This is a genomic window from Budvicia diplopodorum (genome assembly GCF_009800925.1).
Classification (GTDB): domain Bacteria; phylum Pseudomonadota; class Gammaproteobacteria; order Enterobacterales; family Enterobacteriaceae; genus Budvicia; species Budvicia diplopodorum.
The window spans coordinates 1-57,671 of sequence record NZ_WOYF01000007.1 but is presented as its reverse complement, the minus strand read 5'-3'; the positions used below and the strand labels follow the sequence as shown (position 1 = coordinate 57,671).

The 57,671-nt window shown below is 48.0% G+C and carries 56 protein-coding genes, 1 tRNA gene, 1 pseudogene and 1 riboswitch (1 of these 59 running past the window's edge); of the genes and pseudogenes, 32 read left to right on the top strand and 26 right to left on the bottom strand.

What is annotated here, in order from left to right:
• From leuS to lipA, 14 genes are all read left to right on the top strand, one after another.
• Positions 1-2,340, top strand: the 3' portion of a protein-coding gene (gene leuS / locus GVI43_RS08850; protein ID WP_159566510.1) for a leucine--tRNA ligase. Its footprint begins 243 nt before the window's first position; only the last 2,340 of its 2,583 coding nucleotides appear in the window; its start codon lies off the left edge, out of view; its stop codon occupies positions 2,338-2,340.
• A gap of 14 nt (positions 2,341-2,354) precedes the next feature.
• Positions 2,355-2,921 (top strand): LPS assembly lipoprotein LptE, encoded by a 567-nt coding sequence (gene lptE, locus GVI43_RS08845; RefSeq protein WP_159566509.1) that lies wholly within the window; start codon positions 2,355-2,357, stop codon positions 2,919-2,921.
• Positions 2,918-3,949, top strand: coding sequence for a DNA polymerase III subunit delta (holA, locus tag GVI43_RS08840; RefSeq protein WP_159566508.1), 1,032 nt, complete (start codon positions 2,918-2,920; stop codon positions 3,947-3,949). The genes lptE and holA overlap by 4 nt, the downstream gene beginning before the upstream one ends.
• Positions 3,942-4,604: a nicotinate-nucleotide adenylyltransferase gene (gene nadD, locus GVI43_RS08835; RefSeq protein WP_159566507.1), complete on the top strand. Its 663-nt coding sequence runs from the start codon at positions 3,942-3,944 to the stop codon at positions 4,602-4,604. Before holA ends, nadD begins: the two co-directional genes overlap by 8 nt.
• A 318-nt stretch (positions 4,605-4,922) precedes the next feature.
• Positions 4,923-5,243: a ribosome silencing factor gene (gene rsfS, locus GVI43_RS08830; protein WP_159566506.1), complete on the top strand. Its 321-nt coding sequence runs from the start codon at positions 4,923-4,925 to the stop codon at positions 5,241-5,243.
• Positions 5,244-5,714 (top strand): 23S rRNA (pseudouridine(1915)-N(3))-methyltransferase RlmH, encoded by a 471-nt coding sequence (rlmH, locus tag GVI43_RS08825; RefSeq protein ID WP_159566505.1) that lies wholly within the window; start codon positions 5,244-5,246, stop codon positions 5,712-5,714.
• Between the two features lie 23 nt (positions 5,715-5,737).
• Positions 5,738-7,639, top strand: a complete 1,902-nt coding sequence (gene mrdA, locus GVI43_RS08820) for a peptidoglycan DD-transpeptidase MrdA (protein ID WP_159566504.1) — start codon at positions 5,738-5,740, stop codon at positions 7,637-7,639.
• Between the two features lie 20 nt (positions 7,640-7,659).
• Positions 7,660-8,772, top strand: coding sequence for a peptidoglycan glycosyltransferase MrdB (gene mrdB, locus GVI43_RS08815; protein WP_159566503.1), 1,113 nt, complete (start codon positions 7,660-7,662; stop codon positions 8,770-8,772).
• 10 nt (positions 8,773-8,782) lie between these two features.
• Positions 8,783-9,964, top strand: coding sequence for an endolytic peptidoglycan transglycosylase RlpA (gene rlpA / locus GVI43_RS08810; protein ID WP_159566502.1), 1,182 nt, complete (start codon positions 8,783-8,785; stop codon positions 9,962-9,964).
• Positions 9,965-10,092: 128 nt separating this feature from the next.
• Complete coding sequence (dacA, locus tag GVI43_RS08805) at positions 10,093-11,319, top strand: D-alanyl-D-alanine carboxypeptidase DacA (RefSeq protein WP_159566501.1); 1,227 nt, start codon at positions 10,093-10,095, stop codon at positions 11,317-11,319.
• Positions 11,320-11,439: 120 nt separating this feature from the next.
• Entirely contained in the window at positions 11,440-11,703 is a 264-nt protein-coding gene (ybeD, locus tag GVI43_RS08800) for a DUF493 family protein YbeD (protein WP_159566500.1), read from the top strand.
• A 456-nt stretch (positions 11,704-12,159) separates the two neighbouring features.
• Positions 12,160-12,579, top strand: coding sequence for a VOC family protein (locus GVI43_RS08795; RefSeq protein ID WP_159566499.1), 420 nt, complete (start codon positions 12,160-12,162; stop codon positions 12,577-12,579).
• A gap of 164 nt (positions 12,580-12,743) precedes the next feature.
• A complete protein-coding gene (gene lipB / locus GVI43_RS08790) occupies positions 12,744-13,412 on the top strand; it encodes a lipoyl(octanoyl) transferase LipB (RefSeq protein ID WP_211959081.1) in 669 nt (222 codons plus the stop codon).
• Positions 13,405-14,370 carry a lipoyl synthase gene (gene lipA / locus GVI43_RS08785; RefSeq protein WP_159566497.1) on the top strand — a complete coding sequence of 322 codons (966 nt, stop codon included), beginning with the start codon at positions 13,405-13,407 and terminating at the stop codon, positions 14,368-14,370. The genes lipB and lipA overlap by 8 nt, the downstream gene beginning before the upstream one ends.
• 110 nt (positions 14,371-14,480) lie before the next feature.
• Here the strand turns inward: lipA and tatA are convergent, their stop codons facing one another.
• The 7 genes from tatA to GVI43_RS08750 form a co-directional block, all read right to left on the bottom strand.
• On the bottom strand, positions 14,481-14,678 hold the full coding sequence (gene tatA / locus GVI43_RS08780) for a Sec-independent protein translocase subunit TatA (protein ID WP_159566496.1): 198 nt from the start codon (positions 14,676-14,678) through the stop codon (positions 14,481-14,483).
• Between the two features lie 117 nt (positions 14,679-14,795).
• Positions 14,796-15,215 carry a hypothetical protein gene (locus GVI43_RS08775; RefSeq protein ID WP_159566495.1) on the bottom strand — a complete coding sequence of 140 codons (420 nt, stop codon included), beginning with the start codon at positions 15,213-15,215 and terminating at the stop codon, positions 14,796-14,798.
• Positions 15,205-16,542 carry a phosphatase PAP2/dual specificity phosphatase family protein gene (locus GVI43_RS08770; protein ID WP_159566494.1) on the bottom strand — a complete coding sequence of 446 codons (1,338 nt, stop codon included), beginning with the start codon at positions 16,540-16,542 and terminating at the stop codon, positions 15,205-15,207. Before GVI43_RS08770 ends, GVI43_RS08775 begins: the two co-directional genes overlap by 11 nt.
• Before the next feature lie 23 nt (positions 16,543-16,565).
• Entirely contained in the window at positions 16,566-18,326 is a 1,761-nt protein-coding gene (locus GVI43_RS08765) for a bifunctional alpha/beta hydrolase/class I SAM-dependent methyltransferase (protein ID WP_159566493.1), read from the bottom strand.
• Positions 18,323-18,964, bottom strand: a complete 642-nt coding sequence (locus GVI43_RS08760; RefSeq protein WP_159566492.1) for a lysophospholipid acyltransferase family protein — start codon at positions 18,962-18,964, stop codon at positions 18,323-18,325. The genes GVI43_RS08765 and GVI43_RS08760 overlap by 4 nt, the downstream gene beginning before the upstream one ends.
• A 20-nt stretch (positions 18,965-18,984) precedes the next feature.
• Positions 18,985-19,905: a phosphatidate cytidylyltransferase gene (locus tag GVI43_RS08755; protein ID WP_159566491.1), complete on the bottom strand. Its 921-nt coding sequence runs from the start codon at positions 19,903-19,905 to the stop codon at positions 18,985-18,987.
• A gap of 15 nt (positions 19,906-19,920) precedes the next feature.
• Positions 19,921-20,523: a CDP-alcohol phosphatidyltransferase family protein gene (locus GVI43_RS08750; RefSeq protein ID WP_159566490.1), complete on the bottom strand. Its 603-nt coding sequence runs from the start codon at positions 20,521-20,523 to the stop codon at positions 19,921-19,923.
• Positions 20,524-20,766: 243 nt separating this feature from the next.
• On the opposite strand from GVI43_RS08750, the gene GVI43_RS08745 reads away from it, so the two are divergent.
• A complete protein-coding gene (locus GVI43_RS08745) occupies positions 20,767-21,369 on the top strand; it encodes a YiiX family permuted papain-like enzyme (protein WP_425482138.1) in 603 nt (200 codons plus the stop codon).
• A gap of 195 nt (positions 21,370-21,564) precedes the next feature.
• On the opposite strand, the gene GVI43_RS08740 is transcribed toward GVI43_RS08745, so the two are convergent.
• Both GVI43_RS08740 and endA read right to left on the bottom strand, forming a co-directional pair.
• Positions 21,565-21,876, bottom strand: a complete 312-nt coding sequence (locus tag GVI43_RS08740) for a DUF5339 family protein (RefSeq protein ID WP_159566488.1) — start codon at positions 21,874-21,876, stop codon at positions 21,565-21,567.
• A gap of 242 nt (positions 21,877-22,118) precedes the next feature.
• The gene (gene endA, locus GVI43_RS08735; protein ID WP_159566605.1) at positions 22,119-22,823 is read right to left on the bottom strand and encodes a deoxyribonuclease I; all 705 of its coding nucleotides are present in this window, start codon (positions 22,821-22,823) and stop codon (positions 22,119-22,121) included.
• Positions 22,824-23,210: 387 nt separating this feature from the next.
• Between endA and GVI43_RS16065 the strand changes: the two genes are divergently transcribed.
• Entirely contained in the window at positions 23,211-23,420 is a 210-nt protein-coding gene (locus GVI43_RS16065) for an ECs_2282 family putative zinc-binding protein (RefSeq protein ID WP_425482136.1), read from the top strand.
• A gap of 161 nt (positions 23,421-23,581) precedes the next feature.
• On the opposite strand, the gene GVI43_RS08730 is transcribed toward GVI43_RS16065, so the two are convergent.
• Together GVI43_RS08730 and GVI43_RS08725 are read right to left on the bottom strand one after the other, a co-directional pair.
• Positions 23,582-23,821 carry a YceK/YidQ family lipoprotein gene (locus GVI43_RS08730; RefSeq protein ID WP_159566487.1) on the bottom strand — a complete coding sequence of 80 codons (240 nt, stop codon included), beginning with the start codon at positions 23,819-23,821 and terminating at the stop codon, positions 23,582-23,584.
• A 55-nt stretch (positions 23,822-23,876) separates the two neighbouring features.
• On the bottom strand, positions 23,877-24,227 hold the full coding sequence (locus GVI43_RS08725; protein ID WP_159566486.1) for a hypothetical protein: 351 nt from the start codon (positions 24,225-24,227) through the stop codon (positions 23,877-23,879).
• A gap of 332 nt (positions 24,228-24,559) precedes the next feature.
• Between GVI43_RS08725 and copC the strand changes: the two genes are divergently transcribed.
• Both copC and copD read left to right on the top strand, forming a co-directional pair.
• Positions 24,560-24,949 carry a copper homeostasis periplasmic binding protein CopC gene (copC, locus tag GVI43_RS08720; RefSeq protein WP_159566485.1) on the top strand — a complete coding sequence of 130 codons (390 nt, stop codon included), beginning with the start codon at positions 24,560-24,562 and terminating at the stop codon, positions 24,947-24,949.
• Between the two features lie 3 nt (positions 24,950-24,952).
• Complete coding sequence (gene copD, locus GVI43_RS08715) at positions 24,953-25,834, top strand: copper homeostasis membrane protein CopD (protein ID WP_159566484.1); 882 nt, start codon at positions 24,953-24,955, stop codon at positions 25,832-25,834.
• Positions 25,835-25,966: 132 nt separating this feature from the next.
• On the opposite strand, the gene GVI43_RS08710 is transcribed toward copD, so the two are convergent.
• Entirely contained in the window at positions 25,967-26,149 is a 183-nt protein-coding gene (locus tag GVI43_RS08710) for a hypothetical protein (protein ID WP_159566483.1), read from the bottom strand.
• A gap of 290 nt (positions 26,150-26,439) precedes the next feature.
• Between GVI43_RS08710 and GVI43_RS15950 the strand changes: the two genes are divergently transcribed.
• A complete protein-coding gene (locus GVI43_RS15950; protein WP_281351003.1) occupies positions 26,440-26,568 on the top strand; it encodes a hypothetical protein in 129 nt (42 codons plus the stop codon).
• 488 nt (positions 26,569-27,056) lie between these two features.
• Here GVI43_RS15950 and GVI43_RS08705 read toward each other — a convergent pair whose 3' ends face one another.
• Both GVI43_RS08705 and GVI43_RS08700 read right to left on the bottom strand, forming a co-directional pair.
• Complete coding sequence (locus tag GVI43_RS08705) at positions 27,057-28,610, bottom strand: alanine/glycine:cation symporter family protein (RefSeq protein WP_159566482.1); 1,554 nt, start codon at positions 28,608-28,610, stop codon at positions 27,057-27,059.
• 80 nt (positions 28,611-28,690) lie between these two features.
• A riboswitch (Lysine riboswitch) is annotated at positions 28,691-28,895 on the bottom strand.
• 66 nt (positions 28,896-28,961) lie between these two features.
• Entirely contained in the window at positions 28,962-29,204 is a 243-nt protein-coding gene (locus GVI43_RS08700) for a putative hemolysin (protein ID WP_159566481.1), read from the bottom strand.
• A gap of 403 nt (positions 29,205-29,607) precedes the next feature.
• Here GVI43_RS08700 and GVI43_RS08695 point away from each other — a divergent pair.
• A tRNA-Arg gene (locus GVI43_RS08695) sits at positions 29,608-29,684 on the top strand.
• A 193-nt stretch (positions 29,685-29,877) separates the two neighbouring features.
• Entirely contained in the window at positions 29,878-30,738 is an 861-nt protein-coding gene (gene folD, locus GVI43_RS08690; RefSeq protein WP_159566480.1) for a bifunctional methylenetetrahydrofolate dehydrogenase/methenyltetrahydrofolate cyclohydrolase FolD, read from the top strand.
• A gap of 106 nt (positions 30,739-30,844) precedes the next feature.
• On the opposite strand, the gene GVI43_RS08685 is transcribed toward folD, so the two are convergent.
• From GVI43_RS08685 to GVI43_RS08665, 5 genes are all read right to left on the bottom strand, one after another.
• Entirely contained in the window at positions 30,845-36,034 is a 5,190-nt protein-coding gene (locus tag GVI43_RS08685; protein WP_159566479.1) for an autotransporter outer membrane beta-barrel domain-containing protein, read from the bottom strand.
• 320 nt (positions 36,035-36,354) lie between these two features.
• Positions 36,355-37,746 (bottom strand): cysteine--tRNA ligase, encoded by a 1,392-nt coding sequence (gene cysS / locus GVI43_RS08680; protein ID WP_159566478.1) that lies wholly within the window; start codon positions 37,744-37,746, stop codon positions 36,355-36,357.
• A 278-nt stretch (positions 37,747-38,024) separates the two neighbouring features.
• Positions 38,025-38,891: a dimethyl sulfoxide reductase anchor subunit family protein gene (locus tag GVI43_RS08675; RefSeq protein ID WP_159566477.1), complete on the bottom strand. Its 867-nt coding sequence runs from the start codon at positions 38,889-38,891 to the stop codon at positions 38,025-38,027.
• A gap of 12 nt (positions 38,892-38,903) precedes the next feature.
• Positions 38,904-39,458: a 4Fe-4S dicluster domain-containing protein gene (locus GVI43_RS08670; protein WP_159566476.1), complete on the bottom strand. Its 555-nt coding sequence runs from the start codon at positions 39,456-39,458 to the stop codon at positions 38,904-38,906.
• 2 nt (positions 39,459-39,460) lie between these two features.
• Positions 39,461-41,794: a molybdopterin-containing oxidoreductase family protein gene (locus tag GVI43_RS08665; protein ID WP_159566475.1), complete on the bottom strand. Its 2,334-nt coding sequence runs from the start codon at positions 41,792-41,794 to the stop codon at positions 39,461-39,463.
• A 283-nt stretch (positions 41,795-42,077) separates the two neighbouring features.
• Between GVI43_RS08665 and GVI43_RS08660 the strand changes: the two genes are divergently transcribed.
• The 5 genes from GVI43_RS08660 (at position 42,078) to purK (ending at position 46,109) form a co-directional block, all read left to right on the top strand.
• Positions 42,078-42,779 carry an IclR family transcriptional regulator gene (locus GVI43_RS08660; RefSeq protein ID WP_159566474.1) on the top strand — a complete coding sequence of 234 codons (702 nt, stop codon included), beginning with the start codon at positions 42,078-42,080 and terminating at the stop codon, positions 42,777-42,779.
• 327 nt (positions 42,780-43,106) lie between these two features.
• Positions 43,107-43,601 carry a peptidylprolyl isomerase B gene (gene ppiB, locus GVI43_RS08655; protein WP_159566473.1) on the top strand — a complete coding sequence of 165 codons (495 nt, stop codon included), beginning with the start codon at positions 43,107-43,109 and terminating at the stop codon, positions 43,599-43,601.
• A gap of 18 nt (positions 43,602-43,619) precedes the next feature.
• Positions 43,620-44,345 (top strand): UDP-2,3-diacylglucosamine diphosphatase, encoded by a 726-nt coding sequence (lpxH, locus tag GVI43_RS08650; RefSeq protein WP_159566472.1) that lies wholly within the window; start codon positions 43,620-43,622, stop codon positions 44,343-44,345.
• Between the two features lie 190 nt (positions 44,346-44,535).
• A complete protein-coding gene (purE, locus tag GVI43_RS08645) occupies positions 44,536-45,045 on the top strand; it encodes a 5-(carboxyamino)imidazole ribonucleotide mutase (protein WP_159566471.1) in 510 nt (169 codons plus the stop codon).
• A complete protein-coding gene (gene purK, locus GVI43_RS08640; protein WP_159566470.1) occupies positions 45,042-46,109 on the top strand; it encodes a 5-(carboxyamino)imidazole ribonucleotide synthase in 1,068 nt (355 codons plus the stop codon). Before purE ends, purK begins: the two co-directional genes overlap by 4 nt.
• A gap of 294 nt (positions 46,110-46,403) precedes the next feature.
• Here purK and ybbP read toward each other — a convergent pair whose 3' ends face one another.
• Entirely contained in the window at positions 46,404-48,839 is a 2,436-nt protein-coding gene (gene ybbP, locus GVI43_RS08635) for a putative ABC transporter permease subunit YbbP (RefSeq protein ID WP_159566469.1), read from the bottom strand.
• Entirely contained in the window at positions 48,836-49,522 is a 687-nt protein-coding gene (gene ybbA / locus GVI43_RS08630) for a putative ABC transporter ATP-binding protein YbbA (protein WP_159566468.1), read from the bottom strand. The genes ybbP and ybbA overlap by 4 nt, the downstream gene beginning before the upstream one ends.
• Here ybbA and tesA point away from each other — a divergent pair.
• The 3 genes from tesA to GVI43_RS08615 all read left to right on the top strand — a co-directional run bounded on the left by tesA (position 49,493) and on the right by GVI43_RS08615 (position 51,936).
• The gene (gene tesA, locus GVI43_RS08625; protein ID WP_211959080.1) at positions 49,493-50,134 is read left to right on the top strand and encodes a multifunctional acyl-CoA thioesterase I/protease I/lysophospholipase L1; all 642 of its coding nucleotides are present in this window, start codon (positions 49,493-49,495) and stop codon (positions 50,132-50,134) included. The two genes, ybbA and tesA, sit on opposite strands and share 30 nt — an antisense overlap.
• Before the next feature lie 35 nt (positions 50,135-50,169).
• Complete coding sequence (locus GVI43_RS08620) at positions 50,170-50,946, top strand: SDR family oxidoreductase (protein WP_159566466.1); 777 nt, start codon at positions 50,170-50,172, stop codon at positions 50,944-50,946.
• A gap of 135 nt (positions 50,947-51,081) precedes the next feature.
• Entirely contained in the window at positions 51,082-51,936 is an 855-nt protein-coding gene (locus GVI43_RS08615; protein WP_159566465.1) for a co-chaperone YbbN, read from the top strand.
• 184 nt (positions 51,937-52,120) lie between these two features.
• Here the strand turns inward: GVI43_RS08615 and GVI43_RS08610 are convergent, their stop codons facing one another.
• Complete coding sequence (locus GVI43_RS08610) at positions 52,121-52,372, bottom strand: hypothetical protein (protein WP_159566464.1); 252 nt, start codon at positions 52,370-52,372, stop codon at positions 52,121-52,123.
• Between the two features lie 374 nt (positions 52,373-52,746).
• On the opposite strand from GVI43_RS08610, the gene GVI43_RS08605 reads away from it, so the two are divergent.
• Positions 52,747-53,646, top strand: a complete 900-nt coding sequence (locus GVI43_RS08605; protein WP_159566604.1) for an SPFH domain-containing protein — start codon at positions 52,747-52,749, stop codon at positions 53,644-53,646.
• A gap of 5 nt (positions 53,647-53,651) precedes the next feature.
• A complete protein-coding gene (locus GVI43_RS08600) occupies positions 53,652-54,119 on the top strand; it encodes an NfeD family protein (RefSeq protein ID WP_425482137.1) in 468 nt (155 codons plus the stop codon).
• Between the two features lie 50 nt (positions 54,120-54,169).
• Here GVI43_RS08600 and cueR read toward each other — a convergent pair whose 3' ends face one another.
• Complete coding sequence (cueR, locus tag GVI43_RS08595; protein ID WP_159566462.1) at positions 54,170-54,577, bottom strand: Cu(I)-responsive transcriptional regulator; 408 nt, start codon at positions 54,575-54,577, stop codon at positions 54,170-54,172.
• A 274-nt stretch (positions 54,578-54,851) separates the two neighbouring features.
• Between cueR and GVI43_RS08590 the strand changes: the two genes are divergently transcribed.
• On the top strand, positions 54,852-55,841 hold the full coding sequence (locus GVI43_RS08590; protein WP_159566461.1) for a sulfate ABC transporter substrate-binding protein: 990 nt from the start codon (positions 54,852-54,854) through the stop codon (positions 55,839-55,841).
• A 195-nt stretch (positions 55,842-56,036) separates the two neighbouring features.
• Here the strand turns inward: GVI43_RS08590 and GVI43_RS08585 are convergent, their stop codons facing one another.
• The 3 genes and pseudogenes from GVI43_RS08585 to GVI43_RS08575 all read right to left on the bottom strand — a co-directional run.
• A complete protein-coding gene (locus GVI43_RS08585) occupies positions 56,037-56,549 on the bottom strand; it encodes an Imm15 family immunity protein (RefSeq protein ID WP_159566460.1) in 513 nt (170 codons plus the stop codon).
• A gap of 58 nt (positions 56,550-56,607) precedes the next feature.
• A complete protein-coding gene (gene tam, locus GVI43_RS08580; protein WP_159566459.1) occupies positions 56,608-57,378 on the bottom strand; it encodes a trans-aconitate 2-methyltransferase in 771 nt (256 codons plus the stop codon).
• 93 nt (positions 57,379-57,471) lie between these two features.
• Positions 57,472-57,671: pseudogene (locus GVI43_RS08575) on the bottom strand (IS4 family transposase); the annotation flags it as partial.

The following is a 57,671-nucleotide window of genomic DNA, read 5'->3' as shown; positions in this document are numbered from 1 at the left end:
TTTGGCCTTCCTGCTGAAGGCGCGGCGGTAAAAAACAACACCGCCCCTGCTCCATGGACCTACGAGAATATCGACTACATGAAGAACCAGCTCAAGCTATTGGGTTTTGGTTATGACTGGAGCCGTGAATTTGCCACCTGCGATCCTGATTACTATCGCTGGGAACAGTGGTTCTTCACCAAGCTGTATGAAAAAGGCTTGGTGTATAAAAAAACGTCGGCGGTTAACTGGTGTCCCAATGACCAAACGGTATTGGCTAACGAACAGGTTATTGAAGGCTGCTGCTGGCGCTGTGATACCCCGATTGAGCGTAAAGAGATCCCTCAGTGGTTTATTAAAATCACCGCTTACGCAGACCAACTGCTAAACGATCTGGACACGCTGGAAAGCTGGCCTGAACAGGTTAAGACCATGCAGCGCAACTGGATTGGCCGTTCTGAAGGCGTAGAAATCAAATTTGCTATCGACGGCAGTAACGATTCACTTTCCGTTTATACCACCCGTCCTGATACCTTTATGGGCGTTACCTATGTGGCGATTGCAGCAGGGCATCCGTTGGCAGTTCAGGCCGCGGCAAACAACCCTGCGCTAAATAGCTTTATCGATGAATGCCGCAATACCAAAGTGGCTGAAGCCGAAATGGCCACCATGGAAAAGAAAGGCGTGGCCACTGGCCTATACGCTATTCATCCGCTCAGCGGCGAGAAAGTCGCCATCTGGGTTGCTAACTTTGTTCTGATGGAATACGGCACCGGTGCCGTTATGGCGGTTCCTGCCCACGATCAGCGTGACTGGGAGTTCGCAACTAAATACGGTCTGCCGATTAAAGCGGTAATTCTTGCGGCCGATGGTTCACAGCCGGATATCGGCGAACAGGCCATGACTGAGAAAGGCGTACTGTTTAACTCAGGTGAATTCGACGGGCTCGACTACGAAGCCAGCTTCAAGGCCATTGCCGATAAGCTAGTCTCTCTTAATCTGGGCGAGCGCAAAGTCAACTACCGCCTGCGCGACTGGGGCGTTTCCCGCCAGCGTTATTGGGGTGCACCCATCCCAATGATGACGCTGGAAGACGGAACTGTGGTTCCAACGCCTGTTGACCAACTGCCGGTTATTCTGCCTGAAGACGTCCACATGAATGGCATCACTAGCCCAATTAAAGCAGACCCTGAGTGGGCTAAAGCAACCTACAACGGCCAGCCTGCGCTGCGTGAAACCGATACGTTTGATACCTTTATGGAATCGTCATGGTATTACGCCCGCTACACTTGCCCTCAGTATGACAAAGGCATGCTCGACCCGAAGGCGGCTAACTACTGGCTACCGGTCGATCAGTATGTCGGCGGTATTGAACACGCCATCATGCACCTGATGTATTTCCGTTTCTTCCATAAGCTGATGCGCGATGCGGGTCTGGTTAACTCGGATGAGCCGGCAAAACGCCTGCTGTGTCAGGGTATGGTGCTAGCCGATGCATTCTACTACACCGCTGACAATAACGAGCGAATCTGGATTGCCCCTCAGGACGTTACCACCGAGCGGGATGATAAGAACCGTATCGTTAAAGCCTTCGATCGGTCCGGGCGCGAGCTGGTTTACTGTGGCATGATTAAAATGTCCAAATCAAAAAACAACGGCATTGATCCACAAGAAATTGTCGAGAAATACGGTGCCGATACCGTTCGTTTGTTCATGATGTTTGCTTCTCCCGCAGAAATGACGCTGGAATGGCAGGAGTCTGGCGTAGAGGGAGCTAACCGTTTCCTTAAGCGCGTATGGCGTTTAGCTTACGATCATACTTCAAAAGGTAAAACCAGCGCGTTAAACGTTGCCAGCCTGAACGAAGAGCAAAAATCGCTGCGCAGAGACCTGCATAAAACTATCGCTAAAGTGAACGATGATATCGGCCGACGTCAGATATTCAATACGGCGATTGCGGCAGTCATGGAGTTAATGAACAAGTTAACCCGCGCACCGCAAGAAACCGAACAGGATCGCGCGCTGATGCAGGAAGCCCTGCTGGCGGTTGTTCGTTTACTTTATCCGTTCACACCGCACGTTTGTTTTAGCCTATGGCAGTCGCTGAACGGTGAAGGCGATATTGATTTAGCACCATGGCCAGTTGCGGATGAAGCCGCAATGGTAGAAGATGCGAAGCTGGTTGTCGTTCAGGTGAACGGTAAAGTCAGAGCTAAAATTACCGTTCCCGCCGATATTACCGAAGAGCAGGTCAAGGCTTTAGCCAGTCAGGAAGCTATGATTGCTAAATATCTGGATGGTGTAACAATCCGCAAAGTTATCTATGTACCCGGAAAACTTTTAAATCTGGTTGTAAGCTAAACCAAGGAGTAGACGTGCGACATCCTATCATTACAGCAATGCTTGCTATGGCAGTCTTAGTGACTGCCGGATGTGGTTATAACTTACGCGGTACCACTAACGTACCGCAAGAGTTACAGACCCTCATTCTAGATAGCGCCGATCCATACGGGCCATTAACCCGTTCGGTTCGCAGCCAGTTGCGTCAAAGCAGCGTTAATATCGCTGAAGATACCACTCGCCAAGATATTCCATCTCTACGTCTGTCGGGTGAAAACAGTAGCCAAGATACCGTTTCTGTCTTCCAGAACGGTACCACGGCAGAATACCAAATGGTGATGACCGCCAGCGCTCAGGTCATGATTCCGGGCCGGGGAATATATCCAATTGAAGCTAAAGTATTCCGTTCGTTCTTTGATAATCCGCTAACCGCATTAGCCAAAGACGCTGAACAGGATATGATTCGACAAGAAATGCGTGAACAGCTGGCACAACAGCTGGTCCGTAAGCTGATTGTCGTTCAGACGACTGAAAAACCCATGACGGATGCCGAAGTTAAATCGGCTCACCAACCGAAAACCGGCGGTTCCGTCATTCGATGATCCGATTGTATCCGGAACAGCTCAATGCGCAGCTCCTCGAAGGGCTGCGCAGCTGCTATCAACTCTATGGAAATGAACCTCTTCTGTTAGAAGAAAGTCAGGATGCCATCCGGCGCGTGGCCTCTCAACAAGGGTTCAGTGAAGCATTCCATTTTGATATCAACGTTCAGACTGACTGGGAGGCGATTTACAGCGAATGCCAAGCCCTCAGCCTGTTCTCTACCCGCAAAATACTTATGCTTCATTTTCCTGAAAACGGCATAAATGCCGCACTCGGGGAACCGTTAACTCAGCTCAGCACGCTATTAAACCCCGATATTCTTTTAATTCTGCGCGGCCCCAAGCCATCTAAAGCACAGGAAAACGCGGCGTGGTTTAAGAGCCTGAGCGTCAATAGCGTGTACGTCAGCTGTTTAACGCCGGAGCAGGCCCACCTGCCCCGCTGGGTTGCCCAGCGGGCAAAAACGATGAAACTGACAATCGACGATGCGGCCATACAGCTAATCAGCTATTGCTATGAAGGCAACCTGCTGGCGCTTTCTCAGGCCCTTGAGCGGTTATCATTGCTGTACCCTGACGGCAAACTCACGCTGATTCGGGTTGAACAAGCGGTCAACGATGCGGCCCACTTCACGCCATACCATTGGCTCGATGCGATTATGGCTGGCAAAACCAAAAGAGCCTTTCATATTCTTAATCAGCTCCGGCTAGAAGATACCGAATCATTAATACTGATACGAACGTTACAACGAGAGCTGCTCCAGCTGCTGCATTTACAACGCCAAATGCAACAAACGCCGTTAAGAACGCTATTCGATCGGCAAAAGGTATGGCAAAATCGGCGCCCTTTATTAACGCAAGCATTACAAAGATTATCAGCCTCCCAGCTTACTCAGGCGGTTGCACTGCTGACTCAGCTTGAGCTGACCATTAAACAGGATTTCGGCCAGTCAATCTGGGATGGCCTCGAAAGTCTTATGATGCTGCTTTGCGGCAAACCTTTACCAGAGGCACAGCTAGATGTCTGATGGGTTTAAAAGCAACGGGGCTATTTATGCCCTGTTTGGCGGTACCTTTGATCCTATTCATTACGGGCATCTGTTGCCGGTCGCGGCGCTGGCTGAAGAAGTTGGCCTCCAACGCATTACGCTACTGCCTAACCACGTTCCGCCTCATAGACCACAGCCTGAAGCAAATGCACAGCAGCGTTTACGGATGGTCGAGCTGGCGACAGAAAACGATCCGCTGTTTTCTGTCGATGAAAGAGAGCTTCATCGCACCACGCCATCCTACACTATTGATACGCTGGAAGAGCTTCGTCGCGAACAGGGTTCAGATACGCCAATGGCGTTCATTATCGGGCAGGATTCGTTGTTAACCCTGCACTACTGGCATCGCTGGCAATCGCTGCTGGATTACTGCCACCTACTCGTCTGTGGCCGCTCAGGCTACGCCGATAGGCTCGATACGCCGGAGCTTGAGTGCTGGCTCGACGCGCATCGAACCACGGACGTCAATGCGCTAGAACAGCAGCCTAATGGGTTAATTTATCTGGCTCACACACCGTTGCTTGATATTTCAGCCACCGATATTCGCCAGCGTCATCACAATCAGATGAACTGTGATGACTTACTGCCAAAGAACGTGCAACAGTATATACAGCAGCAAGGCCTGTATCGCTAACGCCGGTGTTTACCGGATAGTAAGCTGCCAAACAACGGTCCCTTTCGTATCCACGCTCCCTAACTACCGAATTTGCTACAATTGATCGAAGTCGAATAACCCATCGGACAAATAAAACTGTCTCTCCCCTGAAGGATACACAGAGTTAATGCCATTAACCGGGGAGTTCGTGATATCATAGCGGGCTGCGAGAACGTTAGAGGTGCAAGCGGCAATAAACAAAGCCACCGGCAACCGCAATAATGAATGAATAATGACTTATTGTGACCTGATAGCGACAATAGGTTGATATTAATCATTTAATTTAAGGGTGAACCTTTGTACGGACAAGAACTCCAAGCATTTGTTATAGATAAACTCGAAGACCTGAAAGGTCAGGACATTATTACTATCGACGTCAGCAAGACATCAAGTATTACGGATTGCATGATTATCTGTACCGGAACGTCAAGCCGCCACGTAGCCTCCATTGCCGATCACGTTGTTCAGTCAGCGCGTAGAGCTGGAATGATGCCTCTCGGCGTTGAAGGTGAAGCAACGGGTGACTGGGTAGTCGTCGATCTGGACGATGTTATCGTTCACGTATTACAGGAAGATAGCCGCCGGTTATATGAACTCGAAAAACTCTGGAGCGAATGAGTGAAGCTGCAGTTAATTGCAGTCGGCACCAAGATGCCCGATTGGATTCAAACTGGATTTACTGACTATATTCGCCGTTTCCCTAAGGATATGCCCTTTGAGCTAATCGAAGTGCCAGCAGGGAAGCGGGGGAAAAACGCCGATATAAAACGAATTTTAGAAAAAGAAGGTGAACTCATGTTGGCCGCCGTGGGCAAAGGAAACCGGATTGTTACGCTCGATATTCCCGGAAAACCTTGGGAAACCCCGCAGCTAGCCCAGCAGCTAGAGTTCTGGAAGCAGGATGGACGTGATATCAGTTTGCTAATTGGTGGGCCCGAAGGTCTGGCTCCATCGTGTAAAAGCGCGGCCGAGCAAAGCTGGTCTTTATCGCCGCTCACGTTACCCCATCCATTAGTACGTGTATTAGTAGCAGAGAGCCTCTATCGCGCATGGAGCATCACTACAAATCATCCGTATCATCGTGAATAGCAACGGGATGAAATAGTTTTTGGATGAAAAAAGAACGCAACGCCTTTCGGGATCACTCGGCAGAATCGGCCCTCTTCATACGCCGCGCACTGGTTGCTATTATTGGCATAGTGATTCTCATCGCTATTTTAATCGCCAACCTATACAACATACAGATCCAACGCTTCGAAGATTATCAAACCCGATCTAACGATAATCGGATAAAGCTTGTTCCTATCGCGCCAACCCGAGGGCTAATTTACGACCGTAACGGCGTAGCCCTTGCCGAGAATAGAACAATTTATCAGCTTGAGCTGGTCCCCGAAAAAGTCACCGACCTGAAAGATAAAATCGAACAGCTCCGTTCCGTTGTCGATCTGAACGACGAGGATGTGGCAAACTTTGAAAAAGAGCGCAAAAACTCCCGTCGCTTTACCCCCATTGCCTTAAAAACCACCCTGACCGAGCTGCAAATTGCCCAGTTTGCGGTTAACCAATACCGTTTTTCCGGCATCGAAATTAAAGGCTACCAGCGCCGCTACTACCCTTATGGTTCCGCCCTAACACACGTAGTTGGCTATGTATCCAAAATTAACATGCAAGATTTAGAACGCTTATCGGCAACCGACCAGCTGCAGGATTACTCAGCCACCCATGATATCGGTAAGCAAGGCATTGAAAAATATTACGAAGAAGTTCTGCACGGCAAACCCGGTTATGAAGAGGTCGAAGTTAACAGCCGCGGCAGAGTCATTCGTCAGCTCAATGAGCAGCCGCCGCAGGCGGGTAAAGATATTTATCTGACCATTGACCTTAATCTACAGAAATACATTGGCGAACTGCTTGGACATCGCAGGGCTGCCGTTGTCGTCAGCGATCCCAGAGATGGCGGTATTCTGGCGATGGTTTCCAGCCCAAGCTATGACCCAAACCTGTTTGTCGATGGCATTGCCTATTCCGACTATCAGCGGCTGCTAAACGATCCAGACCGCCCATTGATTAATCGAACAACTCAGGGAACCTACCCTCCAGCGTCCACGGTGAAACCTTATATTGCCGTAGCCGCGCTCTCCGAAGGGGCTATTACGCCAAAAACAACCCTTTTTGATCCGGGCTGGTGGCAGTTACCGAATACCGATAAGCGTTACCGCGACTGGAAACGATCCGGCCATGGCCAGCTAAACGTTACCCGTGCGCTGGAAGAGTCTGCCGATACCTTCTTCTACCAAGTCGCTTACGATATGGGCATTGACCGCCTAGCCGGCTGGATGAGACGATTCGGCTATGGTGAATACAGCGGCATTGATATTTCCGAAGAGTACCCCGGCATTATGCCGACCCGCGAATGGAAAATGAAACGCCATAAAAAACAATGGTATCAGGGTGATACTATTCCGGTTGGCATCGGCCAAGGCTACTGGACGGCAACGCCAATCCAAATGTCAAAAGCGCTGGTTACCCTGATTAATGACGGCTTGGTTAAAACGCCTCATCTACTGAACAGCACTAAAGTTAACGGTAAGCTGGTTCCCTATCAGCAGAAAGAAAATACCCATATCGGAGATATACGTTCCGGATATTGGGAAATTGCCAAAGACGGTATGTACGGCGTGGTTAGTCGTCCTAACGGTACGGCACGCCGCATATTTGCCGGTACACCGTATAAAGCAGCCGGGAAATCAGGAACGGCTCAGGTTTTCGGTTTAAAGAAAAACGAAGTGTATAACGCGAAGAAATTATCTGAACATCTCCGGGACCATGCCCTGTTTATCGGATTTGCCCCTTATGATAATCCTAAGGTTGCCGTTTCAATGATTTTAGAAAATGGCGGCGGTGGTGGCGGTAATGCAGGCCCAATTGTACGTCGTATACTCGATCATATTTTATTAGACGATCAGAATACTACGTTACCAGAGCTCAATACCTTGCCTAGTGAAGGCGACTGACAGTGACAGAAAAATAGCCAATGAGTGATAACAAACAAAAGCCTACGATATGGACAAAAATCCATATTGACCCGATTCTGATGTTTTTCTTGCTGACACTGCTTGCCTATAGCTTTTTTGTATTATGGAGCGCTAGCGGGCAAGACCCCGGTATGATGGAACGTAAAATCGGGCAAACGGTTATCGGTCTGGTCATCATGTTAACCATGGCCCAGATCCCGCCTCGCGTTTATGAAAACTGGGCACCCTACCTCTACATTTTCAGCGTTATCCTGCTGGTCTTAGTCGATGTTTATGGGCAAATCAGTAAAGGAGCTCAACGCTGGTTAGATCTTGGCTTTATCCGCTTTCAGCCATCAGAAATTGCAAAAATCGCCGTACCGCTGATGGTTGCCCGCTATATCAACCGTGACTCATGCCCGCCTTCATTGCGTAATACGGGTATTGCGCTGGTTTTGATTTTCTTCCCGACGCTCTTAGTTGCAGCGCAGCCCGATCTGGGTACGTCAATACTGGTTGCCTCTTCCGGCCTATTTATTCTGTTTTTGGCGGGAATGAGCTGGCGATTAATTCTGCTTGCCATCGCGGCCCTATCGGCATTTATTCCCGTACTGTGGTTTTTCCTGATGCACGAATACCAGCGAATGCGGGTCATGATGTTGTTAGATCCGGAAAGCGATCCATTAGGCGCCGGTTATCACATTATCCAGTCCAAAATTGCCATCGGTTCCGGTGGACTTTGGGGTAAAGGCTGGCTGCATGGAACCCAATCACAGTTAGAATTTTTACCCGAGAGGCACACTGACTTCATTTTTGCCGTGTTGGCAGAAGAGTTAGGGCTTATCGGCGTAATGGCTCTGTTAGCACTGTATCTGTGCGTTATCATTCGTGGATTCATGCTCGCGGCTAACGCTCAAACCAGCTTCGGCCGGGTGCTAATTGGTGGAATCATGATGATTCTGTGCGTATATGTTTTTGTCAATATCGGCATGGTCAGTGGAATTTTACCCGTAGTTGGCGTACCGTTACCCTTCATCAGCTACGGCGGTTCCGCACTGATTGTATTAATGGCCGGACTGGGTATTGTCATGTCGATTCACACCCACAGAAAATTGCTATCAAAATATGTATGAGGACAGTTTAATGCGCAAACAGTGGCTATGGATAAGTATAATGGGATTGTTGCTTACGGCCTGCGAATCAACGACGCCGCCGACCAACACGCTCCCACCGCTTCCGCATACCGGGCCGGTAACTGAAATTAGCGGCGTAGAGCCCCGCTATGAACCTTATGATGCCGGAACCATGAAGGATTATAAGGTCAAGGGCAAAAACTATCGCGTTGTGACCAATCCGGAAACCTTTAGCGAAGTAGGCTTAGCAACATGGTATGGGCAAGAACTGCACGGCAGCAAAACCGCGTTGGGTGAAACATTTGACGCCAATGAGCTTACCGCCGCCCACCCTACGCTACCGCTGCCAAGCTACGTTCGCGTTACCAACCTGAGCAACGGCCGCCAGCTCGTGGTTCGCGTTAACGATCGCGGCCCTTTCACGCCGGGTCGAATTATCGATTTATCGAAAGCAGCCGCTGACCGGCTCAACGTCACCAATCAGACCAAAGTTCGTCTTGACGTTATTATCGTTGCACCAGACGGTACGCTATCAGGTCCGGGAACGATCGGTACTGAAGTAGCTAAAAAAACGTATATACTGCCCGCCCGCCCTGACCTCGGCGCGCCCTCAGCTTCAAATACATCATCGATCGTTCCCATGGGAGCTAATCCGGTTAGTCCAGCTCAGCAAGGTGAACCGGTAAACATTCCGGCTAAGCCTGATAATCATGTCACGATTCCTACTCCGGCACCGGAAGCTGGCTCATTAACGCTTTCTGCACCTCAGCAAGGTAGTCAGGTAAACGTACCGGCTAAACCGGATAACAGCGTCGCTATTCCAACGCCATCGCAGGAAAAAACGCCGCTGACCTTGAACTCACCCGGTCAGGAAGAAAACGTTAATATCCCTGCCAAGCCTGATACCGCCGTCATTGTTCCTGCACCAACCTCAGCCGATAACGCAACGGCCGCAAAACCAGCTTCAGGCTATGTGGTTCAGGTCGGCGCACTAAATGACCGCCAGCGGGCAGAAGATCTACAGAAAAAATTAAGCAACCAACTCAACGTTCCCGGAATGATATCCACTTCGGGTGATTTTTACCGAATTCAGTTAGGACCGTTTAGTACTAAGCAACAGGCTCAGGATCTGCAACAACGCCTGTCGGGGCAAGGACAGCCCAATACACTGATTATGTCTATTCCGCTTTAACCGCAGGGCCCCTGGTTAGCAGACTAGGGTAAAATTCAGAGATACGCGTTATGTTGTATGTCCAGCGCTTCGCCACCTGTTATAATGTGGCCGTTATTAACTTTTCTACGGATATTATTGTCCCGATTATGAAACAGACTCTCACTTCAAAGAAAATCAGCAGCCAACGGTTCAAGAGTATGACCCTTGGCGCATTAATTGCCTTAAGCGCGACCTCCGTGGTCAGAGCCGATGACGTTAATCTTAAAACGATGATCCCGGCCGCTCCGCAAATTGATGCTGAAGCCTACTACCTGATGGACTACAACTCAGGAAAAGTACTGGCAGAAATGAATGCAGATGCCCGCAGGGAGCCTGCTAGCCTGACTAAAATGATGACCAGCTATGTTATCGGTCAGAGTATTAAAGCAGGGAAAATACATCTTGATGACACCGTAACTATCAGTAAAGACGCCTGGGCTACCGGCAATCCGGAATTTAAAGGTTCTTCTCTGATGTTCCTACAGCTCGGTACTCAGGTTAAAGTTTCTGACCTTAATCGCGGCGTGATTATTCAGTCTGGTAATGATGCCTGCGTTGCGATGGCTGAGCACGTTGCCGGCAGTCAGGATTCTTTCGTCGGTATCATGAATAGCTACGTTAAATCGCTGGGCCTGCAAAACACCCATTTTGAAACCGTACATGGTTTAGATGCACCGGGCCAATTCAGCTCAGCTAAAGATATGGCGTTGATTGGTCAGGCAATCATTCGTGACGTTCCTGAAGAATATAAGGTTTATAAAGAAAAAGAGTATTACTTCAACAATATCAAACAGCCAAACCGTAATGGTTTACTGTGGGATACCAGCTTAAACGTTGACGGCATCAAAACCGGCCATACCGACAAAGCTGGCTACAATTTGGTAGCATCAGCGACCGAAGGCAATACTCGCCTGATCTCGGTTGTGATGGGTGGACGTACCTTTAAGGGCCGCGAAACTGAAAGCAAAAAGCTGCTAACCTGGGGTTTCCGTTTCTTCGAAACCGTGACTCCATTGCAGGCTGGCAAAGAGTTCGCCTCAGAACCAGTATGGTTTGGTGACACTGACCGCATTCAGTTAGGCGTTGATAAAGATGCTCACCTGACTATCCCTCGCGGCCGATTAAACGACCTGAAGGCCAGCTACACGCTAACTAACACTGAAATTAGCGCTCCGTTAGCGAAAGGCCAGGCTATTGGTACCATTAACTTCCAGCTAGACGGCAAAACTATTGAACAGCGCCCGCTAGTGGTACTAAACGAAGTGAAAGAAGGCGGGTTCTTTAGCCGTCTGGTCGATCACATCAAACTGCTGTTTCACCGCTGGTTTGGCTAGTCGCTCTTGAAAAACGGGCGTTAGTCACCATATATAGAAGTAACAGTCAGAGTAGCTCCCGCCACCGCGGGAGCTATACTTTTATATGGCAATGTCATTTTTTATTTTGTTGGAGTAACCATGAAAACTAACCTGAAGGAACTGCTCGATTTCCCCTGCTCTTTTACCTATAAAGTCATGGGCGAAGCAAAACCAGAGCTAGTCGACCAAGTAGTGGAAGTGGTACAACGCCATGCGCCCGGCGACTATACCCCTCAAATAAAGCCGAGCAGCAAAGGAAACTACCACTCCATATCGATAACGATTAACGCAACGCATATTGAACAGGTAGAAATTCTGTATGAAGAGCTGGGTAATATCGACATCGTACGTATGGTACTGTAGCCGCTCCCTCACGAAACACAAAACTGCCTGAAAGCCGAATAACATCGTTATTCGGCTTTCGATTAATGATAAATCCTAGATACAAGAAAAGGTAAGCCCGAAACGCTTTATACCTGAAAATGTCGCCCCTCGGCCGCCAGAAAAGGCCAATATTCCGATGTTGATTATGCGGATGAAACTTACGATAAAACCAAATTGAACTACTTTGTTAGCAGTCCAAGGCTGGATAATGCCGTTATTCGGCTTTTATGTTCTTTCCCACCCATCACAGAACTGTAACCCAATGTAACCCACCTTCAGCCCACTTAAGAATTTTTCAATAAAAATCATTAAATTGCATCTAAACCTTGCGAATATAAACACCGCATACAGCAAACCCAATAGCACGCCGATTCATCTGACACTATGCTTGGAATGTGACAGATTGTTTATTCTCCAATCAAAGAGGGCTAATTCATGGAATTACAACCTTATCTCTTTTTCGACGGTAACTGCGAAGAAGCGCTGGAATTCTATCAGCGTAGCATTGGTGCAAAAGTCACGATGATGATGCGATACAAAGAGTCTCCGGACAAATCCTCCGACCCCGTTCCCGCCGAGTGGCAGAATAAAATTATGCATGCCAACGTAGTTATCGGCGACTCCCAATTCATGGCTTCAGACGGGCAATGTGATTACAGCCATCCCGGCTTTCACGGTTTTAGCCTGTCATTGAACATACAAGATAAGGCCGAAGCTGAACGGCTGTTTAACAGTCTGGCATCAGGAGGCAAAATCAATATGCCTTTTCAGCGCACCTTCTGGTCTAAGGGTTTTGGAATGCTCACCGACCGCTATGGTATTGGCTGGATGGTCATGAGTGAAATAGATTCTTAAGCTTAATCATCAGCGGGAGTCTCCGTTACTATTCAACGGCTGCCGCTGTTCGCCTGATAACATGTTTATCCCCCCCTGCTACCAATGAGTTAAATAGGCGGATTTCATCTGGTGGTATCGCCTTACGGTGGGTATAATGGCTGTACCATTTTCGTAACGTTATGATGACCTACTTGCAACAAAATACCATTGTAATACGCCAACTTGGGTTACAGCCTTATCTGCCGGTCTCTCATGCTATGCATAGGTTTACCGACCGCAGAGACTCGGCTACCGCTGACGAACTGTGGCTGGTACAACATCCCAGCGTATTCACCCAAGGTCAGGCAGGTAAAGCAGAACACGTTCTTGCCGCTGGGGATATTCCGGTTATTCAAAGCGATCGCGGCGGGCAGGTAACCTATCACGGTCCCGGCCAACAGGTGATGTACATCATGATCGATCTCAAACGCAAAAAAATCGGCGTTAAGGAACTGGTCAACCATATAGAACAGACCGTAATTATCACTCTGGCACACTTTGATATACCCGCTATGGCACGGCCCGATGCCCCCGGAGTCTACGTTAGCGGCAATAAAATATGCTCTCTCGGGCTGCGGATCCGCAAAGGGTGCTCTTTCCATGGGCTGGCGCTCAATGTTGATATGGATCTGGAACCGTTCAGACGAATCAATCCCTGCGGTTACGCCGGATTACAAATGACACAGGTTAAGCAGCTTGCCGATACCGCCACAATAGATAATGTACGCCCAATCCTGATTCGGGAATTCATTCAATTACTCGGCTATCAACGGCCTGAGACTGATTATTGGAATCTTAACGATTATGAGTAAACCCATTCAAATGGAACGCGGCATTAAGTACCGCGATGCAGACAAGATGGCGCTGATCCCGGTGAAAACGCTAGAATCCGATCGTCAGACCATGCTACGTAAACCTGAATGGATGAAGATTAAGCTTCCCACTGATTCAACCCGCATTCAGGGTATCAAAGCCGCCATGCGTAAAAACGGGCTTCATTCAGTTTGCGAAGAAGCCTCATGCCCCAACCTGTCAGAATGTTTTAATCATGGTACCGCGACCTTTATGATCTTGGGCGCCATTTGTACCCGCCGCTGCCCTTTCTGCGACGTAGCCCACGGGCGGCCAATGGCGCCAGACGTTAATGAACCGGAAAAGCTGGGTCAAACCATTAAAGATATGGGCCTGCGCTATGTGGTTATTACCTCGGTTGACCGCGATGATTTACGCGACGGCGGTGCCCAGCACTTTGCCGACTGTATCAGCGCGATCAGAGCCAAAAACCCACAAATAAAAATAGAAACTCTGGTTCCGGATTTCCGCGGCCGAATGGATCGCGCCTTAGATATTCTGACCGCAACGCCTCCGGACGTTTTCAACCATAACTTAGAAAACGTACCTCGCCTATACCGTCAGGTTCGCCCGGGAGCCGACTATAGCTGGTCACTGAAGCTGCTCGAACGCTTTAAACAGGCACACCCTGATATCACCACTAAATCCGGTTTAATGGTGGGATTAGGCGAAACGAATGAAGAAATTGTTGCAGTCATGCGCGACCTACGGGCTCACGGCGTAACCATGCTGACCTTAGGCCAGTATTTACAGCCAAGCCGCCACCACTTACCGGTACAGCGCTACGTTAGCCCGGCGGAGTTTGATGACATGAAAGCCGAAGCCATGGCGATGGGCTTTACCCACGCGGCCTGCGGGCCATTCGTGCGTTCATCTTACCATGCAGATTTACAGGCAAAAGGCGTAGAAGTTAAGTAGAAGCTAAATAGCACGCCGTATGAAATAAACAATTATCCCGGCAATAGAAACAAGAAAGGCGTGCACAGCACGCCTTTCTATCGATAGAGCCCACGGCCCCAACTAATTAATTACTTCTTGTCTTCAACCTGAGCTACCGGAGTTTCTGCATGTGCATCGGATGACGACGTGTCGCTATCCATCGCCTTTTTGAAACCTTTGATTGCAGCACCCAGGTCGCTACCCAGAGAACGAAGCTTATTGGTACCAAATAGCAGCACTATCAACGCACCAATAATCAAAAGCTTAGTAATACTTATCCCAGCCATATCAACCTTCTTACCTTATTGTCGATTGCTCGACGCAATTAACCCTACTTTCTTTGTACGATAAATATTGTACAACCACAATTTAGAAATGTAACAGATTAAAACAATCTAATATTATCAAATGCCACGCGTAGCAATGCACAGCAGGACGGCTAACCATTGAATTAACAGCGCGACACCGCCCAAATGCAGTAACCTGCGGGCACCGGCCCAGCGCGATATCAGGCTACGATTATTATCATGAATGTTATCACCGTTTTTATTCCAGAGCATATTGATCGCGGCATCAAAATCGTCGTTTTGCTCCAGAAATTGATAAAAAATCTGAAACAATCGGCAGTCTAGCCATAAGCGCCAGTAGAAGTACTGACACACCATGGCAACGAATAAACTCAATGAAAGCAGTAATACCCAACAGTGACTATCTATCAGCAGACTCAATGCGAACAACATGCCCAATACAGAAAGCGCTGACAGATATCGCCAGCTATTTAACGTAGCAATCAGTACTTTTCCAGCCACCGGATTATCCAACACGTTCAGCCTCATTTAAATATTGAACACGCCATTGATTTAAAACATCAATATGAGACGGCCTGAATATCACCGCTGGCCGTGCCCGGCGAATCATATTAATCGCACTGCTAACATCCGCCGCGTAGCCTTGTTGAATCAACCATGCGGCAACAACGGTAGCGCTACGGGATAAACCAAGGGCGCAGTGTACCAGTACCGGTCCTTGCTGGCGTAGCTGATTCAAAGCCAGTACCGATTGCTGAAGCTCTTCAATATCAGGAGCCAATAAATCGAGCTGCGGGCAAGCCCGATAGCTAAGGCAGGTAGTATATCGGCTCTGCTGCCATTCGGATGTCATATCCAGCACCGCAATAGCAGGCAATTCATGGCGCGGATAGCTTCCTAGCAGTATACCGCTAGCAATTTCACTCACCGGTTGGTTTTTGGTACTAAAGTAAAGAAACGAACACCACGCCCCTAGCTGATAAGGCGCTAATAAAATTCTGGCCGATGGCGATGTGCATCCTGACGCCGATTTTTGAAATATACTGCTTCCCAAGCCCAAATAGCCTAAAGCAACCATCAATAACCCAGCGGCGGGCCAGAGCATCAACCAAAAACCACCTCCTAATAACCATGCGCCAAGAGCCAGCGCTGTCGCTGCGATAAAATAGTAACTGGCTAAACGCCGGGCAAACGGGTCTTTGCTCGGCTGCCAGCGCCAGCGCGAAGCTACGGGCAAGACATAGCTGACCGCCACGCCGGCAAACAGGCCGGTAACAACATCGATAAAATGATGCTGCCACGTGGTTAAAACGGAGAGGCCAATCAGCGCAAACCAGCCGTGTAATAGCCAGCGCCACGTTGATGCAACGTGAGGATAAAAACGCAGCCATAGCAACCAAAGCAAAATGATATGCAGCGATGGGGCCTGATTATAAGGTAAGTCGAACATCTCCAGCCGTTGAAACAGCCAGCCAAAAGGACCATCGCTGACCGGTCTGACAAAGCTAAAACGCAGTGGAAATATCAGAAATCCGGCGCAGGCAATCAGCGATGCAAGTACCAAGCGATAACCATGAACCATCAGCTCCCGACGCGTAGTACAAATAAACAGAGATACCCCGTAGAGCAGATCGATGCTCCAGTAAGGAACAATCGTCCAAGGCCAAAATGGAATAGACGATTCCCAGCCAAACGCTAGCGTAGCAACGTTATTACGGGTTGCCGTAAACTGGTTAACTTGCCCATACGTCAGAAAAAAATAAGGCGCCAAAAATAGTAGCCAGACCAGCGCTATCGGCCAAAGCCGATGCCGGGAGTCTGGGTTAAACGGCGGTTGGTTCATTCGTGCTACTCACTTCTCCAGCGTTAGCTAACCCGCTCAGCAATCGAAACGCTGAAAATGCCCCAGTCGTCGATGAGTTGAACGCGTTTAACAAAACCGGCACGTTCGACCATGCTATCCATTTCACCTTGGGTTCTGCGGCGCATCACCCAAGGTTTACCGCTTTGGTGGCTGGTTAACGAACGGGCTATCATTTCCAGTTGAGGATGCCATGGCTGCCCGGTATAGACCAACAGCCCACCGATAGGGATCGCATCGGATAACCCCATCAGCGATGCCTGCACATCTTCATTTTCTGGAAACAGTTCATACAGCCCCGACACGATACCCAGCGTAGGGGCGGGATCCAACGCCACTAAACTTTGGCGATCGAAAGCATTACCGACCACAAAGCTGACTTTATCAGTTAAATGCCGCTCGGCGATCATCTGCCGCCCCTGCTCTACGTTCAGCTCGCTGTAATCCCTTAACAAAATAGAATCAATATCCAGAGCATCGCCAATCGCATCAAGAACGTAGCGACCATGACCGGCAGCAATATCGACAATACGCACCGGCATATTACGCGACTTAAGCTCTTTAATCGCCCGGCGAATCAGCTTCTCAATATTGACTTTCCGCTGGCGAATACCGCGCCATCCGATGCTATTAAGGTACTGCCGATCGATAAAGCGGCCAAAAGAGCCTTTACCCTGAGGATAATTACGATAAACGTAATCCAAGGTGCTACCTGAGTCAAAACCGGTCTCAAAGCCGATCTCAACCCCCTTTGAGGCTTTACCCAGTGAAGCCATACCGGCAGTAAGCCCTTTGTAGTAATAGCGCTTGATGGAGTAATGAGGCAATCGCGCCTGCAGATCGCGGTATTCATCGGCGGTATAGCTCCAACGATCTTCGCCACTATAGTCATGGCGCACCGGTTCAGCAGAAAACAGTTTGGCAATAAAAGACCGCATTTTCTCAAATGCCAGATGGCGATCTTGCTCGCCCAGCGTATCGTGGTAAAAACCGCCCAAAATATGCTTTTCTTTCAGCGAAGTATTTAAACGCTGATAAAACTGATGCTGAGGTTTATGGTGAACCACATAGTCATCACCGGAAATCAGCAGTTGAGTCGGCAGGGTAATGGCCGCCGCGTCGGCAACAATGCGTTCTGATGTGGTATAAAGTTCACGTAAAATATTGACCGCAATCGCCCGGGTAATTAGCGGATCCTGATTAAACGAAGCAACACGTTCAGGATCGTGAGTCAGATATTTCCCTTTGACGTATGAATTGATATAGAACAGCCCGCGGAATTTTTGCATCAGTCCTAAGCCTGCGCGGGCAAATGGGACATACAGTTTTACTTTAAAGGCCGGCGACGCCAGAATCAGCCCGCGAATTTTCGGCGCATAATCATGAGCCCAGGTTGCCGCCAGCACCGCACCAACGCTTTGAGCAATAACAACAATATTTTCCAGAGCAATACCGCTGTCTTGTGAAACATAGCGAACGAACTCATCAACGTCCTGAACTGAGGTGCCAATACTTGGGCTATATCCGCGCGGCCCGGCAGTTTTACCGTGCCCTCGGGCATCCCACGCATACATCGGTACGTCGGGCATCGCCAGTTCATCAACAATATGCTGTAAACGGCCAGAATGCTCATGGCCCCGATGAAACAGCACGATAGCTTTATCGGGAGTTCCTTCCCGGTGGAGCCAACGGCGATAAAAGAGTTCGGTGCCGTCAGAGGTTTTAAATAGTCCCTCATCGGGCATGCGCAGATCGGCTAAGCTCATACATCTCTCCCTAGTGCACTATTTTGTAACAGCTCAAAGCGTTGCTTCAGGTCCGTTATAAACGTCGTTTTATCCGAATGACAGTAAATAGGTTCATCGACATAAACATCGATAAAGAAAGGCACCGGTATCCATTGCCCTTTTCCCATTGCCCGGCCCAAACCGTGTAAAAATACCGGCGTTACCGGCACATCAGGAAACTGCTGGCATAAATACCAAAGCCCGGATTTAAACTCAGACAGTTTTTCAGGCTCGCCGCGGGTGCCTTCGGGAAAAAGAATCAGTATGCGACCTTCGCGCAGCGCATTAGCGCAACCGGCTAGAGGGTCGTTATGCAAAGGATCGCCACCGCCGCGCACCACCGGAATAATCCCCACTACGCGGGTAGCAAACCAGCCCAATAGCCTATTTTTCAGAAAATAATCGGCGGCGGCGGCCGGTTGAACTTTATCAACCATTGAAAGCGGGAAAAGGGTCAGTAACGTCAATAAATCTAAGTGGCTATTATGATTAGCAATAATAATTCCCGGCCCTTTTTTCGGCAGCCGCTTACGATGGGCGACTGATACACCAAGCCATGCCAATACTACCGGATAGGCAATTAGAATGACGAATACCTGCCTGAGAAATCGATTCATATGCGCTCTCGCTAATCCGGTTAATAGTGTAAATAGTAGAGGAAGTGGAAAAATAGCGGAGCCGTGTAAATAAGAGAGTCTAACCGATCAAGTATGCCACCGTGTCCGGGCAACAGTTTACCGGAATCTTTAACGCCAATATCTCTTTTCACGGCGGACATCACGACATCGCCAATAAAACCGGTTACCCCAATCAACAGCCCGGCAAAAATAGATTCACCGGCCGTCAGCGGCGTTAAAATGCCGCCTAATGCCCAGGCGATGAGCATCGTCGTCAGTACACCACCAATCAGCCCTTCCAGCGTTTTATTGGGGCTAACCTTAGGAATAACTTTAATACGGCCAAACGACTTGCCCCATAGATACTGGGCAATATCATTGCTCTCCGTCAGCGCGACCAAAAAAATCACCAACAGTGGGCCAGTTCCCGGCGCTGAACCGGGTAATACCGTTAAATAGGCAACGTGGCTAATCGCAAATACCGTTGTCATCACGCCCCAGTGCAATACCGAAGCTGAACGCAAGAAGTCTTTATTATTACCGATCAGAACCATACGCATTGGCAAAAATAAAAATACGTAAACGGGAATAAACACTAAGAACATGCCATACCACGCGGTTCCCACCCAATAATATTGGATCGGAATAGCAATGTAGGCCCATAACAGTGGCATATTATCAGAACCGCGGGTTGGAATAAGGGTCAAATACTCTTTCAGTGCCAGAAAGCTGATAATGGCAAAAATAGTTAATGAAATAACCCTTGGCGTCGAAATAGCCAGTGAAAAGACAATAACGATCCACCACCAGGTAGTAATCCGCTGGCGAAGCTCAGTCCAGTCCCGCTCGGGTGAGCGTCGAGATAAAACAGCAATGGTGACGCTGGCAATAATCAATAAACCAAATAGCACGACTAGTGCGCGTATTAATATCGGACTCATATAACAGCTCCCTGATTATAAGCGAACTTCTGCCAGTGCCCTGTGGCAACGATTGAAGCAGGTCCATACTAACAAGAGCGATACCAGCGAAAAAATTACCCAGCTGAACTCCAGCACCGCAGGCCAAATAAAGATGGCCAGACCATAAGCGCCGAACGCTAATGCCCGATCGCTTTTTCCCATTGGGCCGTCATAACGACGAGAGGCTCCGATAGTTTGTGCGAGTACGCCACAGAATTCGGTCAATGCAGATAACAACACAGCGAGTATCACCAGCCAAGGAACCGCCCCCGGTAACAGCGCAAAAGGAAGATAAAGTGCCGCATCGGATATCACATCGCCGGTTTCATTTAGCAATGCCCCAATCTTTGACTGTTGATGATACTCTCGGGCTAGCAGGCCATCGATGGCGTTTAGCGCCATGCGTATAAAGAGAAAAATAGGAAGGATTAAAAACAAATAAGAAAATGGAAAAACTGCCAGCAGCAGCCCGATAAGAACCGATACCACCAAAGCCGCTAAGGTTACCTGATTAGCCGTAATACCAGCCCGATATAAACGCTCCAATAACGGCCTTAGCAATGTCTGAAAACGAGGTTTTAAATCATATAGAGTCATGAAATCCCTGTGTCACTCTAATAAAAAAACATATTCGACATAATAGAGTCACGCTACAGCACCCTATTTATCTAAGCAACTAAAAAACTATCACCGATCTATTTAAATAGCGTTGAATTGTAACATCCCACTTCACATTAACTTCATTAAGCTAAGGTAAAACAGAGACATTCATTATTTTCTATAAAACCAACGCTAATGAACAAAGCCAACAGATTCTCGCGACTCCATCCGGTGCCCTTAGTGGCTTATTTTCTTCTCATTGTGATTGTGGGCCTGTTAGTCATACCGAAAGGACATAGCTCTCAATATGCACCTCAGCAAGGCGATATAATTTTCCAAACGTCCCGTTCATCTCAAAGCGTTGCAATACAACAGGCAACGAGTTCGGCTTATAGCCACATGGGCATTATAATGATTAAGAATAATAAGCCTTACGTATTAGAAGCATCCTCTACGGTTAAATATACCGCGATCGGCGACTGGATAAAACGCGGCGCTGGAGGTAAATATGTTATAAAAAGAGTGAAGACTCCGCTGACAAGCGAACAAAAAAATAGTTTAGTTACCGAGGCTCAACGCTATATTAATAAACCATACGACCTTAGTTTTGAATGGTCTGATAATCGTCAATACTGCTCTGAGCTCGTGTGGAAAATTTACGCTAATGCTATCAATATGAAAATCGGCCAGTTACAGCAGCTCAAAGAATTTAATCTCACGTCTCCGGCGGTAAAAGCAAAATTAGCTGAACGGTATGGCTCAAATATTCCACTAAATGAAAGCGTTATTTCACCTAAAGCAATGTTTGACTCACCGTTATTAATCACCGTTGAGCAACAATAAAGAACGGTGGCTCTCGCGGACTAGATCAGGCTATTTTACTCCACCACGTTGACCATTTCAGTCATGCTGACTTAATGGAAAATACGCATCAACACGGGGTAATAATTTTATCCCGTTACTGTTAAGAAGGGATATATTGAAGGGGTAACAATCACGTCGCAATACGGTTACTGCATTACGACGTGATAGCCAATATTAACAGCCTAACTGAGTTAACGTTGGTTTAAACGCATCCATAGCGGCTTTACAGCTAGCTTTTAGCGCTTCTTTATCACTAACTTTTTTCCAAGATTCAGTCGCAGCATCCATCTGAGTTTTAAACTGATCGGCCATTGCTTTATTATCTTTGCTCATCTTAGTTACGCAGGTGCTTACAGTAGTAACATACTCGTTACACTCAGCCGGTAATCCATTATCAGCCTTAGCAGGCTCTTTATCACCACAGCCACTCAATGCTAATAGCGACAGAGCAACCGCAGCAGAAAGAATAATACGGGTAGATTTCATTAGCTTATTTCCTTGAAAGTTAAACACCAATATAGGTGGAACAATGCATACGTGCATAAGTTCAAAAAGATTATACCATCAATTATTTTTTATTAGTAGATGACTCAGAAGAATGCCAAAGGGAATAGTGATGAAAATGTTTTTAATATTGAACTATCACAAATAACGGCATCTCGATAAAAAGGCCATTAATATAAGAAGAATATAAGTTTAATCAATATTAAATGAAGTGAGTGTGCTAATTATCGGCATAGCTGGCTGACATACGGATTATCATTACCTTGAATTTTTAATATTCGGCGATTCCTTTCACACTCCCACAAGGTAACCGGATATCGATAATTCCACGCGTCAAAAAGCTGAGTCTGCTGTTTAGATAAACGGAGATGATAGCGATCTCGCATATAAAAGTACGTTCTGGCGATAGCGCCACGGGCCCGTTCCGGTGGCTCTGCTAATTTCCCTTTAAAATCAATTTTCATCTGACATTTGCCATATTGGGTAGCTTGGCTGCTCCACTGACTAAACTGAAAATTAGAGCGATCGTCATTAATTTCGCCCACGGCAGGTTGAAGATTGTGCAAGTCGGTTTCCATCTGATTAAAGATCGGATCTTTAGTGCAATTTTTTCGCCCCCCGTTTTGCCAGCACTGACGCTGATGACCAAACATCCATGCAGGGACAACGTGTTCCCATTCTATACGTCCAGCACGATTGGAATTATTTCTAATCTGGTATCCACACATTTTTAGGTTTGGGATACCCTTTTTACCTTCCCATCGAATTGGGCAGCCACAGTAAAAAGTTTGTTTTGCATCTTTATGAATACTCACGGCCAACGTTTTAGCTTTACTAAAGCTAATCGGTTTGCCCCGGCCATTCGCCAGCGCGGGTAATAAAAAAATAGTAGAAAAAATCATCAAAACTAAGGATACATTACGCGTCATTTCATAAGATCTAAGCATGTCTAACATAGTAGAGAGGAAGGTTAACGGATCGGTGTCACACAAACAACCACCGTTGCCGGTGCAAGGGGAAAGCAATCGCTTATTTTCTGACAACAACGTAATAAGATAAAAAAATCAACATCACACTATGAGCGCAATATTATTTAAATAGGATGTATATTATTTAAATGCCTTCATATTTCACATGCTTTTAATTTATATTAAAAACACATATTTACAACATATCATTTACAATAAGTCATTTTGCAATCAATTATTATCCAAACTAGAACCGATGTCTCTATAATAGTGTACTAAAGGTCATATGAAATAAATAACACGATATGGTATAAATTTATTAAATAAATAAGCCTCTTTGAGATTTATATGCCTCCTCAGTTTAAGTTTTATTGTTCAAAATGTGGTAGCGAATCATTTCGAGCCACCCATGAGGTTAACTCATTAAATGATATTCAAGGTGCCATCTGTTCACGCTGCTACAAACCGGTAGAGATCGGTGATATCACAGAACAAAAAATAAGACGCATTCAGCTGATCATTGAGCGAAAAATAACATCGGACACACATTCAATGTAATAGGTCGATAGCACCTATGCCTGCTTAAATAGAAGTAGAAACAATAGTTTTTAATAATAGGATATTAAATCAACAGGCCTACCCGTATGGGTTTTTCAGGTTAATAATCCAATGTAAAGCAACCACCCCATATAGAGAAGGTACCTATTCAATTATCAGTACTATATATTGTTAGTCCCGATCCGGATGGCATCAACAGGTAGCATTACGGTATCAAACACAAAGGAAAATGGCACATCGAAGTAATAAAAGCCATATCCCTCCTGCCCTTTTTGCATAGAATATTTAACTCCGGAATAATACACCTCACTGTTTCCGCCTTCAAAACGGCTGGCAAAGCTCCCACAGGCGGTAAGAACCGAAGTAATTATCAATAACAGTAAAATTTTTGCAGCTATCATATTTTCGTTAACCTCTACCAACATAAACTTGACAACAGTAGGATAAACAAAAATATCAGTAACAGCTGACCAATTCGCCGGTAACTTCTAACACGCACATATCCTGTTGGTTATTAATCCTATAGCATCCGCTGTCATCACACCACTTTTCACGGGCATAGCTGGCACCATCCTGACTAATCTGGCCTCTGTTTCCCCGATGGTATCGGTCAGAACCAGAACGAACCGAGCCCGATCGAATCGTATAGTTATTACCTTCACAATCAGTTAATGACACCGATCGGTTGCCAGATATGTCGGTGTATTTTTCAGCACAGACCTGAGAACTCTCGGCAACGCTGGCAGACAGCCCGACGCTTAGCGACATTCCGATAACTAAAACCAACGTTAATAAATTTTTTCTCATCTTAATTTTCCCTTTAAACCAATTCCCTGTGAGATTGAAGTGTATACCTTCATTTGTATCGATAACACTCTCAATACTTAATATCTGCCAACGCATAAAATTTCAATAATATTTTCAAAATATTAACGATAAAGTGCAACCGACTTCATAAAACAATGATTCAACCAGCACTGTCAAATAGCTCTAATTTGGTTTACTTAACGGTGCAAAACAATAAGGGTATAGTTTCAAAATCCACCTGAGACTAATGAGAACAATTATCAGTCATATACAGCATTTAGCGAAAATGTTAGTATTTTTATTTCCCCAGCATTGCGCCTTAAGGTTATAAAATGACGGTTCAACAGTTACATAAAACGTATCGTACCTTTGTCTTTCTTTTGGTCATGATTTTCGGATTTTCATCTTTATCGGTAATGGCCCACGCCCATCTGGAGCGACAATCCCCGGCAGCCGAAGCAACGGTTGCCATATCACCGACTCAAATTTCGTTAAAATTCTCTGAAGGTATAGAACTTAAATTCAGCAAGATTAACCTGTTGGCAGAAGATAATACGCCGGTTAATACTGGCGATCTCAATCTGGATAGCAAAGATAATACCCACCTTATAGCGCCAATAACCACCAAGCTAACTGCCGGAAAATATCATGTCGGCTGGAGCGTCGTCTCTATTGACGGGCATAAAACCAAAGGTAGCTACAGCTTTACGATTAAACCTTAATTAATGAGCCTGACAGCCCTGTTGATTTTGGGCCGACTATTACATTTTAGCTCGGTGATGTTGATGTTTGGCATCAGCATCTTTGTGGTGTTACTAACGCCAATAGCTTTGAAATCGACTCTGCATGCCCGCTTAAACCGGGTTCTAAGCGGCACTATTAGCGTAAATTTGCTAACGGCTATTGCGATATTCGCGGCTCAAAGTGGTTTGATGGGCAGCGGCTGGCCCGATACCATTAATCCCGCTATTTTATATGCGGTCCTGAGCACCACCTTTGGCGCGGTCTGGCAATGGCAATTAACGTTTGCGATTGCCGCTGGATGTTGCCTTTTCCTTCGCCCGCAATGTCGTTTTAACGCTATTGTCTGGCTGTCAACGGCGTTATTGATCAATCTGGGTTTTGTCGGACACGTCACGATCAATACGGGGCTTTTGGGCGCTCTACATCGTCTTAATCATGCAATCCATTTACTCAGCGGTGGATACTGGATCGGTACCTTAATTCCGTTGTTAGTCTGCTTCGGTTATTTGTCCGATCCGAAACACCGTAGTGATGCCATCAGAGCAATGACCAGATTCTCAGCCTTCGGCCATATTGCGGTATTGCTGGTGATTGCCACCGGCATGATTAACACCGCAATGGCTTTGGGAACCTGGCCAATTCACTGGTCATCGCCCTACCAGCAATTATTAAGCATCAAAGTTGCGCTGGTCATGGCAATGGTCGCAATTGCACTCTACAACCGATATGTTTTAGTTCCCCAGATTAAACCTGACGCAAACCATATCCTTCAACGATTCACGCTCTGTACGGTACTGGAAATAATCACCGGCGTCGTCGTACTTGCGCTAGTCAGCGTTTTCGCCACTCAACCTCCGGCTTAATTAATAAATCCGTTCTAATTACAGAATGGCGTTACAACCTTTTCAATTTTATTTATTACTCAATCGATAACGTTAAATGCCCAAGGTCAATATGTTGATATTTTTTCTATCCGCTGGGAAATCAAAGAAAATTCAAAAGTTACGGAATATTGCAATAGCAATATAGATCAATGAAGCGCAGATACTAACAAATGATGCAGTAAGAAATACCGGCAGGAAGGCAATCGGTTTATCGATAATCTTGGATATAAAACGGACCAGCAAAGCAATAGCCGCAGGGAAGATAACAAACAACAATAGAGGTAACCCGGCCAATCGCTACTCCCAGTGCTAATACAGGAAAGCAGTTTATTGATGCTTTCCTATAAGATTAATGACAAAGGTTACTTTCCAACTCTTGGAACGAAACCCCATGCATTATTACCTACACTAGGCCTAATTGCCAATGATCCCCCTATCAAGCATCTATATAATTAAGAAATGTAAATCAGGGCTGTTTTCGGTATGCTATCCGCCAATTTCTACATTACGCTTCGGATCCGCTAACCTCGAAGCAAGATCCAAACAGTGATAGATAATAAATTGTTTAATAAGAGAAATATTCTATGAAGCTTTCGAAAATGACTATTGCAGCTATCGTTATCGCCATATTATTTTGGGGTTTTGATAAAGTAAAACCGTACTTTTCCGGCCAAGCAGAAATTCCGGCTTCAAATCAAACGCAGCAAAAATAATTTTCAGCCCTCAAGCCAGAAAATGTATGATTATTAAGTAGGTCAATGAATAAAAGAGCCAGCTCAAACGGATTCAAATCCTATCAGGGTTCACTCTTTAACATAGAATATATAGCATAGGCTTTCGGGTGTTTTCGAGCTCTGGAATTGTTAATCTCAGAGATTAACTTGCTCGAAACTTAATGATAATCTTGTGCCACATACATCATCGATAAGGACATTAAATGAAAAAGTTAATACCTGTCATTTTGCTGCTTCTGCTGTCTGCATGCACTTCCACGGGAATTAGCGGTTCTGGTGGTAATTCTGGCGGGAGTATTGGTATAGGAACAGGGATCGGTTTTTAATTAGCCTGACCTATACCGGCATCCCAAATGGGTATGCTCTAATCATTCCTCAGCGTTGCTCTATTATCCAGCAATGAATAAGGCACCTATCGCCGAAACAGATTTATTCTAGCCCCAGTTTCTGGGGCTTTTTTATATCTCTCAGTTTACTCTTTCAGCGTTACCCTTCACCCAGTAAGGGGTTTCAAACCCTTCATCAGTAGAAACAAACTCACCGCCATTAGTGCGTCGATAGTGCGCTAACGCTTTATAGACCAACGGAGCGCCCAGAATAAGCAGTGGGATATTGATATACACCATAATAATATTGGCCAGATCGGTGATATACCACAGATTACTTAATTCTAGCCCGGCGAGTATCGTCAATGCCCCGAAAGGGACAAAGAACAATGCACCAATACTGCGAATAAATAAGATGAAACGGGAACTGCGGGAGATAAAGTTGGCGGATATTTCAGCAAAGGAGAGCATACCCAATAGGGTCGTAAAGGCAAATAGACCGTAGCAAAGCGCCATAATAATTTTTACAGCATCGGCAATCATAGCGGGTACCAGAGACTGAACTGATGACAAATACAGCGTAATTTTTGACGCTTTCAGCGATTCCCATTCAACGCCGGTTGTCGCGCCGGTCCAGACATGAGCCATCACCACAATAAAACCGGTTAACGTACAAATCACCATGGTATCGAAGAACACGCCCAAGCTTTGAACTAGCCCTTGTTCGCACGGGTGTTTATTGTTCGCTACTGCCGCCGCCATAGTAATGGTGCCCTGCCCGGCCTCATTGGACATTAACCCTCGTTTAACGCCCTGAGCCAGAGCAACACCGATACCGCCGCCGAAAATAGCGTGAGGAGAGAATGCCCCAACGACCACTTCTTTAAAAAAGTAGGGAATCAGCGGGAAATTAACCAAAATAATTAGTATTGATATACCACAGAACAGAACGGCCTTCACCGGCACCAGTACGTTGGAATAGGCAACAACCCGGCGAATGCCGCCAAAAATGATGAAGGCACAGGCAAAAATCAGTACAACGGCAATCGTGTAGTAGAGCGGAGACTGACGAGGATAAGCGTGGCCGGCCACCGTTTCCGAAATAGTCCCAACGGACGAAAACACGTTAAAAGTTTGAGAAGGTACGTTGAGCAACGCATATGTGATGTAAACACAGGATAAGATCAGCCCGATAAAGCGCTTATTACCTAGAATCCGGCGACCGTAAAACGGCAGCCCGCCAACATAGTCATTACCGTTTTTCTCTTTAAATAGCTGAGCTAACACGGACTCCATAAAGGCGGTAGACATACCGAAAAACGCAGCAACCCACATCCAAAATAGTGCCCCTGGTCCTCCGACCGAGATTGCTCCCGTAATACCGACGATATTACCCGGACCGGCGCGCATCGCCAGCCCTAGCATGAAGGAGCCCATCGCGCTAATACCCGTTGCGGAAGACTGTTTTCTCAGCATTATCTTAACCGTGTGGCCAAAGCTGATTCGCTGAATAAAACCGGTCCGGACGGTGAAATATATCCCCATTCCGACCAATAACAGTATCGGAAACGACAGCTGCCCAAGCACCGGGATAGAGGCATACCAACCAATTTTGGTTGGAAAATCCCAGATCGCATCAGAAATCGGCGAAATAAAAGAAAAAAAGTTGTTGATGGAATTGAAAATATCCTGCAAGAAGCCGCCCCATATATTTAAACCGAATATTATCTTGAGGGAAAACTACTGCAATCAATCCAATCCATGGAGGAGGTTTAGACAGCAATAGCTCAACATGCTTTATCACGGAAGATAACGTTATCAACGGATAAATCATGACAGTTCTGCACCTGTTAGGCCCAAAACCAACACAAAAGAATTGGCTTATTACTTTTGCATTTCGGCGAATAAGCCTTTCAGTCAACGTCATTACCGCCACGTCACCTTGACTTACTGATCTCTATTCGCGCCTCTATTGTTAGCCAAAGGAGATTAATGTTTCTTAAGGGGAATTACAATAGCCAGCCTATTGATGAATGCTCTCAATAATCATTTATGGTCTCTGCGGTATAGCTCCCACTGGTCAATTCTTTCACCGCTGGGCAATATACAATCAGAACTTACGCCTTGCCCTGTGGTCATTTTCGCCAGCTTACCGCCTTTTTCTATACAGTATACTGACGCTGGGTTCGCCATTCCTATTTGGCGGTTGCTCCCTTTGTCGGTCTCGGGCTGATTTGCAGAGCAACCGAAAATGGATAAGGAAACAAGGGCTATAAAAATAATTTTCATCTATCACTCCTAGTTTGAGAAGTATTACCCGCATGTTTTACCGGCTTTAACCTTCAGCCCGTCATGCCTTAAACGTTAATCGGCCGTTTATTGCTGGATTTATTAACGATGTATATAACGTTATAAAACTCAATTTAATAATCCGTGGCTGGCCGTCAACCTCACTAATCCAATATCCAAGATAGGGATAAACAATTAACAATATCGCCTATTTAAGGCAAAAAACACAATCAAAAACCTGCAATTAATATTAAAAGCAATAACAAACGCTTAAGTTATGTTCAGATAGTAAGTCAAAAGATAATTCACCATCAATTATCGGCTAAAAGACATTGACTGAGCACGGAAGAGCCGTATAATTCGACCCCACTGAGGTGCCTTCAGGCCATCAGTACTTCTCAACGCTCTCATAGCTCAGTTGGATAGAGCAACGGCCTTCTAAGCCGTAGGTCGCAGGTTCGAATCCTGCTGGGGGCACCATTTCAGAGTATTCTCAAATATTTTAACCGCGACTAATCCCTTATAAAATCGGTATTCCCGCGATATTTTGTTATCTCAACGTTTATTCTCCTCGATTCCCCGTTAGCTGACTTTATCGTAACTTTCCCCTGACAGAACCGTTCGCTTCTGCCAGAATATGCCTCCCTTGGTTAAAAAGTGGATCTATTCTCTGATGTCAGCAAAAATTATTGATGGTAAAGCGATTGCCCAACAGCTTAGAACTGAAATTGCAGCCAGCGTTCAGCAACGCCTTCAGGCAGGCAAGCGTGCTCCGGGCTTGGCCGTTATTCTGGTTGGTGAAAATCCCGCATCACAAATTTATGTCAGCAGTAAGCGTCGCGCCTGTGAAGAAGTTGGTTTTTTGTCGCGTTCGTTTAATCTGGACGTGACCGCAACGGAGAAAGAACTGCTTGAGTTAATTGACTCATTAAATAACGATCCGCTTATTGACGGTATTCTGGTACAGCTACCGCTGCCGCAGGGTATGAATAACATTAAAGTGCTAGAAAGCATTTCGCCGGAAAAAGACGTCGATGGATTCCATCCGTATAACGTCGGGCGCTTATGCCAGCGGACGCCAAAACTTCGCCCGTGCACCCCGCGAGGCATTATTACCATGCTGGAACGCTGTGAGATTAATACCTACGGTTTAGATGCATTAGTTATTGGCGCATCGAATATCGTTGGCCGCCCGATGGGGTTAGAACTCTTGCTGGCCGGATGTACCACCACCATAACTCACCGCTTTACTCAAGGTATGGAAGACAAAGTCAGGCGTGCCGATTTAGTGGTTGCGGCTATAGGCCGCCCCGGATTTGTTCACGGTGACTGGATTAAGCCGGGAGCGATTGTTATCGATGTCGGCATCAACCGATTAGAAAGCGGTAAGGTTGTCGGTGACGTGGAGTTTGAGGCTGCGGCTGAACGCGCTAGCTGGATTACACCGGTACCGGGCGGCGTAGGCCCAATGACGGTAGCTACGCTTATCCAGAATACCTTACAGGCCTGCGAGCTTTACCACGACCCGATGTAACGGTTAGGTAATCTCGGTAAATATTAGCCAAACGCCCGATATTTTATATCGGGCGTTTTTATTATTGGCCGGTACTATTACGCACTATCACGTACTATCACGATTGTTAAAACTGGTATTTAACCCCAATCATTGCGGTGGTATCGCTATAACCATCGCCACCTACCTGCTGGGCAACGTTACCCCATAGGTTTAGCTGACTGTTAAGCCGCCCGTCCATTCCGACCTTAAGCTCACCAACGTTTCGGCTGCCCGCCTGCTGGGTCTCGGTGCCGTTTAGCGCCACGCTGGCTAACGTTTTGTTGTAGATCCAGTTAGTTTCAACATAGGTGGTAAATAGCTTGTTCAGCGATTTATCCGCATCGCTCACCCCTTCTCGTGAAACCCGAAGCCCTAATCGGGTTTGCAGGTTATCGCTGCCGTTAGTCTGCACCCGGGTACCGTTATCTTCAGTCATATCATTGGCATTAATGTTATTCCAGATAACCTGAGCCTGCGGGGTAATCAGCACTAAGCCATTATCCCCCTGATAAACTGGCATCCGATAGCCTGACTCCAGCGATGCGCTGTAGCCGTTAATATCATAGTCGTTGCTGGTTAGCTGCTCGCCGTCAACGCTGGCGTTTAGCCAGTTGTACTGAACCCAGCTATCGACATAAACGCCGTCGAGGCTTTTGGCATCCTGATACCATGTCGCATAAACGCCCGCACTATAGCCATCGAGCGATCCTTTAGAAGAGTAACGCGTTTGGTTCGAATGGGTTCGGCTGTCGGCATTGGCATAGCCCAGCATTAAGCCCGTACCTAAGCGATCAAGTTCACCGAAATGGGTAGAGAAAATTTCACCACCGCCCTGAATGACATAGCTATTGGTGGTGGTTTTCAGTTGGCCGCTGCCATCGCGAAAACGGGTCTGAGAGCCAGACTGACGAAGCCACATGCTGGAGTTTTCAGCCCTACCGTCTCGATCGGTTAAGCGCAAATTAAACAGCGATCCCGCAGCGGCAACGTTAGCAATGTAGCTACCGGCCTCAGGACGATAAACCGGCGTATTCGGTTTGTTCGATAAGCTGCGCAAATACCAGTTACCGTCATTGGCATTAATACCATTTTTATACAGTGAATATTCGTAGGCACCGGCAACCACACGGTTAGCCAAGCTGAACTCACCGTCGGACTGACCGGCAACGGAAACTACCTGAATACCGTTAACCGTTTGCCCACCAGCGCCTCCGGCATTATTAACTTTAATAACGGTGGAGCCGCTGCTGTTGCCTTGAATCACCAGCCTATCGGTAGGCGAGCTGTCGTCGCCTAACTGGGTACTTAAGGTAATTAAACCGTTATTTCCCGTATAGTTACCATGAACCACCAAATTACTCGATGGCACCGGGCTGGCCATAACAATCAGACCAGAGTTAGTCAGGTTGCCGCCAACGGTAAAATTCCCGGCAGCGCTGTTATTGAACGCAGGAACGGCATCCGCGACGGCCAGCGTTCCCTGATTATCCACATCACCGCTCACACCGCCGTAGCCGCCCAACATGGTTCCTGAAGCAACCTTCACCAGAGCGCTGGCTAGCAGAGCTTGGCTGTGACTATCGTCGCCGATAATCAGCCCACCCTCGCGAATATCGGTTAAACCGCTGTAGCTATTGTTCTGATTCAGCGTGAGCGTTCCCGCCCCTAGCTTAACCAGCTGCCCGCTACCGCTGATAATATTGTCGAATTGAACGTTATCTTTGCGGTTAAATATCAGAACGCCATTGTCCACAATATCACCGGCTACGCTTCCGCTAGTGCCGCCGTTACCCAACTGAAGAGAGCCATCAGCCACCGTGGTTACGCCAGTATTGAGGTTGTCGCGGGTTAGAGTCCATAAACCGCTATCCGCTTTGACTAACCCACCGCCGCCGGATATCAGCCCTGAAAATGATGACTCATCAACCCCATTGTGAACCGTTAACTGCCCGGTTCCAAGGTTAACGGAACCGGTGCCTGACAAAGCGTTAACGTTTACGCTAAAGCTATCCAAATCCAGCAAAGCGCCCTCGGCAATAACCACGCTCTGGCTGGATGAAATAGCGTCATCAACGCCCATCCGTAGGGTTCCGCCATTAATCAGGGTTGAGCCGCTATAGCGATTAACTTTCGATAAGGTTAAGGCTCCATCACCGGCTTTGGTTAAGGTTTTACCGTCCCAACCTGTCAAGCTATTTGCCGTCTGGTCGATCAGCCTGACGCCCAGATCAAACTCTTCATTGACGCCAGCTAGGGTAAATAGCCCATTAGCAATCTCAGGAGTTGTTGAACCATCGGCGTACCAGGTTAAAAGGATCCCGGCATTATATTCTTGGCGCCTGACGTCAACGTTTCCAGTCAGAACAATATAGTCAACCGGCGATGTTGCCCCGCCAAAGTTAAGGGCAGAAAAATCACCGGTAAGATCGTTTATCCCGGTAGTATGAATGATAGTAAAGTTTTTCTGGCCCGGAGGTAGCGAGGTCGTCGAGTCATCGTCATGAAATCCGAGCACGTTGAAAACGGAAGAGGCACCCAAATTGGCGGTATTGGCCTGAATGATTGGCGTAGTACTATCCAAATTGCCTAAAACAATTCCTAAGGTACCCTGCATATCGAGATTACCGCCGATATTGAGTACGCCATCGCCTCTAATCACGGTCGCAGCACCGCTGTTATTGGTATAATCGCCGGTTACCGCAAAATCGCCATGTTGAGAAAAGGTTAATATTCCGCTGTTTACCGCTACGCTACCAACCGATGAGCTCTCACCGGTTAAAACGGCAATGCCCGAGTTATTTTTTACCAGCATTCCCGTTCCGGCCAGCTGATTAGAAAAAATGCCGTGAGGCTCTATATCAAGTGATAACAGTGCGTTGTTTGTAACAAGGCTAGTTCCTAACGCTTTGCTCCGAGCCACGGACAGCGAACCGTCATCAATAATGGTATTGCCAGAAAAGCTGCTACTGCCGGATAACGTTAGCAGGCCGGTATCGGTTTTTCTCAACGTGCCGTTACCGCTAATTATTGCAGCAAGGCTATCGTCAACAGAATTATTAATAGTTAATTGCGCCGAGCCTAGCTCAATATGACCGTCGCCGCTGATATTACTGATACTCTGGTCAAAGCCATTGAGATCCAGCGTTGCTCCGCTGGCAATGCTAACGCCGGCCAACGAGGCTCCGCTTGAAAAAACGTTCGTGGCCCCGGTTTTGAGCGTACCGCCATTAATTACCGTGGCGCCGGTATAACCGTTTACCGCAGACAGTATCAGCGTGCCATCACCCTGCTTGGTGAGCGTTCTTCCATCCCAACCGCTGGCAAATGTGCCCGTCCGATCGGCCAAGGCCATATCAACATTGAAAATATCGCCGACATTTGCCAGCGTAAAGACGCCGTTTGCTTTATCACTACCTGCCAGCCAGCTTAATTCAAAACCAATATTATAGTCCTGAGCGTTGGCGTCTTTTCCACCATAAAGCAGTACATAATCAACCGGGCTATTTGCTCCGCCCAGATTCACCGAGGCGAAATCGCCGCCGATCCCTCCCACGGCTAAAGTATGCAGTAACGTAAACTGAGTGCCCAGCAAACCGGTTGCCGTATTGGGAGCCTGTGGGCCTAAACCAATAACGTTAAGCGCACCGTTCAGGCTGGCGCTTCCCGATATAATTAGCGGATTTTCGCTTCCCAAGGTGAGCGACAGCGCTGAATTGGCCGACTGAGTGAATACACCGCCAACCGTTAAAGAAGATAAACCCGATAAACTGGTTGTTGCGCCACTGGCCGTAAGGTATCCGTTAGTGACCGTCAGTGCACCCGTCTGGCCCAAGGCCAGTTCGCCAGCGGATACCTGAACGCTTCCGACAGTAGAACCCGCTGAAACCATAGACAGCTTACCGGCATCATTTTTAGTCAGCATACCTGCACCGCTGAGGTTTCCGCTTAACGTATTCGCTCCGGCATTGGATAGGGTGCCGCCAGCACTACCGAATATAATATTATGATTAATCGTAAAACTATTATTAAGTAACAGCGTTCCGTCGTTCAAAGTAACGGCTCCGCTAACGTCTCCCAGATTTTGATCCGCAGATATAGCAATGGTACCGGAATTTATCATCGTTCCGCCGCTATAGGTATTGGCACCGGATAACGTGATAACCCCATCACCGGTTTTTTCTAGCTGATAGCCATTACCGCCATCGCCAATATCACCGCTAATACTTCCGATATAGCTAGCAAAAACCGCGGTAATACGCGCATTACCGCTTAACGTCACCGGCCCTGAAACGTTAGCATTGCTATCGAGCCGTAAAGCACCTAGCTGACCCATGCCTTCTGACCAGCCATTACCTTCCAAAATGACCGAACTGGAGTAATCCCTTGAGCTACCCAACCACAAACTTCCGCCGTTTAACACCACGATATGGGCCAACAGCCCGGGGTCTTCACTGGCTACCTGTAGTCGAGCATTATCAATAATCAGGTTTCCGTCAAAAGTACTATTCCTACCGGCAAGAGAATAGGATGACTGCGCGGTTACCCCGGTACCTCTTAAGATAATCACGCCGCTGCCGGTTAAGGTGCTAGCAAGCGATATCTGGGCGTCCGAACGGTAAAAAGCCAATATGCCGCTATTATCAATCACGGCACCGTCAATTTCTCCGGTGGTGCCGCCATCGCCTATTTGCATACTTGCACCGGACTGTATCGTCACATGACCATCGTTAGTCTGTATGTTGCTAGTGAGCGTCAGGCTGCCTGAATTAACCATGATATTTTTAACATCAACATCGCCATTTAACGTCCAGTTGGTACCGTTCATATTCAACAGGTTAAACTCAGACGGTAAATCATTAGCAATAAAAGAGCTGTTCGTCGTACCAGTACCTTCCAGCGTTAACGTATTACCCGAGCCAAAGCTGGCTACGTTGCCAGTAAGTAACGACCCAGTATTTAAAATTAACGTACTGTTGTTGCCCCGCAGAGTAACGGCATTCCCGCCGGTACCGGTAATTGCTCCGGTATTGGTCAAAACAGAGGAATCCCCCTCCAGATTAATCCCTACGACGCCGCTAACGCTGCCTGAAATTTCCAGCTGCCAGGGTTGAGAACCGTCGCCATAGATACCATCGCCGGAAGCCGCATTAACGGTAGAAGCTGATGGAAGATGAAATACTGACTCACCCGGCGCTAAGGTCGCAAGGGTGACGGTAGAAGTTGAAGTAGGAATTTCTGTATCCGCAAACGCCGGAAATGCCAGAAAGCTAATCATGCCCAATGCTGACGCCAGTGCCGTTATTCTAAAATTAGAACAATCTAAATTATGATATAAATTATTATTATGACGTGAGCTAGACATTCTTTTATACCCCAGTTAACTCAAAAATAACTAATGATATAAATATAGCTACTGCTTGAAATAAATCAAAAAACACGCAATTAGAGACGGATAGGAGAGATAGCGTAAATGGACGAAGGAATTAACGCCGAATATGTTGGATTGGCCTATAACTTAACGCTATAAACTCTATTTTATTGATGTAAAAAAGGCGCTTTCGCGCCTTTTTTATAAACTCTAATAGCCGATCGTTATTACGTTCTGCGCCAAACGGTTCCGCCGGCCCCATCTTCCAGCACAATACCCATTTCGGTTAATTGATTACGCGCGTGGTCGGCCAATGCCCAGTCTTTAGCCTGACGAGCATCGTTACGCTGCTTAATTAACGCTTCTATTTCAGCAACTTCATCACCGCTATCGCCATTTTGTGCTGAACCCTGCAGGAATAATTCAGGCGATTGCTGAAGCAGCCCCAGCACGCCGGCTAAACGACGCAGTTCTGCGGCAAGCTGGCTAGCGGCAACAACATCTTCAGACTTAAGCCGATTTACTTCACGGGCCATATCAAACAGCACGGAATAAGCTTCTGGCGTATTAAAATCATCGTCCATAGCCTCGCGGAAACGGGCTTCAAACTCAGAATTCCCCTTAGGCTCGATGCAATAATCAGTACCGCGTAGCGCGGTATAAAAACGCTCCAGAGCGGTTCGGGCCTGCTTCAGATTCTCTTCGCTATAGTTTAACTGACTGCGATAGTGGCCAGACATCAGAAAATAGCGCACGGTTTCCGCATCGTAATACTTCAACACATCGCGAATAGTGAAGAAATTGTTTAGCGATTTAGACATCTTTTCGCGATCGATCATCACCATACCGGAGTGCATCCAGTAGTTAACATACGGCCCATCGTGAGCACAGCTCGACTGAGCAATCTCGTTCTCATGGTGTGGGAACATCAGATCTGAACCCCCGCCGTGAATATCAAAATGTTCGCCCAGCTGTTTACCGTTCATAGCCGAACATTCAATATGCCAACCCGGACGACCTGCTCCCCATGGGGACTCCCATGAAGGCTCGCCGGGCTTAGACATTTTCCACAGCACAAAGTCCATCGGATTGCGCTTCACATCGGCAATCTCAACCCGGGCACCGGCCTGAAGCTGTTCTAAATCTTGGCGAGAAAGTAAGCCATAATCAGCATCGGTTTCTACCGAAAACATCACATCGCCGTTATCGGCAATATAGGCATGACCGCGCTTAATCAGCAGTTCAACGATCTCAATAATTTCGACAATATGGTGAGTTGCTCTAGGTTCTAAGTCCGGGCGCGCAATATTCAACGCATCAAAGTCAGCGTGCATCTCAGCCAACATGCGCTCAGTCAGGGATTCACAGCTTTCGTTATTTTCCGTCGCCCGACGAATGATTTTGTCGTCAACGTCGGTCACGTTACGCACATACTTAAGGTTATAGCCTGAAAAACGCAGGTAACGAGAAATAACATCAAAGGCCACAAAAGTACGACCATGTCCGATATGACATAAGTCATAAATGGTTACCCCGCACACATACATGCCCACTTTATCGGCATGAATGGGTTTAAATTCCTCTTTTTGTCTGCTCAGGGTATTAAAAATCTTTAGCATCGCAAGCCTATGACCGTTTGATAGTTGATTGGATAAAATAGGAAGACGTATTGAAACCTGATTGGCAGGGCATTGCAAGTGGAACCCCATGTTCCATGTGGTATATCGTTCTGAGAGGTCATTGAACCTAATCTTGCACGACCAATTGTTTTCCTTCTATGACGCAGTGAATGCTCAATCATCTGAGAGAATACGACTGATAGGATCGGAGAAGTAAATCGGCTACTGCCTAAAGACAGTAGCCGTATTGGTTAACTAAAAATAGCCACTGCCATAGGTCAGAACCAAGGATACAGACTCATTACACCGAGGTAGAATAACATCCGGCCGCATACTGCTGCAGACAACACCAGCAGCATGGCGACACTAGCCGCTGTGGCCGATAGTGTCGGCTGTTTATACAGATAGGTCGCAATTACGGTGCCGGTAATCAGGCCAGCAATCACTAACCAGCCAAATAGCCCAGACGCGAATACTGCCATCGCACTGTGCAGCATCTGGCCTTTGCCGTTCAATCCGGCGGCGTACCAAAGCATTACCACTAGCACCAACAGCACGCCGATCATAACGCCCGTCAACAACGATCCGGGAACGTTAGCCATAGAATTAATGGCTCGATTATTAACCGCCACCATAAGGCTAACGCTAACAAACCCAAGCAGCAGCGCGGTAGCAATAAAGTTCAAGTGAGTCATGATGGAATGCCACATTGGGTGGCTGGCCATCTGATAATAGACCTGAGCAGAGACCATAATAGCGGCCAGACCAGCAACAGAAGCCACAACGCTGATTGCTTTCACCAAACTCCGGTTCCGGTTGAAGCGAAAGACTATCGCCGCCCACAGCACCACAATGCCATTCAGCAAAAAGAAAGCGACAACTTCGCGGCTTAGCCAAGAGTGGCCAATCCCCAAAACGGCGCGGTAAGCGCCGGTCGGAGATCCTAAATGCAATAGCGACAGCACTGAGCCAACGATATTTACTAACAGCACCGCGATTGCCATTTTACCTAGCTTGTTGAATAAAACGCTGTCGCTTAGCCACTCAGGGCGGCTAAAACACAGTAGCGTGATGGCAACAATTGAACCTGTAGCCCACTGACACAGCACGGTAAAAAATACTAAAGGCAGTTCATATTCAGACATGGTGTTATCTCCTTATGCGTTATCACCAATGGGAATAATCACGATGTTCGGGTGACTGATTGTACAATCCGGAAGCCGGTAGCGGGTTTCGATACGTGACAGATCGGCTCCATGCTTTTTACGTAACTCATCAATGTCACCAAACTGTAGTACACCTGCCGGGCATGACTCAACGCACCGTGGCTTTAATCCCTCATCTAGCCGCTCAGCACACATATTACATTTGCTGGTTTTACCTTCTACCGGATCAAACACTGGCGCATCATATGGGCAAGCCATAATACACATCCGGCAGCCAATACATTTTTCATGGTCCTGAACCACAATACCGTCAGGCCGCTTAGTATAAGTACCCGCCGGGCAGACCTTCATGCACTGCGGATCGTCACAGTGATTACAGGACATCGAGATAAAGGCTATAGCATTAGGATCGTCAAAGTTGAACTCCCTGACTCTGCGCCACAGCACGCCGGGAGCGGTTCTGTTCTCTGATTTACAGGCCATTGAACAGGTTTTACAGCCATAGCAGCCGCTCATATCCATTAAAAAACCATACTGTCTGACCATGATTAACCCTCCGCCCTGACGTCAACCAACGTACTGTTACAGCAATGGCCAGTACCCAGAACTTCCACAAGGTCGTTAGTTACGTGGCTGCTGCTGCCTCCCTGTTGCTCCCACCAGCCGTTATCTAAACAAACCACGCCTTTCTTAATCTGGCGGGTTACTACGGCAATCGCCCGATGCTCACCGCGATGGTTAAACGCAATGGCCCACTCACCGTTTTTAATATGACGGCTGGCCGCGTCTTCTGGGTGAATCAGCACGTTAGGCTGATTACGCTGCACTTCCAGAATCCACTCGTTCATTCCGTGGCTGGAATGAATGCTTCGGGCCAGCTTGCGCTGAACCGCCATTAACGGATATTTTTTGGCTAGCTCAGGCGAACCTTTAGGCGATTCATTCACTTGCATATAGGTGACAATCGGCGCGAAGTTCTTTTTCTGCCACTCTTCAATAAAGAAGTGGGCCTTTTTAGTTGGCGTACGGAAAATACCGTCTTTAAACGGGATCCACGGGAACTCAACGGGCTTAATCGGCCCTTTGCTTAACCGTTCACGGGTAATTCCAGTGCCTTTAAGACAGGCATCAATGTAATGCTCAATAGGTTGATTAAAGACCTCACCAAAGCCAAAACGCTCTGCTAATCGGGCAAATATCCAATAGTCAGGTTTAGCTTCACCCTGTGGCTCAACCGCTTTCTCCATCAGTTGAACATAATGGCTGCGCACACCGGCCATCAGGCTGAGATCTTCAAAGATAGTGGTCACCGGTAGTACCAGATCGGCATACAGCGTGGTCGAACTCATCAGGTTATCGGCCACCACCACAAAAGGAACCTTCTTCAGCGCTTTTTTCACCATATTGGTGTTAGGCAACTGGGTCAGAACTCCCATGGTCATAATCCACCAGAAGTTAATCGGATGTGGCCTGTCGTTAACGATCCAGTCACCGACTTTTGAAACTGGAATCGGCGGGATTTTTTGCACATTTGGCGCTGGCGGAACCGGCGCATTGAAGTTCATCATTTGTTTAGCACCGCCAGCATCGCACACACCGCCGCCCGCATTGCCCATGTTGCCGGTCAACAACGCAAGATAGAACTGGCTGGCAGCCACATAGGTACCAAACTCTGTACGCTGAGCGCCGGACATATTCTGAACGATCATTGATGGTTTATTGCTGGCGTATTCCCGAGCTAAACGTAATATAGTTCCGGTTGGAATGTCCGTTTCTGCTTCAACTTTTGATAAATCCCACTGTGCAGACTCCGCGCGAATAAGCTCGAACACCGTGGTATAACCGGCATTTGGTGGTAATTCATCCATCGTCAAAGCCGGAATAATATCCGGCAGGTCGTGGCGTACCGTACGTTTGCTTAGAGTGTCGTAAACTAAATAGCTGTTGGCATCCGAGGCATCTTCCCTTAGCTGCTGCTGTTGCGGGCTGACTAAATACGTAGCCCCGGTGTGGCCACGAAGGAAGTCGGCATCATACAGACGCTCATCCATGATAATTTTAATCATACCCAGCGCCAGTGCGGTATCCGTTCCCGGAACAATTGGGATCCATTCATCGGCTTTAGCCGCGGTTTCATTAAACCGAGGGTCGATTACCACAATCCTCGCCCCGTTTTTCTGGGCCGCCAGATACTCTTTAAAATAAGCCTGCATGGTCACCGCCGGGTTATTGCCCCAGCACAGGATATAGCGGCTCTGAGAGAGGGTATCGCGCATGTCCGCATAGCGTAAACCAACCATAGGCATCATCGCGGCAGTTACGGCAGAACAACATAAAGAGCCAGCCTGTTTGGTAGACCCACCCAAATAGTCAAAGAACGCCTTACCCATATCGTTCTTAATCGAGTCCATATTACCGGCGTGAGTTGAGATCAACATGCCTTTATTACCGTGCTTTTCAATCGTCTCACGAATGTTTTTTTCAATTAGGTTCAGCGCGTCATCCCATGAGATTGGTTTGAACTTACCTTCCCCTTTTTCACCAACGCGTAGCAATGGCGTTTTTACCCGTTGCTGGTGATAAACCCACTTTGTGCGGCTCATGCCGCGCAGGCAGCATTTGACGTTAAAATCTTGGTTGGCCTCGATCTTCATCAGCTCACCCTGATAAACATAGGCCGTAAGGTTACAGTGCAGGCATTCCATGGCACAGGTGGAATGGAAAGTCTGATAGTCGCTTAGTTTCAGGCGCACGCGAGGCAGCGGCTTGTTATCCCCCGTAGCCAGCGAAAATGCGCAGGGAGATATTACAGCCAAACCTACCACACCAAGGCCTTTCAATAACGTCCTGCGATTTAATCGTATATCCGATATGTTTTTCATGATGTTTTCCCGCCACATCTTATTGTTTATACATCGCTCATATTGTTGCGTCTTTAATTTACTTCCAACTCTTTAAAGACACTATAAATTAACCAAGGTTAACATATAGTGTACTGATCGAGATCAAGACTACTCATCTGTAAATGCCCGTTTTCGGCTTTAATAGCCGGTGAGCTCATCGATTGATTAATCCTGTATGATTTAGTCTTGTAATAATCTGGTCAGCCAAAAAAACTAGTGATAGAGTCTCGGCGTATTTGCATCAACTAAGAGGCTGTTCTAAATGGCGGACATTCAAGGCATAAATTCTGTAGAGATTGCGGTTTCCGTACTGGAAGCAATTGCTGAACATGAAACACCGGCAAGAGCAATTGATATTGCCCGCCTGTCTGGATTGTCTAAAAGCCGGCTACATAAGTATTTAGTCTCTTTGTGTCGCTGCAATATGATTTACCAAGATCCCGAAACCAACCTTTATTCCCTTGGCCATAAACTGTCATCGCTAGGCGTCGCCGCTGACAGGCAAAACGGCACGATCACCACTATTAATAATGTATTGTGCCAGCTAAGGGACAGGCTAAATATTTCGACCGGGTTGGCCGTTCAAAAAGGGGAATTGTTGAGTCTGGTAAGGTATAACCGCAGCAATAAAAATATAGAGATCGACTATCGGGATCATACTCCCCTCCCGCTGGACACCACCAGCGCCGCCGGAAAGGTATTTCTGACTTTTTTAGAAAACTACAAAAACAGCAATCTACTAGAACAAAGTGAGCAGCAACTTATCAGGCAATTGGGCTATTCCATGCGCCTGACAGAAACTAAGGGTATTCCCGGAAATCGCGCTATCGCCTGCCCAATATTTACCCAAGACGCCCAATTAGTCGGTTCCGCGATCATCATGGGTTTATTGCCTGATTCTCAAGAGCAATTACACCAATTAGCCCAGCAGTTGATCTCGGCAATAAAAGAGATAAAACTGTAATTCTACGCTGGCGATAGACTAACAATGACGTTAGACGTTAATAGTCGACGATCCGCAGCACAACGCTCAGCCAAAACTTCGGCTTTGGATAAAATAATTCTTCCACGCCAGATAAAATATAAAAAGCTCAGATAACGGCCACTCCGTGGCCCAATAACCCAAATAGCCCAAATAGCCCAAATAGCCCAAATAGCCCAAATAGCCCCAAGTTTAAGAATAAAATCCCAAGAACCTTGAGTTAAATATCATAAACCAAAGGATGCAGCATCAAGCTCCTTACGATACAATTAGCCTCTATTCTTTTATCAATCACTTTTAGGATGTTTAATGGTCACTCTTCATACTAATCATGGCGATATTGTTATCAAACTTTTTGCCGATAAAGCACCTGCAACCGTAGCTAACTTCGTAGACTACTGCCGTAGTGGTTTTTATGACGGCACAATTTTTCACCGCGTTATCAAAGGATTTATGATCCAAGGCGGTGGCTTTGTTTCAGGCATGGATCAAAAAGCAACCAAAGATAACATCAAAAACGAAGCGAATAACGGCTTAAAAAACACCCGTGGTACCTTAGCGATGGCCCGTACCTCTGCTCCTCACTCGGCAACCGCCCAGTTCTTCATTAACGTTGCGAATAACGACTTTTTGAACTTCCGCGCTGAAAATGCTGACGGTTGGGGATACTGCGTATTTGCTGAAGTCGTTGAAGGCATGGATATCGTTGATGCTATCGAAAACGTCAAAACCAGCCGTAGCGGCATGCATCAAGACGTTCCGGTAGAAGACGTGATTATCAATAACGTTACTATCAGTGAATAAGAAGTCTCTACTTCACTAATGACAACGTTATTTATCGCCGATCTTCACCTCAGTGAACAAGAACCGACGATTACCGTCGGTTTTCTTGATTTCCTGAAACGCGAAGCGGTGCATGCAGATGCACTGTATATCCTCGGCGATTTATTTGAAGCATGGATCGGCGATGACGATCCTAATCCCCTCCACGCTCAGGTAGCTCAAGCCCTAGCGGAGCTTCATCAGCATCATGTTCCTTGCTACTTCATTCATGGCAATCGCGACTTTCTAATTAGCCATTGCTTTGCAGAACAGAGCAAAATGATTTTGCTGCCGGAAGAGCAGGTTATTGATGTCTACGGCGAGAAAACGCTGATTCTGCACGGTGATACCCTGTGTACCGACGATCCCGGTTACTTGAGATTTCGTAAATATATCCACTCTGCGGTTATTCAAAAGCTGTATCTGACGCTTCCGCTGTGTATCCGTCAAAAAATAGCCACCAGGCTGCGCAATAAAAGCCAGACCACCAACCGGACAAAACCGTCGGTGATGATGGACGTTAGCCCTCTCGCGGTGATCGGCAAGCTAAAGCAATATCAGGTTTTTCAGATAATCCACGGCCATACGCATCACCCGGCAATTCATGATATGACCATTAAAGGCCGACTTTCTCAGCGTATCGTCTTGGGATCGTGGCACGACAGCGGCTCAGTGCTAAGAATTAAACCTAACTATAGTATCGAGCTGGCCACTTTCCCGCTTTAAGCTATTGAATAAAAAATTTCGCAGCCTACGCTTACGCAATCGTTTTCCTTACTATAAAGCCATGCTATTCTTTGTGCCTTCTGATGAGCAATCATCGACATAATGGTTTAATCTTCATACGCTAACGTATGATAAACGTTATCCATTAGGTTTCTACCACTGCCTGCATGAATACAGGAGCATCACACCTATGCCAGCCAACGCTGCCAAGGCCAAAATTGCTATTGTTATGGGATCCAAAAGCGACTGGGCTACCATGCAATTCGCCGCTGAGATACTGACCAGCCTGAATATTGCCTTCCACACTGAAGTGGTTTCCGCCCACCGGACGCCGGATAAATTATTCAACTTTGCCGAGCAGGCTCAGTCCAACGGCTTTGACGTTATTATTGCCGGTGCCGGTGGCGCGGCTCACTTACCCGGTATGCTGGCGGCTAAAACGCTGGTTCCGGTGCTTGGCGTTCCGGTTCAAAGCGCTGCGCTGAGCGGAGTAGACAGCCTATATTCTATCGTGCAAATGCCCCGAGGCATTCCGGTTGGCACATTAGCCATTGGTAAAGCGGGTGCGGCCAATGCGGCCCTGTTGGCCGCTCAAATTCTGGCGCTGCACGACCGCACCATTCATGCCCGCCTCACCGAGTGGCGGCAAAACCAAACGGATGAGGTGCTGAATAACCCCGATCCGAGGGAGCAGGCATGAAGCCAGTTTGCGTATTAGGCAACGGTCAGCTTGGCCGAATGCTGCGTCAGGCGGGTGAACCGCTGGGCATCGCCGTTTATCCGATCGGGCTAGATGCCGAACCGGAAGCGGTTCCCTATCAGCATGCCGTTATTACCGCAGAAATTGAACGCTGGCCCGACACCGCGCTGACTCAGGTGCTGGCCCACCATACCGGTTTTGTTAACCGTGATATTTTCCCGCTATTGGCCGATCGGCTGACGCAAAAGCAACTATTAGATGAGCTGAATCTGGCAACGTCGCCGTGGCAGCCCTTGAGTGCTGAAACTGAATGGCCGGATATTTTTAAACGACTAGGCTCATTAGCTATCGTAAAGCGCCGGGTTGGCGGCTATGACGGCCGGGGCCAGTGGCGGATCCGCCCGAATGAACAGCATGATTTACCGCCGGACGCGTATGGTGAATGTATTGTTGAACAGGGAATCAATTTCGACGGTGAGGTTTCACTGATTGGAGCCCGCAATAAAAACGGAGAGTGCGTTTTCTATCCTCTTACCCACAATCTTCATGAAAACGGCATTCTGCGCACCAGCGTTGCGTTTCCCAATTCAGGCTCCCCGCTTCAGCAACGCTCAGAGTCAATGCTGGCGGCTATTTTGCATGAGCTAAACTATGTTGGCGTGATGGCAATGGAGTGTTTTGTCGTCGGCGATCGGCTGTTGATTAACGAACTGGCTCCGCGGGTTCATAACAGTGGCCACTGGACGCAAAACGGCGCATCCGTTAGCCAGTTTGAACTGCACCTGCGGGCAATTCTCGATCTGCCCATGCCGCAGCCAGAGGTACCAACCCCGTCAGTGATGATCAATTTGATCGGTACCGCCGTCAACGCGCAGTGGCTTTCGTTGCCGCTGGTTCATCTGCACTGGTACGACAAAGAGGTGCGTGAAGGCCGAAAAGTCGGGCATATCAACCTGACGCATCCTGACGCGAATAGGCTAAAAGCCAGCTTAGACCAGATTAAACCGATGCTGGATGAGGTTTATTGGTCAGGAATCGAGTGGGCAATAGAAAAGTTAGCGTAAGCGGCTAATGCTTATCAGTTAAGAGCCATCAACATACTTGAAATGGTAATCTGCTTGATTATCATCGCTTCCTCTTCCCGTCGTCACGGCCCTTCCCGCCGTCACCCCGGTGAAAACCGGGGCCAAGTATAATGTGTTAGCTAAAACCTAGGTCCCGGCTTTCGCCGGGATGACGACATAATACGGCATAGCAAAGCCACATTATGTAAAAATGCTTAACTGACAAACATTAAGCGTAAGCGCGACCTTCTTCCGAATCCCGACGCCGGTCGGGATTCGAAACACAGCCTAAGGTTATTCCTGATACCGGCGGTATAGCGCCCGCCCTTTCAACAGACTGAATCCCAACCAGCCACCGCACAACGACAGCAAAGCCGCGCTAATCATGGGCAACAGGATCCACATCAGGTAGTTCGGCTGCCACGGGAAATCAAACACCTTATATTGCAGCCACCACAGAGAGATTTCAGCGCCCAGCGCGGCCGTTATGCCTGCGGCTAATCCAATTAGAGCAAACTCACTCCACAGCGTATGTCGCAATAGCCGGTTCCCGGCACCAAGCGTGCGATACACCACCAGCTCTTGACGGCGCTGGCGCATCCCGACCTGCACCTGAGCCAATAACAGTAACGTACCGCACACAATCACCAGCGCCACCATCGCTTTCAGCGCTTCACCTACCTGCTGAAACACTAAGGTAATCTGCTTAAGAATATTACCGATATCCATCAGGCTTAGGGTTGGAAACTGGCGATTAAGCTGAACCAGCGCCGGGCCGTCCTGCGGATAACGAAAGCTGGTCAGGTAAGTCTGCGGTAAATTATCCAGCGCCCCGTCAGGGAAAATAAAATAGAAGTTAGGCTTTAGGCTTTCCCAGTCAACGCGGCGCAGGCTAGAGATTTTGGCTTCAAAGGTTTGGGTATCACCGGTAAACGCCAGCGTATCACCAATGGTTATGCCTAAACGCTCGGCCAGCCCCTTATCGATAGACACTTCACCGGCTTTTGGCGGCCAGATACCCGAGGTAATCTCGTTGGGAGAAGGCTTGGCAGCGTTCAGCCAGGTCAAATTCAGCTCTCGGTTAACCGCCTCGCCTCCCGGTGCGTCTTCTTTAACGATTTTGGTCGCCAGCTGTTGATTAATCTCGGTTAAGCGCACGCGAATAATCGGATAAAACTCACCCGCTTCAATCTGATGCTCGACCAGAAACTGCTGCAATTCAGGCAACTGCTGCTTGGCGATATTCATCACGAAATAATTCGGGCTGCCCGGCGGTATTTGTTGCTGCCAACGAGACAGTAACCCGCTGCTTAACATAAACAGCAGCGCCAACAGCATAAAAGAGAATGAGAAAGCCGAAAGCTGGCTGGTTGTTATCCAAGGCTGGCGAAGCAAGCGGTTGACCGCTAAACGCAGGGCCAAGTTTTTTAGCGTCAGCCTACGCAGCAACAGTAAGCTACACCAGCCCAGCCCGCCAAGCACAACGGCCAGCGCGAGAATACCCAACAGTGCGCCCCACCACATGGAGTTAAAACCAACCAATGCGGTTAACAGGCATAGCACCGCCAGCATCATGGCCGGAAGATAGATTTTCAACGGCCAAACGTCAGAGATGGTGTCTTTGCGTAATACCCGTAAAGGCCGGGTTGCCAGCAGCTGTTTATAAGGACGTAGCCCGACCATCAGGGAAATAAAGACTAACGCCCCGATGCTCCAAAACCACGGCCACACCCCCGCTTCTGGCATCACTTTCGGCAGAATTGGCGCTAATAGCATCAGCAGCGTACGTTCAAACAGTAAACCCAGACCACAGCCAACCAGCGCGGCCAGTACCAAAACTGAAAGCCATTGTCCGATAATCAGCTTACGTAAAGACTTTCGCCCTGCTCCCAAGGTTTTTAATACCGCAATCAGGCTATAGCGGCTGCGGCAATAGTGGCTCATAGAAACGGCAACGGCAGCCACCGAAAGCAACAGGGTCAGAATCGCTGACAGCAACAGAAAGTGCTGTGCCCGTTCCAGCGATTTTCCTACCGCGGTGCCCGACTGCCCGGTACCAAACCAACGCTGATCCGGTTTAAGCCGATCGGTTAAAAAGTCGCCATAGCGGTTGAGGTTCTGCTCAGTACCGCTAAATAAATAGCGATAGGTTAAACGGCTTCCCGGCCGTATTGCGCCGGTTTTATCAATATCGGCATAGTTGATTAAAATTCGCGGAGCAGTCTGAAACGGGTTAAATCCGGCATCGGGTTCTTGCGTCACTTCACCGGCAATGCGAAACGTTCCGTCGCCCACGTCAATCTGGTCGCCGACCTTAGCATTCATCAGCGACAGTAAACGTGGAGCAACCAACACCGTACCGGCCTCGGGCTTTACGTTAGCCGGGGATGTTTCCAACGCGCCGTAAAGCGGGTAGTTTGAATCGACCGCCTTAATGGATGACAGCACCGGAGCATCGTTGGCGTAAGCCATGGTCATAAAGGTAAGCTGGCGGCTGAGCGTAAGCTGCTGTTTATCTGCCTGAAGTAGCCACTCGGGGTCAAGCGGGCGGCTGGATGTCAGCACCCTATCGGCCGAAATAAAATCCCGACCTTGCTGAGTCAGCGCCTGTTCCATGCGATCGCTGATATTCCCCAACGCTAATACGCAGGCCACCGCCAGCGTCAGCGACAGCCAAACAATCAGTAGCGAAGGCGAACGCCACTCCCGCCAAAACCAGCGCCAGATCATGATTCCTCCCGCAGCTTACCGTCAACCAGCCGTAAGCGGCGCTGGCAGCGTGCCGCCAGCGTTTCGTCATGGGTAACCAGAATCAGCGTGGTGGCAAAATCACGGTTGAGGGAAAACAGTAAATCGGCAATCTTCACGCCGGTCTGACGATCAAGATTACCGGTAGGTTCATCAGCAAACAGCAGCTTCGGGCGGCCGATAAACGCTCTGGCAATCGCCACCCGCTGCTGTTCCCCGCCGGACAGCTGGGCCGGTAAATGCCCCATCCGTTGTCCTAGACCAAGCTGTTGCAGCAGTTGAACCGCCTGCTCTTTACTACTGCGCTCATTATCACCGCGTAACAGGGCGGGTAGTTGAACGTTCTCCAGCGCGGTTAAAGTAGGAACTAACATAAAAGACTGAAAAACAAAGCCCACGTTGGCCGCCCGTAGCGCGGCGCGCGCCTCTTCATCCATCTCGGGTAATGACTGGCCCAACAGTTGGATCTCGCCGTCGCTGCCGTCATCCAGACCGGCTAAAATCCCCAACAGGGTAGATTTTCCTGAACCTGATTCGCCAATTAATGCTATTGTTTCAGCAGATTTGACAACTAACTCGACTCCGGTAAGGATGTCTAGCTTATGCTCCCCTTCACCAACAAATTTATTCAAATGATGAACTTCAAGAACATTCTTTTCAGGCATATCCCGATCCTTTTGTTACTGGGATTGTCATCAATGCGTATTGCCGCAGCAGATACGCTGTTAATTCTGGGCGATAGCCTAAGCGCCGGTTATCAGTTACCCATTCAGCAGGCTTGGGCAACGCAGCTGTCTGAACGCTGGAAAAGCGATCCCAAAGCGCCGCAGATCGTAAACGGCAGCATCAGTGGTGACACCGCGGCCCAAGGTCTCGATCGTTTACCAGGGTTACTCAAAACGCATCAGCCCCGCTGGGTTTTGATCGAAATGGGGGCCAATGACGGGCTGCGAGGATTCCCGCCGGCAGACATTGAGCGAGACCTTTCACAGATTATCACATTAGTGAAACAAGCCAAGGCACAGCCCCTGCTGATGCAAATGCGTATCCCGCCAAACTATGGCCAGCGCTACACCAACTCATTTATGGCGATCTACCCCAAACTGGCGGAACAATATCAGGTTCCATTACTGCCGTTCTTTATGGAAAAAGTGATGCTAAAGCCAGAGTGGATACAGCCTGACGGTATACACCCTACCGCCGATGCCCAACCGTTTATCACCGATTTAATGGCGCAAGAACTTGCACCATACGTTGGCCTTACGCAAAGTAAATAGTCTAAATAGACCGCTTCCATGGAGAATGTAAAGTTATGCAAAAGGCCATTTTAATTACCGGCTGTTCCAGCGGTATCGGCTTAGTCATCGCGACAGATTTAAAGCTACGCGGCTATCGGGTGATTGCCACTTGCCGTAAACCAGCAGATATACAGGATTTACAGCAGAAAGGATTTGAGGTTATTAAGCTTGATTTAGACGATAGCCAAAGCATTCAGCAGGCTGCGGCTGAAGTTCTGGCGTTGACCGGCGGTAAACTTTACGCCTTATTTAACAACGGTGGGTTCGGCGTTTATGGCCGGTTAAGCACCATCAGCCGCCAGCAGTTTGAAAAACAGTTTTCGACTAACCTGTTCGGCGCGCATGAGCTTACTCAGCTACTGTTGCCCGCCATGATTAAACAGGGCGAAGGCCGGATTATTCAAACCAGTTCAGTGATGGGATTTATCTCTACGCCGGGGCGCGGCCTGTATGCCGCCAGTAAATACGCCTTAGAAGCCTGGTCAGACGCGCTACGTATGGAGCTTCACGGCACCGGTATTCAGGTCAGTCTGGTCGAACCCGGACCAATCAGTACCTCATTTAGCCAGAATGTGAACCAGACACAAACCGATAGCCCGGTTCATAATCCTCCGGTCGCCAAACGCTTTACCCTCCCGCCACAGGCGTTAATTCCTATACTACGCCACGCGCTGGAAAGCCCAAGGGCTAAAATTCGCTATCGGGTGACGATGGTGACTAAAGCCATGGCAATCTGCAAACGCCTGCTGCCGGACCGCTGGATGGATATGATTTTAAGAAACAACGGCTAATGAGGCTTGAAGCCCGCCAATATGGCCTCATATAGTTTATATGTATAAGGATACCCAAAGTCATTGGAACGGCGGCACCGTTAGCCGTAACGGCCGTTAACTAGGGTATAAAACAACGAATAAAGAGAGCTCAGTATGCCCGCTAATTTCACGATTGACGTTACCGAATTGAACTTCCAGCAGGTACTTGAGCAGTCAGCTCAGGTTCCGGTACTTTTCTATTTTTGGTCTGAACGCAGCCAACACTGTCAGCTATTAGACCCGGTATTAGCCAAGCTTACCGCTGAATATGCGGGTAAATTTACGCTGGCAAAAATTGATTGCGACGCCCAACAAATGATTGCATCACAGTTCGGCATTCGCTCTATTCCTACGGTATATCTGTTTAAAGACGCTCAGCCTGCTGACGGATTTCAGGGCCCTCAGCCTGAAGAGTCTATTCGTGAATTATTAGACCGTTTCCTGCCTAAAACGGAAGATCTCAAGGCGGCGGAAGGCGAAGAACTGATCCGTGAAGGTAAATACGCCGACGCCCTGCCGTTGCTGAAAGACGCGTGGCAGTTGAGCAATCAGCGCAGTGATATTGGTCTGATGCTGGCTGAAACTCAAATAGCCCTAACCCGCAGTGAAGATGCCGAAGCCGTTCTGGCAACCATTCCGTTACAGGATCGCGATACCCGCTATCAGGGCTTAGTGGCTCAAATTGAATTACTGAAGCAGGCTGCCGATACGCCTGAAATTCAGCTATTACAACAGCAGGTAGACGCAGAGCCAGACAACGCCACGTTGGCCGTGCAGCTAGCCCTTCAGCTACATACCGTTGGCCGCAATGAAGAAGCGTTGATACTGTTACTTAAGCATCTGAAAACCGGCCTTGATGCCGCCGAGGGTAACGCCAAGAAAACCATGTTGGATATTCTAGCCGCCTTAGGCACCGGTGATGCACTGGCCGCTAAATATCGCCGCCAGCTATATTCGTTGCTGTATTGATGAGCATTGTAAAATAGCTTGATCTAAACGTGGCGTGGGGCCAACCGTTGGTCGGTTAAGCATTTTTGCAAAGCATCGCGTGGTTTAACTGCTGGGCCCCGGCTTTCGCCGGGATAACGGAGGGCTGGGCCGATAATCATCAAGCAGATTGGTATCTCAAACGCTTAACTGACAGGCATGAGTCTTAACGACGCTCTGAATGGCCTCTGCCTCTGTCGTGACCTTTTCCATGCCCGCCTTTACGGCCGTCTCTGCTGCCGTGGCCTTTATGTTTATCATCATCATCGTCATCGCTTAGCAGCAATACCGCGGCTAACGCGCCTAACCCGACAACAACAATACCGGCAGTACCCATGTCTTCGTCACTCATACCGGCACAGCCAACCATCGACAAACATAGCAGACCTATAAGAGAATTTCTGAACCGATTGGCCATGGTAACCTTTCCTTTTTATGCTAAACGAGCCACTCAATCAAACTTCCAATACCCTATGACGGACAGGTAGTTAGCTCAAGATAAGCACGGGTAAAGTAAGTGAAAAGAAATTGTAAACGGTGACCAACACGGTTTGGCCCTCAGCCAAACGCAAGAGCAATCGGGTTAATTAATAAAGAAAACGCGATAAAAGTCGCGCCTTAAAAAAATCAGCGCTAGGCTTACTCTAAAGGGCTTGCCATTTGCTCAGGCATTAAGAATAAAGATTAGGAAAAAACGAGGGGTTAGCGGCTCTTTCTTAATGTATTTTTTCGCGTAAACTGGATAAAAACACCTCAAAGGACAACACCATGATAGATCTTCCAACCTCAACTATTTTAACCGCCATTCTGGTTCTACTGGTGGCCGTTATTATCTTTTCCGGCGTTAAAGTCGTTCCTCAGGGCTACCAGTGGACGGTTGAGCGCTTCGGTCGCTATACCAATACGCTAATGCCGGGGCTGAATATCATCATTCCGTTTATGGACCGTATCGGCCGTAAGATCAACGTAATGGAGCAGGTTCTTGACGTCCCCTCTCAAGAGATCATCTCTAAAGATAACGCCAACGTCACTATCGACGCCGTCTGCTTTATTCAGGTCAGAGATTCCGCACTGGCGGCCTATCAGGTCAGCAACCTTCAGGTCGCTATACTGAACCTGATGATGACCAATATCCGTACCGTGTTAGGCGCTATGGAACTGGATGAAATGCTGTCTCAGCGCGATCACATCAATACCCGCTTACTGATGGTGGTTGATGAAGCGACCAATCAATGGGGCGTTAAAATTACCCGCATTGAAATTCGCGATATTCGCCCACCGACAGAGCTGATTGCCGCCATGAACGCCCAGATGAAAGCGGAACGTAATAAGCGCGCCGATATTCTGGAAGCCGAAGGCGTGCGTCAGGCTGCGATTCTTCGCGCTGAAGGTGAAAAACAGTCAGAAATACTCAAGGCTGAAGGTGAAAGACAGGCCGCATTCCTGCAGGCCGAAGCTCGCGAACGTGCGGCTGAAGCGGAAGCCAGAGCAACGCAGATGGTGTCCGATGCGATTTCGTCCGGTAATATTCAGGCCATCAACTACTTCGTCGCGCAGAAATATACCGATGCCCTAAGGTCCATTGGCTCGTCCCAAAACAGTAAAGTGATTATGATGCCGCTGGAAGCCAGCAACCTCATGGGAAGCATCGGCGGCATTGCCGAATTACTCAAAGCTGAGTCTAAAAAGTAATGAAGATTTTTGAGGACCTGATCGTTAATCCGTACCACTTTTGGCTGATTCTCGGCGGGCTACTGCTGGCAGCCGAACTGATCGGAGCCTACGGTTATCTGCTCTGGAGCGGCGTTTCCGCCATTATTATCGGTGCAATAAGCTGGCTAATTCCAATGAGCTGGGGCTGGCAATGGGCTGGCTTCTCAGCTCTGACGATGGTGGTTGCCATTCTCTGGTGGTACTGGCTGAAAAGCCGGGCCAAAAGCGAAACCCGGCCGATTAATGAGCCAAACCGGCTGTTGATCGGTAAAAAGCTGACCTTAGCGGAGCCAATCGTGCACGGCGTTGGCCGTATCGTTATTGCCGACGGTAGCTGGCGAATTCAATGCTCCCAAGACCTACCCGCAGGGGCTGAAATCAGGATTGTGGCAGTAGAGAGCATTACCCTGATTGTTGAACCAACAAACGCGTTAACCACGCCCTCAGTTTAGAAAACCCACACCTTCGGTTTACCCAAACCGAAGGTTTTTCAATTTTCATCTCAGCCTTTAGCGGGATGGCAGCATTTGGTAAAGCTATCCATAATCGGGCAATCGGCGCCATCGTCACCCGGGCAGAGCTCGGCTAGCTCCATCAGGCGTTCACGCATCTGGCTTAACTCTTGAATATGATGGTCAATATCAGCGACTTTTTCCAACGTTCTGGCTTTCACATCGGCGCTGCGACGATCTGAACTATGGAACAAAGCCAACAGCTCTTTACACTCTTCCAGAGTAAAACCAACCAGCCGGGCCTGGCGCAGTAACGTTAACTCCTCGATATTGCGTGGATTATAGGTCCGGTAGCCGTTTTGCGAGCGGCTCGGCGGGCTAATCAGCCCTTTCTGCTCATAAAACCGAATAGCTTTGCTGGTTAAACCGGTTTTTTCTGCCACCTGACTGATATTCATATCATCACCTGATTCGGTTAGTTAGCCGGTATTTTAACCCTCGCTAACATTCAATTTACCGACAAGGGGTTGCTCGGCTATTCACGGCCACCTGCTCAGCGCCAACGGGTGCCGCTCGAGCCAAAGCACCACTATGGAACCTCTTAGTCGAAAAGTAAAAAAACTTATATATTCCAAATAGACATAAAACCGATTTTTTTATTCTTTATTCTCTTGGGTCTTTTTCTGGCACGCTCTGTGAGGTACCTATCCCACACACTATGAGGCCGGTTAAATGCGTAATTGGAATATTGGCATCCTTCTTTTGCTGACTGCGGCCAGCGTATTGGCAAAAGACGTTCAGTTATTAAACGTATCCTATGACCCAACCCGTGAGTTCTATCAGCAATACAATCAGGCTTTTTCAACCTATTGGCATAGCCAGACCGGCGATAACGTTACCGTTAAGCAGTCGCACGGCGGTTCCGGCAAGCAGGCCTCTTCGGTGATTAACGGTATTTCAGCCGATGTGGTTACGCTGGCGCTGGCTTATGACATTGACGCTATTGCAGAACGCGGAAAGCTAAGTAAAGACTGGATCGTCCGACTGCCTGACAATTCAGCGCCTTATACCTCCACCATTGTGCTGTTAGTACGAAAAGGCAATCCAAAGCAGATCCATGACTGGAACGACCTGATTAAACCGGGTATCAATGTGGTTACGCCAAACCCCAAAACCTCCGGCGGCGCACGTTGGAATTACCTTGCTGCCTGGGGCTACGCATTACGCCATAGCAACAACGACCAGACCAAAGCAGAGGCCTTTGTGAAAGCGCTTTATGACAACGTTCAGGTATTGGATACCGGTGCCAGAGGCTCTACCACCACCTTTGTTGAACGCGGAATTGGCGACGTGCTGATTGCGTGGGAAAACGAAGCCCTGCTGGCCGTTGAGCAGTTAGGCAAAGACCAGTTTGAAGTGATTACGCCCAGCGTATCGATATTAGCTGAACCCACGGTATCAATAGTCGACAGCGTAGTAGAAAAGAACGGCACTAAAGAGGTGGCTGAGGCTTATCTAAAATACCTTTATTCCAAAGAAGGCCAGACTATCGCCGCTAAAAACTACTATCGGCCTCGCGATCCTGACGTGCTAAAACAGTTTTCTGGCAGCTTCCCGGCGCTCACCCTGTTCACCGTCGATGGGGAGTTTGGCGGCTGGCAGCAAGCCCAAAAAACTCATTTTGCTACCGACGGAACCTTCGATCGAATAACCAAACGATAGTTTGGGCTGTTGACAAACCTATACGAGAATATCGTTCTTAATAAACGTGAAGCGCTTCGTCCGCTCGGAAAAACAATATTCCGGCGTTGATGATGCGGACGAAACTTACGCTGAAACCAAATTAAACCACGTTGTCAGCACCCTCTCATTCATCTTCTCCCGTGCCGGCCACCAACCATAGCTGGCACGGATACATCACGAATGCAGTTGAAAATAGCGCTGATTAACAATATAGATACGAACCGGGTCGCCGCCGGCGCTTTTTGATGAGTAAGCCATATACTCTTCCAGCCCGGATGCGAGCAGGTAGCGATTAATCAACACTTCCTGCGCAGTATGATGTTGCTCCAGATTCAGGCACGACAGCAGCCAGGCTCTACGTCTGGAAATATACAGGTTAGGCGTGAGGCAATTAAGCTCTTTTATGTCTTTCCAGCCGGTTATGCTCACGCAAACAAAGTAATCATCGGCATCGTTAGCCAAGCTACCTATGGCGGTTTTGTGCGCATTGTCCGCCAAACCGATAGCCTGATTAATCAGAATGGTATTTTCTTCATCAAAGGTGAAATCTTGAAGAAAATCAATATGAGCAGTGCGGGAAAACAGCGGGATCTCTTCGAAAGTTTCGTAATCAGCAAAATAGAGATCCTTCTGCAAAAGCCCCTCTTTCTTTAACAACATTTTCATTTCATCTAACAAACCGCTCATCGGGCCTCCACTTGATCCACTGCTAATCTGCATATTCTGTTCTAAAATCAAAAAATGATCACCGCTGAGCCACGACAAATAACCGTGGAAATGCCAGCAGCACGTTGCCGTCTTTACGCACACCGTAAGCCTGCTCAAGCTCGCTCAGGTACATGTGGAGAAATTCTTGTTGTTCAGATTCATGGAGCGGGTTCAGAAATGGGCGTAAACCGGTTGAACGCACCCATTCAACGATGGCTGATACTGACGGCATCACGTGGTAAAAGGTGGTGCGCCAAGTATCGACTTTGCAACCACAGCCGCTCAGCAAATCGTAATACGCATTAGTCGTCAGCAAGCGATTACTGCGAAATGCGTCTTCACCAATTTTACTTTCCCATTGGCCATCAATCGCCACTTTACGCATGAGCGCATGTGACGGCTGATCGAGGTTATCCGGTACCTGAAACGCCAGAGTACCGCCGTCAGTAAGCTGTTGTACCAAATGTGGCATTAGCTTCTGATGGCCAGATACCCACTGCAGCGAGGCGTTGGCGTAAATAATGTCTTGAGCCACATCGGGCTGCCAGGTACTGATATCTGCCCGTTGGAATCGACAGGAAGGCAAGCGCTGTTTGGCCTGAACCAACATCGTTTCGGAGCTGTCTACGCCGGTAATGGCGCTTTGTGGATAAGCCTGATACAGCAATTGCGTACTATTACCCGGACCACAGCCAAGGTCGCTGATATATTTTGCATCGGAATGATCGATTCGGGCCAATAATTCACGAGCAGGACGGGTTCTTTCTGCTTCAAACTGCAGATACAGCTCAGGGTTCCATTCTTTCATGATATTCCTTGTCAGACGCGCTAGGGGGTCGATTTGGCCAATACCATAAAATAAAAATAGAAAAATTAATAGCGGGCTAATTAGTAATGCCAGTCAGTTAAGCAACTGACTGGCTTTTTTGTTCCTAGCTTTGCCATATTTATGCGGCCTTTCCTTCACCACTCTAGGAAAGGCCCTTTCTCTTCGTACCGGCAGCTTCACCATTTTTCCCATACTCTCCAGATCCCGCATCAACTCAGGGATACGGCCCGGTGACGCACCCTGTAACGTCATCAGCATCCGCATCACCATCC

What these genes read in the sequence shown, in the direction of transcription:
- holA (WP_159566508.1), top strand. Translation starts at nt 2,918, where the DNA reads ATGATCCGATTGTATCCGGAACAGCTCAATGCGCAGCTCCTCGAAGGG.
- nadD (WP_159566507.1), top strand. Translation starts at nt 3,942, where the DNA reads ATGTCTGATGGGTTTAAAAGCAACGGGGCTATTTATGCCCTGTTTGGC.
- mrdA (WP_159566504.1), top strand. Translation starts at nt 5,738, where the DNA reads ATGAAAAAAGAACGCAACGCCTTTCGGGATCACTCGGCAGAATCGGCC.
- mrdB (WP_159566503.1), top strand. Translation starts at nt 7,660, where the DNA reads ATGAGTGATAACAAACAAAAGCCTACGATATGGACAAAAATCCATATT.
- rlpA (WP_159566502.1), top strand. Translation starts at nt 8,783, where the DNA reads ATGCGCAAACAGTGGCTATGGATAAGTATAATGGGATTGTTGCTTACG.
- dacA (WP_159566501.1), top strand. Translation starts at nt 10,093, where the DNA reads ATGAAACAGACTCTCACTTCAAAGAAAATCAGCAGCCAACGGTTCAAG.
- ybeD (WP_159566500.1), top strand. Translation starts at nt 11,440, where the DNA reads ATGAAAACTAACCTGAAGGAACTGCTCGATTTCCCCTGCTCTTTTACC.
- GVI43_RS08795 (WP_159566499.1), top strand. Translation starts at nt 12,160, where the DNA reads ATGGAATTACAACCTTATCTCTTTTTCGACGGTAACTGCGAAGAAGCG.
- lipB (WP_211959081.1), top strand. Translation starts at nt 12,744, where the DNA reads ATGACCTACTTGCAACAAAATACCATTGTAATACGCCAACTTGGGTTA.
- lipA (WP_159566497.1), top strand. Translation starts at nt 13,405, where the DNA reads ATGAGTAAACCCATTCAAATGGAACGCGGCATTAAGTACCGCGATGCA.
- tatA (WP_159566496.1), bottom strand. Translation starts at nt 14,678, where the DNA reads ATGGCTGGGATAAGTATTACTAAGCTTTTGATTATTGGTGCGTTGATA.
- GVI43_RS08770 (WP_159566494.1), bottom strand. Translation starts at nt 16,542, where the DNA reads ATGAACCAACCGCCGTTTAACCCAGACTCCCGGCATCGGCTTTGGCCG.
- GVI43_RS08765 (WP_159566493.1), bottom strand. Translation starts at nt 18,326, where the DNA reads ATGAGCTTAGCCGATCTGCGCATGCCCGATGAGGGACTATTTAAAACC.
- GVI43_RS08760 (WP_159566492.1), bottom strand. Translation starts at nt 18,964, where the DNA reads ATGAATCGATTTCTCAGGCAGGTATTCGTCATTCTAATTGCCTATCCG.
- GVI43_RS08755 (WP_159566491.1), bottom strand. Translation starts at nt 19,905, where the DNA reads ATGAGTCCGATATTAATACGCGCACTAGTCGTGCTATTTGGTTTATTG.
- GVI43_RS08750 (WP_159566490.1), bottom strand. Translation starts at nt 20,523, where the DNA reads ATGACTCTATATGATTTAAAACCTCGTTTTCAGACATTGCTAAGGCCG.
- GVI43_RS08740 (WP_159566488.1), bottom strand. Translation starts at nt 21,876, where the DNA reads ATGAAATCTACCCGTATTATTCTTTCTGCTGCGGTTGCTCTGTCGCTA.
- endA (WP_159566605.1), bottom strand. Translation starts at nt 22,823, where the DNA reads ATGACGCGTAATGTATCCTTAGTTTTGATGATTTTTTCTACTATTTTT.
- GVI43_RS16065 (WP_425482136.1), top strand. Translation starts at nt 23,211, where the DNA reads ATGCCTCCTCAGTTTAAGTTTTATTGTTCAAAATGTGGTAGCGAATCA.
- GVI43_RS08730 (WP_159566487.1), bottom strand. Translation starts at nt 23,821, where the DNA reads ATGATAGCTGCAAAAATTTTACTGTTATTGATAATTACTTCGGTTCTT.
- GVI43_RS08725 (WP_159566486.1), bottom strand. Translation starts at nt 24,227, where the DNA reads ATGAGAAAAAATTTATTAACGTTGGTTTTAGTTATCGGAATGTCGCTA.
- copC (WP_159566485.1), top strand. Translation starts at nt 24,560, where the DNA reads ATGACGGTTCAACAGTTACATAAAACGTATCGTACCTTTGTCTTTCTT.
- copD (WP_159566484.1), top strand. Translation starts at nt 24,953, where the DNA reads ATGAGCCTGACAGCCCTGTTGATTTTGGGCCGACTATTACATTTTAGC.
- GVI43_RS15950 (WP_281351003.1), top strand. Translation starts at nt 26,440, where the DNA reads ATGAAGCTTTCGAAAATGACTATTGCAGCTATCGTTATCGCCATATTA.
- GVI43_RS08700 (WP_159566481.1), bottom strand. Translation starts at nt 29,204, where the DNA reads ATGAAAATTATTTTTATAGCCCTTGTTTCCTTATCCATTTTCGGTTGC.
- folD (WP_159566480.1), top strand. Translation starts at nt 29,878, where the DNA reads ATGTCAGCAAAAATTATTGATGGTAAAGCGATTGCCCAACAGCTTAGA.
- GVI43_RS08685 (WP_159566479.1), bottom strand. Translation starts at nt 36,034, where the DNA reads ATGATTAGCTTTCTGGCATTTCCGGCGTTTGCGGATACAGAAATTCCT.
- cysS (WP_159566478.1), bottom strand. Translation starts at nt 37,746, where the DNA reads ATGCTAAAGATTTTTAATACCCTGAGCAGACAAAAAGAGGAATTTAAA.
- GVI43_RS08675 (WP_159566477.1), bottom strand. Translation starts at nt 38,891, where the DNA reads ATGTCTGAATATGAACTGCCTTTAGTATTTTTTACCGTGCTGTGTCAG.
- GVI43_RS08670 (WP_159566476.1), bottom strand. Translation starts at nt 39,458, where the DNA reads ATGGTCAGACAGTATGGTTTTTTAATGGATATGAGCGGCTGCTATGGC.
- GVI43_RS08665 (WP_159566475.1), bottom strand. Translation starts at nt 41,794, where the DNA reads ATGAAAAACATATCGGATATACGATTAAATCGCAGGACGTTATTGAAA.
- GVI43_RS08660 (WP_159566474.1), top strand. Translation starts at nt 42,078, where the DNA reads ATGGCGGACATTCAAGGCATAAATTCTGTAGAGATTGCGGTTTCCGTA.
- ppiB (WP_159566473.1), top strand. Translation starts at nt 43,107, where the DNA reads ATGGTCACTCTTCATACTAATCATGGCGATATTGTTATCAAACTTTTT.
- lpxH (WP_159566472.1), top strand. Translation starts at nt 43,620, where the DNA reads ATGACAACGTTATTTATCGCCGATCTTCACCTCAGTGAACAAGAACCG.
- purE (WP_159566471.1), top strand. Translation starts at nt 44,536, where the DNA reads ATGCCAGCCAACGCTGCCAAGGCCAAAATTGCTATTGTTATGGGATCC.
- purK (WP_159566470.1), top strand. Translation starts at nt 45,042, where the DNA reads ATGAAGCCAGTTTGCGTATTAGGCAACGGTCAGCTTGGCCGAATGCTG.
- ybbP (WP_159566469.1), bottom strand. Translation starts at nt 48,839, where the DNA reads ATGATCTGGCGCTGGTTTTGGCGGGAGTGGCGTTCGCCTTCGCTACTG.
- tesA (WP_211959080.1), top strand. Translation starts at nt 49,493, where the DNA reads ATGAACTTCAAGAACATTCTTTTCAGGCATATCCCGATCCTTTTGTTA.
- ybbA (WP_159566468.1), bottom strand. Translation starts at nt 49,522, where the DNA reads ATGCCTGAAAAGAATGTTCTTGAAGTTCATCATTTGAATAAATTTGTT.
- GVI43_RS08620 (WP_159566466.1), top strand. Translation starts at nt 50,170, where the DNA reads ATGCAAAAGGCCATTTTAATTACCGGCTGTTCCAGCGGTATCGGCTTA.
- GVI43_RS08615 (WP_159566465.1), top strand. Translation starts at nt 51,082, where the DNA reads ATGCCCGCTAATTTCACGATTGACGTTACCGAATTGAACTTCCAGCAG.
- GVI43_RS08610 (WP_159566464.1), bottom strand. Translation starts at nt 52,372, where the DNA reads ATGGCCAATCGGTTCAGAAATTCTCTTATAGGTCTGCTATGTTTGTCG.
- cueR (WP_159566462.1), bottom strand. Translation starts at nt 54,577, where the DNA reads ATGAATATCAGTCAGGTGGCAGAAAAAACCGGTTTAACCAGCAAAGCT.
- GVI43_RS08590 (WP_159566461.1), top strand. Translation starts at nt 54,852, where the DNA reads ATGCGTAATTGGAATATTGGCATCCTTCTTTTGCTGACTGCGGCCAGC.
- GVI43_RS08585 (WP_159566460.1), bottom strand. Translation starts at nt 56,549, where the DNA reads ATGAGCGGTTTGTTAGATGAAATGAAAATGTTGTTAAAGAAAGAGGGG.
- tam (WP_159566459.1), bottom strand. Translation starts at nt 57,378, where the DNA reads ATGAAAGAATGGAACCCTGAGCTGTATCTGCAGTTTGAAGCAGAAAGA.